Genomic DNA, 55,993 nt, shown 5'->3' with positions numbered 1-55,993 from the left:
CTCGAGGCGGTCGGCGTGGACGACGGGCAGCGCGACCGGTGGCACGCGGCGTTCGAGCGCGCCGACCCGGCCGAGCACCAGGAGCTGCTGGAGTTCCTCCGGCTGCCCGACGCGTCGATCGCGCAGATCCGCGCGCGGGCGCGGGCGACGGCGCCCTAGCGACGCTCGAGGAGCACCAGCGTCTCGGCGTGCGCGGTCTGCGGGAACATGTCGAGCACGCGGCCGCGCACGGGCGTCAGGGAGCTCATCCGGGCGAGGTCCCGTGCCAGGGACACCGCGTTGCAGCTCGAGTACACGACCGTGCGTACCGTGGAGGCCTCGAGCCAGTCCGCGAGGTCCCCGATGCCCCGCCGCGGCGGGTTCACGATCACCAGGTCCGGGGCCCGCCCCGTCTCGCGCGCGAACGCCGCGGCGTCGCCCGCGGCGAACCGGACCCCTCGCACGCCCGCGCGTCGGGCGCTCGCCGTGGCGCTCGCCACGGCCTCGCGGCTCGTCTCGATCCCGACGACGTCGCGCGTCCCGTCCGCGCAGGCCAGGGCGAACCCGCCGACGCCGCAGTAGAGGTCCCAGACGGTGGCGGGATCCGCCTCGTCGACCCACGTGCGGGCCTGCCGGTAGAGCTCGGCCGCCACGGCCGTGTTGGTCTGGAAGAAGCTCTGGGGGCGCAGCGCGAGCTCGAGGCCGGCCAGCCGCATGCCGAGCTCGCCCTGCTCCGTCAGCAGCTCCTCGCGGTCGCCCTCGAGCACGGCGGCCGGGAGCGGCTGGACGTTCAGCGAGGCGACGCGCACCGGCAGCGCCGCCAGCAGCCACGGCAGGTGCTTGCGCAGCCGCGCGAGCGGCTCGGTCGAGCGGCAGACGAAGCGCACCATCAGCTCGCCGTCGGGCGACTGCGTGACCAGCAGGTACTTGAGCTCACCGCGCCTCGCCCCGATGTCGTACGGCTCCAGGCGGGCCAGGCTGACGAACTCGGCGAGCACGGCCAGGGCGGCCCGCAGCCCGGGGGTGTGCAGCGGGCAGTCGCGCAGGTCCACCGTGTGACCCCGCTCGTCGAGCACGCCCACCCGGGGGTCCTCGACGGTCCCACCCACCACCATCTTCGCCTTGTTGCGGTACCCCTCCTCGGCACTGGCGACCGGGGGGAGCCACGTCAGCGCGCGGTGGTCGGCCAGCAGCCCGGCGACGTGCGCCTGCTTCGCCGCGAGCTGCTCGGGGTAGGGGCGCTCGATCCACGCGCACGACCGGCACATGCCGGCGTCGAAGGAGGAGCAGCGCACGAGGCAACCCTACGAGCCGTCCGGGGCGCGCCCGTCAGATCGCGCGGGCGAGGCTCCTGCGCAGCACCCAGGCGCCGACGAGCAGCAGCACCGCGGCGTAGCCGAGCAGCACCCCGAGCTCCGGCAGGATCTCGACCAGTCCGGCGCCGTGCCGCTGCACCTCGGCGAGGGCCTGGCCGGCCCACGCGTGCGGCGTCAGGTGCGCGACGGTCCGCAGGCTGTCGGGGAACAGCTCGATCGGGTACATGGCGCCGCCCAGCGCGCCGGCGACCAGGCCGACGCCGACGCCGACACCGCCCGCGGCGGCGTCGTTGTCGATGACCGAGCCGAGCACCATCGCGGCGCCCGCCGCGACCAGCCCGAAGACGACCACCACGAGGAAGGCCAGCGCGAGGTTGCCCCAGTCGACGCCGAACAGCAGCGTCGACGCGGCCATGATGTACACGCCCTGCGTCGTGGCGATCGCCAGCCGCCCGAGGGCCTGCCCGGCGACCGCCTGCCGGGTCGTGACCGGCGCGGCCAGGGTCCGTCGCGTCACGCCCAGGCGCCTGGACTGGATGAGGGTGGTGGACCCGGCCAGCGAGATCAGGAACACGAAGAGCAGCACCTGCGAGGCGGCGCCGTAGTCGAACTGGCCGAGCCCGGCGAACTCCTGGGCGATCTCCGAGACGTTGGTGATCTCCATCCGCGCCGGCCGCAGCGCGGTGTCCGCGGCCGCGAGGGCCTGCCGGGCGGACTCGGCGCTCAGCCCGGCATCCGTGAGCGCGGCCAGCTGCCCCCGCTCCAGCGCGAGCGCGTCGAGCGCGGACTGGACGCGTTGGGCGGTCGCCTGGGACTGCGCCCCGTTGCCCACGACGAGCGGCACCGCCACGTCGTCGCCGGCGTCGTACGCGGCCGCGGCCTCGTCGGTGACGACGACGCTCACGTCGGCGCGGCCGCGGGCGACGAGCTCGCGCGCGTCGTCCGCCGTGACGGTGGTGACTTGGGCGTCGTCGTCCGCCAGCTGCGCGGCCAGGTCGGCCGTCAGCGACGAGTCCGGGCCGGACAGGGCCACCCGGCCGCCGCCACCCCCGCCGAACTGGGCGCCGATGAACAGCACGAGCAGCAGGGGGAAGACGAAGACGAAGAAGATGTTCGAGCGGTCCGCCAGGAACCGCTTCAGCTCGACGGACGTGATCGCCAGGGCCGTCCTCATGCCGCCGCCCCCCGGTCCGGCACCAGCCGCGAGGCGAGCGTGGCGAGCACGGCGAAGCCCAGCATGATGGCGATCGGCTCTCCGAGGTCCGCGATGCCGCCGCCGCCGCGGGTGATGCCCAGTCCGTGCATGAAGGCGGCGATCGGGTTGAGGTCGAGGATCCGGCCCAGCAGCCCGCTCGCGACCATCGGGAAGAACGCGCCGGCCGACATGCCCAGGACCATGGCCAGGATCGACTGGGCGATCTGCGCCTGCTCGGCCGTCCGCGCGATCCGGGCGACGACGAACACGAGCGAGACCCCGGCCGCCACGACGCAGAGCACGAGGACGGCGACCGCCAGCGGTGACCCGAAGCTCACGTCGAAGAACAGGCTCCCGACCGTCAGCAGCACGCCCGTCGCGACGACGCCGAGGACGTACGCGGTGAGCGCCTTCGCGGCCACGATGAGGCCGGGCCGCATCGGCATCGAGCGCAGGCGGGCGAGCGTGCCCTGCTCGCGCTCCGTCAGCAGGCCGAGCACCCCGAACCCGACGGTGAACAGCAGGAACAGTCCCGCCTGCCCCGCGACGAGGCTGCCCGAGAAGCTCAGCTGCTCGGTCGAGGCCTCGCCCTCGGTGGTCGTGAACGCCGGTGCGGAGTGCACGGCCGCCTGCGCGACGGCGGCGGGGTCCACGGGCCCCGCGCTCGTCAGCACGCCGGCGGTCGCCGCGCGCGTGCCCGCGTTGACCCGGTCCAGGAAGGCCTGCACGACGGTCTCGACGACCTGCGCCTCGATCCCGGCGGTCTCGCCCTCGACGACGTCGACGACCGCGCCCTGGCCGGGCGCCAGCCCCTGGCTGAACCCCTCCTGCACGACGACGGCGAGCGCCGCGTCCCCGTCGCGCACCATCGCCCGCGCGGACTCCTCGTCGGTCTGCGTCGTCCGGACCTGCACGGCGTCGAGCCCGGCGAGCGTGTCCACCAGGGCGCCGGCCAGCTCGTCGCCCTCGGGCACGCTCACGGCGACGTCGATGGGCTCGAGCTCGATGCTCTCCATCGACCCGAACGTCAGGTTGAACACGTACATCAGGGCGAGCGGCACGAGCACCGCGAAGATGATCACCGACTTGTCGCGCACGTGCTGGCGCAGGTCGGACGCCGTCATGACGAGGAGCTGGCGCATGTCAGTCCCGCAGCGCCTTGCCGGTGAGCTGGAGGAACACCGACTCGAGGTTCGGGCGCGTGATCTCGACGTCGTCGAGCGTCATGCCCGCGGCGGTGGCCGCCGTGACCACGCCCGCCACCGCCGTCGGCGCGTCGCGCACCGCGAGCAGCACGGAGTGCCGGTCGGCGTCCGCGCTCGCCACGGCGTCCAGGGCTCGCACGGCCGCCGCCGCCTCCGGGACGTCGCCGCCACCCGTGAGGCGGATCCGGTCGAGCTCGCCCGTGAGCCGGATGAGCTCGTCCCGCGTGCCCTCCGCCTGCACCCGGCCCGAGTCGATGATCGCGATCCGGTCGCAGAGGCGCTCGGCCTCCTCCATGTAGTGCGTGGTGTAGAGCACGGCCATGCCCTCGTGCGAGAGCGCCTCCACGGACTCCAGGATCGCGTTGCGCGACTGCGGGTCCACCCCGACGGTCGGCTCGTCGAGGATGAGCAGCGTGGGCTGGTGCAGCAGCCCGATGCCGATGTTCAGGCGGCGCTTCATGCCGCCCGAGTACTCCTTGGTCGCGTCCTTGGCGCGGTCCGCCAGCCCGACGATCTCGAGCACCTCGTCCACCCGCGCCGTCAGCGCCCGCCCCCACATGCCCTGGAGCCGCCCGAAGAACACGAGGTTCTCGCGGGCGGAGAGCTCGGGGTAGATGGCCAGGTCCTGGGGCACCAGCCCGACGTGCCGCTTCACGTCGGTGTGCCGCGGGCCGACCGCCCGCCCCAGGAGCGTGATCGTGCCGGCGTCGGCGGGCAGGAGGCCGGCGACCATGGAGATCGTCGTCGTCTTGCCGGCACCGTTCGGGCCGAGGAGCCCGTAGGTCTCGCCCGGGGCGATCCGGAAGGACACGCCGTCGACGGCGACCAGGTCGCCGAACCGCCGCACGACGTCGGTCACCACCAGGACGTCGCCCTGGTGCGCCGGGGCTGCCGTTGTCCCGCTGCTGTCACTGCTCACGCGTCACCCTCGCCTCCTTGGGAGCGGGGTCATCGTTCCACGGCGCTCCGACCCGCGGGCAAGAACGGCGCGTCCGGTATCTGGACAACCTTCACCCTCACGCGCGAGCCACCATAAACCCGGCCGGACGATAGCCTTCGGCCATGTCGACGCGGGGGGTCGACGGTTCCGCCGTCGGCAACGGTGACGCGCGACGTGTCACCACGCCGCGCGTCGTGACACCACGCCCCGACGTCGCGCCGCCCCGGCTGCGGATGCTCGAGCCGGTCGCGTGCCTCGCCCTGGCCGGTCACGGCGTGGCCGTGCAGATGGTCGCGACGCAGCGCGCCATGCCGCCGATGGTGGTGGCGGTCACGCTGCTCGCCCTGCTCGGCGTGGCCGGTGTGCTCGGCTGGCGGTCGCCGACCGCGGCCACCGTCCGCCTCGGGGCGGTGCTCGTCCTGGCCTTCTGGCTGATGGCCGGCGGGACCGAGGGCGGCGGGTACGTGCTGCTGTGGCACTTCGTGGTCGCCGCCGTCTACCCCCTCGTGCTGCCACCGCGGCTGAGCCCGTGGGTGTGGGTGGTCGTCCCGGCCGCCTACCTGGCCCTGGTCCCGTTCGGCGCGGCGGACGGGCCCCTGCCCGTCGCGGTGCTGCGGGCGGTCGCGCTGGCCGTGATCGCCGCCTTCGCGTCGACGGCCGCGCACGCGTTCCGCTCCGTCGTCTGGGACCGGGACAGCGCGCTGGCCACGTTGCACACGTTCGTCGAGGCGACGCCCGTCGGGCTCGGGTACTGGGACCTCGCGCTGCGCGCCCGGTGGGTCAACGGGGCGCTCGCCGAGCTCTCGGGGCGCCCGTCGGAGGAGCACACGGGCCGCTCCGTGGCGCAGGACAGCGGCCTGCCGGGCGCCCTGGCGGTCAACCTCCACCGCACCGCCGTCTCGGGCCGTGAGGTGCGCGACGTCGAGCTGGTGCGCGACGGCCGCGTCTGGACGTCCTCCTACTTCCCGGTGCGGGACGGTCGCACCCTGCTCGGCGTCGGGTCGGTGGTGATCGACGTGACCGACCAGCGTGAGGCCCAGCGGGCGCTGGCGCACTCGGCGACGCACGACGCGCTCACCGGGCTGCCGAACCGGACGCTCTTCGGCGACCGCCTGGGGGTCGCGCTCGCCCAGGCCGAGCGGACGGGTGCGCTCGTCGCCGTCGTCTTCTGCGACCTCGACCGGTTCAAGGTGGTCAACGACTCGCTCGGGCACGCGGCCGGCGACGTGATGCTCCAGGTGGCCGCCGAGCGGCTGGCGCGGGTCGTCCGGATGGGGGACACGGTGGCGCGCCTGGGCGGCGACGAGTTCGCGCTCATGTGCACCGACGTCGCCGACGCCGACGAGGCCCGCGCGGTCGCCGACCGGGTCTGCGCCGTGATGCGCGAGCCGATCGCCGTCGGCGAGCGCCTCATCACGTCGACCCTGTCGGTCGGCGTCGCGGTCTGCGCCCCCGGGGAGCGTGACGTGGCCGGCCTCCTGCGGGACGCCGACGTCGCGATGTACCAGGCGAAGGACGCCGGGCGGGACCAGGTCGCCGTCTTCGACGCGGGTCTGCGCCAGACCGCGGGCGAACGCCTGGAGCTCCACACGGACCTGCGCGCGGCGGTGGACCGGGGCGGGATCAGCGTCGTGTACCAGCCGGTGCTGCGGCTGAACGCCCACGCGGACGGCGACGAGGTCGTCGGCCTGGAGGCCCTCGCCCGCTGGCACCGGCCGGGCTTCGGCGACGTGCCGCCGACGGCGTTCATCCCCACGGCCGAGGACCTCGGCCTCATCCACCAGCTGGGGGAGCAGGTGCTGCGCACGGCGCTGCGCGAGCTCGCCGGCTGGCGCCGGACGACGGGCCGCCCGCTGGTCGCGGCCGTGAACATGTCGGCGCTCCAGCTGGCCGACGCGCGGTTCGTGGACATGGTGGCCCGGGTCCTCGCGGAGGTCGGCCTGCCGCCGTCGGCGCTCGAGCTGGAGATCACCGAGAGCGTCCTCATGCTCGACGTGGACCAGAGCCTGCGCCGGCTCGCCGAGCTGCGCGGGCTCGGCGTGAGCATCGCCGTCGACGACTTCGGCACCGGCTACAGCTCGCTGGCCTACCTGCGCGACCTGCCCGTGGACGTGCTCAAGATCGACAGGTCCTTCACGGCGCAGCTGCCGGGCGACCGGGCCATGATCGGGTTCATCGTCGAGCTGGCCCGCGCCATCGGCGCGACCACGGTGGTCGAGGGCGTGGAGACGGTCGAGCAGCTCGACCTGGTCCGCGGGATCGGGTGCGACCAGGCGCAGGGCTTCCACCTGAGCCGGCCGCTCGCGGCGCAGGACGTCGCGCCCTACCTCGAGCGCCGGGTGGGCGCCGCCACGCCCCGGCCCCGCACCGTGGGGTGAATTCGCTGGTCGGTGGCCGCAAAGTCGCCGTCGTGCGCTCGCCGCCGCCTACGATGCAAGGCGCCGAGGACGGGGGGCCGCATGCGCGGTCGTCGGCGGGGGCGCGCGGCGACCGTCGCCGCGCCGGCCCCACCCGAGGAGGACGGCGATGTCTGACGGGGCGCGCCCCCACGCGTGTGCCGACGGCGCACGTCCGGACGAGGCCGTCTTCATGCGGGCGCTGCTCGACGACGCGGACGAGGTCGTCTACTTCAAGGATCTGGACAGCCGCTTCCTGCGCGTGAGCCTGGGCTGTGCCCAGCTGCACCGGCGCACCCAGGACTCGATGGTGGGCCTGACGGACTTCGACCTCTTCGACGTCGAGCACGCCCGGCGCGCGCGCGCCGACGAGCTGGCCATCATCGAGACGGGGCGGCCCATGCTCGACAAGGTCGAGCGGGAGCAGTGGCACGACCGCCCGGACACCTGGGTCTCCAGCAGCAAGTTCCCGCTCCGGGACGCGGACGGCTGCGTGATCGGCACGTTCGGGATCTCCCGTGACATCACCTCTCGGGTGACGGCCGAGCTCGAGGTGCGCCGGGTCGAGGCGCAGCTGCGCTCGGTCCTGGACGGGTCCACCGACGAGATCGTGGGATACGACGCCGACCTGCGCTTCCGCTACCTCAACGCCGCCGCCGAACGCGCCCTCGGCGTCCGCGCGGCGGACGTGCAGGGCCGGCGCGACCCCGACGTCGGGATGACCGACGAGCTGTGGGCCGCCTGGGAGCCCGCACTCCGGGCGACCCTGACGAGCAGCGACCCGGGCGAGCTCGAGTTCGAGCGCCCGGGCCCGGACGGCTCGTCGACCTGGTGCCACACGACCTTCTCCCCGGACCTCGGCATCGACGGGACGCCGGTCGGGGTGCTCGCCTCGACGCGGGACATCACCCGCCTGAAGGCGGCCGAGGCCGCGCTCGCGCACCAGGCGACGCACGACCCGCTGACCGGTCTGGCGAACCGCTGGCTGGTCCTCGACCGGCTTCAGGCGGCCCTCGCGCGGGCGGAACGGCAGCCAGGGCGGCTCGTCGTGCTCTTCGTGGACCTCGACCACTTCAAGGGTGTCAACGACTCCCACGGGCACAAGGTCGGCGACCGGGTGCTCGTCGAGGTCGCCCGGCGGCTGCTCGCGGTCGCCCGGTGCGAGGACACGGTGGGCCGGCTGGCGGGGGACGAGTTCGTCCTCATCTGCGAGCGGGTCCCCGAGGAGAGCGTGGCGGAGATCGCCCGGCGCGTCGTCGCCGCGCTCGCGAGCCCGCTGGAGATCTCGGGTGCGGTGCCCACGCTCTCGGCGTCGGTCGGTGTCGCCCTCGCCCACCCGGGCCTCGACGCGAGCGCCCTGCTGGCCCGGGCCGACGGCGCGATGTACGAGGTCAAGCGTCGCGGCCGCAACGGCTTCCAGGTCGCCCCGACCGGTGGGGTCGACGCGGCGCCCGGCCGGTCAGCCGCCGCCGGCTGAGCCGAGCTCGAGCCGCATCAGCCACCGGGGCCGGTGGCCGCTCGAACCCGCGGTGGGTGCGGCGCGGTGGAAGCCTGCACGCTCGAACGCCTCGACCGTGCCCACGTACCCGGAGATGACGTCCACCTTCTGCTCGCCCTTCTCGATCGGGTATCCCTCGACCACCTGCGCCCCGTACGCGGCGGCGTGGGCCACGGCGCCGGCGAGGAGCTCGTGCATCAGCCCGCGGCGCCGGAACCCGGGCCGGACGACGAAGCACACGATGCTCCACGGCTCCGGGCCGTCGAGCCACGGCAGCGTCCGGGAGTGGACCAGGCGCCGGTAGGAGGAGCGTGGGGCCACCGAGCACCAGCCCGCCACGGTCCCGTCGACGTAGGCGAGGACCCCCGGTCCAGGCTCCGTCGCGCACGCGGCGCGCATGAAGGCGGGCCGCTCGGCGTTCGGCACGCGGGAGTCACGGAAGCTCATGCACCAGCAGCCCCCCGCGTCCGGTCGCTTGGTGCCCACGACCGTGGCGACGTCCTCGAACCGACCGACGGCGGAGGTCACCTCGATGCCCATCCGGGCACGCTAGGCCACGGTGCCGACACACGCCCACGCGCTGCCGCGCAGCCGGAACGGGCCGGCCGGCAGCAGGCGCGTGCAGCGCGCGAGGAGGTCGGCGCGGGCGTCGTCGTCCAGGCGCGCGACGTACGTGCCGCCCGGGCCGACGCCCAGGGTGAACGGCCGCCACCAGTCAGCCACGTCTGCGAAGGTCACCTCGACGGTGATCCGGTCCTCGACGACGTCCCGCAGCCCGGCGGCCGTCAGCACCCCGGACAGGTCGCCGGGGCGCGTGCCGACCCGGCCGGACTCGTCGTCGGCGGCCGGGTCGCCCTCGCGCACGGCGCGCCAGAAGACCGCGAGCGGGCCGGAGCCCTCCCCGTGGTCCCACACGCAGGCGGCCACCCGCCCGCCGGGCCTGGTCACGCGGGCCATCTCGCCGACGCCGGCGACCGGGTCGGCCATGAAGTGCACGACGAGCTGGGCGAGCGCGGCGTCGAAGGCGCCGGCCCCGAACGGGAGGGCCTCGGCGCTGCCGGTCTGGGCGTCCACGTCCGGCACGCGCGCCCGGACGGCTTCCACGAACGGGCCCGACGGGTCGACGGCCGCGACCGCGCCCGGTCCGAGGACGGCGCGCAGGTGGCCCGTGAGCGCGCCGGTCCCGCAGCCGACGTCGAGCACGCGCTCGCCCGCGGACACGCCCGCGAAGGTGGCGAAGGCGGGCGCGAGCGGGACTGACCACCGTCCCATGTAGGCGTCGTACGCGCCGGCGGCGACCTCGAAGGACATCCCGCCACGCTAGGGACGTCCCTCCCCGTCGCGGAAGGGGTCGGGGCTAGCCCAGCAGCGACGCCATGTTGCGCTGGATCAGGGCCGCGGCGCGTCTCGGCGAGAGCCGCGCGAAGCGGTCGAGCATCGTGGCGTCCTTGCCGACGGTCACGCGGTAGGCGTCGCGCTCCATCGCGTCCACGATGATCCGGGCCGCCTGCGCCGGGGCGAGCGGCTTGTGCTTCTTCGCGGCCTCCGCCTGCTGCTCGGGGGTCATGTCGGGCGTCGCGACCCCGGAGTTGCCGGTGATGTTGGTGCCGGTCGCACCGGGGAAGACCACGGTCACCGAGACCGGGGTGCCGACCAGCTCGGAGTGCAGCCCCTCCGTCAGCAGCTTCACGGCTGCCTTGGAGGCCCCGTACACGGTCTGCCCGGGGACGGGCAGGAAGCCGCCCATGCTCGAGACGTTGACGATGTGCGCGGCGGGCCGGCGCACCAGGTGCGGCAGGAACGTCTTCGTGACGTAGGCGAGGCCCCAGAAGTTCACGTTCATGACGCGCTCGATCTGGTCGTAGCCCAGGTCGGCGAAGCGGACGAACGGCTGGATGATGCCCGCGCAGTTGATGACGCCGTCGACCTGGCCGTGCGCGGCCGTGACAGCCTCGGGCAGCGCCTCGACGGCCGTCCGGTCGGTGATGTCGACGACGTGCGTGGACAGCGTGCCCTGCCCAGCCAGGCCGGCCGCCCGCGCGAGCTCGACGGTCCCCGCGAGCCCGTCCGCGCTGAGGTCGAGCGCGGCCACACGTGCCCCGCGCGCCAGGAGCGCGAGCACGAGCTCGCGACCGATGCCGTTGCCGCCTCCGGTCACTGCGACGGTCTTGCCTGCGACCTTCATGGGACTCCTTCCGCTGGGGCGCCACGTCGCGCCACCTGCATCAGCGGGCGGAGGAGTCCGGATATTCCAAGATCAGCACCGGTTCTGAGACACCGGCTCCGGCGCTGAGCCGGAACGGGCTAGGCCGGCGGCGGAGGCGGGCCCACGGGCGCGGGTGCGGGCGCAGCGGGTGCGGCCCCCGCGGGTGCGTCCCCCGCGGGTGGGGGCGGCGGGAGCGGCGCGGGCGGCGGGAGCGGCGCCGGCGGCCCATACGCGGCGGGCGGGCCATACGGCACGGGCGGGCCATACGGCGCGGGCGGCCCAGACGGCGCAGGCAGCCCCTCCGCGGCGGGCGGGGCGGGCGCCGCCAGGGCGACCCGACGGCCACGCCGACGCAGGACCAGGGCGAGGGCCGCCAACCCGACGAGCAGCAGGCAGGCCCCGATCAGGAGCCCGCCGACCAGTGCGGCCTTCCCGACGCCCGACGACGCCGCCCGCGCGTCCTCGGTCGCGGCGTTCCAGTCACCGGCGTCCAGGGCCGCCCGCGCGCCGTCGAGCTCGCCCTGCACGGGCAGCAGGAGCAGGCCGATCCGGGCGAGCGGGTTCGCCCCGTCCTCGGCCGTCACGGCGTCCGTGAACGCGTCGGCGGCGCGTCCCGCGGAGGCCACCGCGCCGTCGACCGCGACGAGGTTGGTGGCGCCCTCGATGTCCTCGCGCAGCGCCTCGGGCACGGCGACGTCGACGGTGGCGAGCGCCTCCTCGATCGCGTCGACCCCGGCGAACGCCGTCCGGACGCGCGGCATCATCGCCGTCGCCTCGTCGAACGACCACGCGGCCATCGCCTCGCGCAGGATGGCGGGCGGTGCCCAGCCGTCGCCGGCCTCGACGAGGCCGGCGTACTCCTCGCGGGCCGCGGCCCGCTCGTCCAGGAGGGCTGCCTCGGCGTCGTCGACGACCAGGTCCCGGAACAGCTGCTCAGCCCCGGTCGAGCCCCCCACGCCCTCGAGGTGGTCCAGGAACACGCGCCAGTCCGCGGGGGTTAGGCTCGCGCTCGCCCCGTCACGATCGGTCTCGGCCGGGTACGGCGAGGCGTTGTCCATCGCCGCCTGGACGGCGGCGGCCAGCGACTCCGCCCCGATCTCCTCCACGAGCGTCCGGGAGACCCACCAGGAGGCCGCGTAGCCGTAGGACTCCTGGTCGCGCGCCTCGTCCTCGCCGAGGGACGGGGTCGTCCACAGGTTCAGGTGCACGGCGCCGACGCCGGCGGGGTCCACGGGCTCGGGGAACGGCCGCTCCATGCCGAGCTCCTCCATCGCGAGCGCGGCGAACTCGTCGGCGAGCGCCTCCCTGATCCACCGGCCCTGGAAGGCGTCGCCGTTGAACCAGACGTGTGCCATCTCGTGCAGCGTGACGTGCGCGTCGAGTGCGTCGCCCACCTCGATCAGCGACCGGGCGTGCTCGTACCAGCCCGCGTACCCGTAGACGTAGGGTGCCGAGGTCTCCACGACCTCGAGCTGGCCGAGCACGAGCCACGGCCGGCCGATGGTCGCCTCCAGGGCGGGCAGCCCGCGCTCGACGAGGTCGCTGGTGAAGGCGAGCCACTCGGGGTCACCGGGCCAGGCCTGCAGCCGCACGCCGACGTCGTCGAAGTACACGAGCTGCTCGACGAGCGCCGTGTCGTCGCGCGCGATGAGCGTGGCCATCCACACGCCCGGGTCGGCGATGCCCGACGCCGAGTACGTCACCCGTCCGTCGGCGGAGGAGCTGACCAGCTCGTCGCCGGCGACCTCGACGTCGAGGCCCTCCGGGAGCACGACGCTCACGCTGCCCAGGCCAGGATCCGCCGCGATGTAGACGGGGAGCGTCGCGAACGCCTGGTTGATCTGCGCCGCGGCCCCGGAGCGGGGTGGCTGGGAGGGGACGTCGTAGGCCAGGCGCACCGTCTTGGTGCCGCCGTAGTACAGGTCGGGGGCGAGGTCGATCGTCGCCACGGACGAGAGCGAGTTGTCGGGCGCCACGGTGACCCGAAGGCCGCCGCCGCCCTCCCAGGCCGCGACGACGTTGGTGGCCCCCGGCAGCACGGGCGTCACGTAGTCGGTGAAGTAGTACTGCTCGATGTAGCTCTGGGTGACCCGGTCGGGCACCTCGTTCGTCAGGTGGATCACCTGGTCGACGTGGATGACCGCCGCGGCGAGGTCGACCGTGAACGTGGCGGCCGACTCCACGCGCAGCCCTTCCGTGTAGTCCACGGCCCGCGGTACCCCGGCCCCAGCCTGGGCGGGCGCTGCCGGTGCGGGCGCTGCCGGGGCGGGCGCTGCCGGGGCGGGGACGCCCACGGCGGGGACCGCGACGAGCCCCCCGATGAGCCCGGCGAGGGCGGCGCTGACCAGGGCCTTCCGACGGGGCGACATGCGCCGCATGCTGCCATGGCCGGATGGTGCGCCGTGCCCGGTCGGGCAGGTGACGTCTGGGCCGGGCGTCGGGCGGGCGGTGGTTCGATGGCCGGGTGGATCTCATGCTCTCCGGTGCTCGGCTGCTCGGCCAGGACCCCGCCGTCGACGTGCTGGTGCGGGGCGGCGTCGTCACCGCGATCGTCCCGGCGGGGCACGCGCCGACCGATTCCAGCGGCCTCGAGCGCGTGGCGCTCGACGGCCGGTTCGTCATGCCCGGCCTGTGGGACCAGCACGTCCACCTGACGCAGTGGGCGTCGTTCCGGCAGCGCCTGGACCTGTACGAGGCGCGGTCGGCCGCCGAGGCCGTCGCGATGGTCAAGGCCCGCCTCGAGGAGTCGCCCCCGCCGCCAGGGCGACCGCTGCTGGGCCGGCGCTTCCGGGCCGCGCTCTGGCCGGACGAGCCCACCGCCGCGCTGCTGGACGACGCCGTCGGCGACGTGCCGGTCGTCCTCGCCTCGGTGGACCTGCACTCCGGCTGGCTGAGCTCGGCGGGCCTGCGCTGGTTCGGGGCGCCCGGGCACCCTACCGGTCTCCTCCGCGAGGAGGAGTGGCTGCCGCGCCTCGGCGCCATGGACGTCGCGCCCGACGTCGTCCTCGACGCCTGGGTGCGTGAGGCGGCCACGGCCGCGGCGGCCCGCGGCGTCGTCGGCGTGGTGGACTTCGAGCTCGCCGACAACGTGGGGTCCTGGCGGCGCCGGGCAGGGGCGGGTTTCGACCTGCTGCGCGTCCGCGCCGGCGTCTGGGAGGACCGCCTGGACGGCGTGATCGACGACGGCCTGCGGACCGGCGACCGGATCGCCGGAACGGTGACCCAGGGGCCGCTGAAGGTCATCAGCGACGGTTCGCTCAACACGCGAACGGCCTGGTGTCACGACCCGTACCCGGACGGCGGGCGGGGGATCCTCAACGTGCCACCCGAGCGGCTGGTGCCGCTCATGGCGCGCGCCCACGCGGCCGGCCTCGCCTGCGCCATCCACGCGATCGGGGACGCGGCGAACACCCTGGTGCTCGACGCCTTCGCGGCGACGGGTGCCCGCGGGTCCGTCGAGCACGCCCAGCTGTTGTCGCGGCGGGACGTGCCGCGCTTCGCCGCGCTCGGCGTCACCGCGTCGGTCCAGCCGGAGCACGCCCTGGACGACCGGGACGTCACCGACTCGCTCTGGGCCGACCGTGCCGATCGCGCGTACCTGTTCCGCGACCTGCACGACGCCGGGGCCCGCCTCGTGCTCGGTTCCGACGCGCCCGTCGCGGCACTGGACCCGTGGGCGGCGATCGCCGCCGCCGTGACCCGCACCCGCGATGGCCGGGAGCCGTGGCAGCCTGCCCAGTCCCTGCCGCCGCGGGTCGCCCTCGCCGCGTCGACCGACGGGCGCGGCCTCGCGCCGACCGTGGGCGTGCCAGCCGACCTGGTCGTGCTCGAGGCCGACCCGCTCGCCCTCCTGGAGGCAGGTGAGGGCGAGCGGGTCCGCGCCATGGGCGTCGCCGGCACGCTCCTCGACGGCCGCTGGACCTTCCGGTCGTTCTGAGCGTCCCGCGTCCTGGGCGGACCGCCGGGCCCCGCCGTACCCTGCCCGGATGGAGCTCGCCTTCACCGGTGAGGTGATCTACTGGCGCGGCCCGGCGCCGTTCCGTTTCGTCGCGGTGCCGTCCCCCGAGGCCGCCGCCCTGCGCGCCGCCGCACCCCTCGTCAGCTACGGCTGGGGGTGCATCCCCGTGACGGTGCGCCTGGGCGGTACGACCTTCACGACGTCGCTGTTCCCGCGGGACGGCGGCTACGTCGTCCCGGTCAAGGTGGCAGTGCAGCGCGCCGAGGGTGTCGAGCTCGGCGACGTCGTGGACCTCGTGCTCTCCGTCGACGTGTAGCCAGGACTACTCCGCGGCCGTGCGGAGCACCTCCCCGACGAACGCCCGGGCGCGTTCGCGCAGCTCGGCGACGCGCCGTTCGACGATCGCCTCCCGGGCGACGGAGGTGTCGCTGCCGGCCTCGGAGCGGGTCGGCCGGCGTCGCACGTTGCGCGAGCACCGGAAGTCGGTGCAGATGAGCGTGCCGATGGTGTCGCCCTTGCGCCCGGCGGCCCCTGCTCGGCGCGCCACGTACAGGCTGACGTCCTCGGTCTCGACGACATCGGCGCACCAGGCGCAGACGGTCCGTCGACGCGCCGCGCCGGCGCGGTCGCCGGCGCGGAGGAGGACGCCCACCGGCCCGGCGCCGTGCTCGACGACGACGTAGGCCGACAACGGGGCGCGGCGGTCCCGCCAGCCCAGGTAGTCCAGGCGGTCCCAGTCCACGGTGGACAGGTCGGGGAGCGTCGCCTGCGCGACCTCCCGGCGGCTGGCGTTGACGAAGCCGGCGCGGATCTGGTTCTCGGTCAGGGCGTGCATGGGTCTCTCCTCGGCAGCGGGCAGGGTGCCGCGACTGCGCCGGCGCCGCGGCAGTCGCGGCAACGTGCCTGGCGCAGCGGCTCGGGCGGCATGGTCCGGGCATGCATGCTGCTCACCCCGCCCCGCCGCCGTGTCGGCGACGTGGCGCTCGCCACGGCGCGTGCGCTCGTAGGCGACCTGTGCTCGTGGGCGACGGGCGCTCGCCGCGCGCGGAAGCGTTCAGCGCGCGGCAGCCCCGCGGGCGGTGCGGTGGGCAGCGTGGGACGCGCGGTTGCCCGAGCAGGCCTGTGCGGCCGCCTCGCTCCCCGCGGACCCGTGCCGCATGTCTCGCTCCTCGCCCCGTCACCGGTGGCACGCCGCCGAACCGGACCGAGGGAGGGTAGCCACCCGTGCCCCGCCCTGGCGATCCCTTTTCCGGGCCCGGCCCGGTCAGGACACGCAGAGGCAGAAGGGGTGGCCGGCCGGGTCCAGGTACACGCGGAACGTCGTGCCGGGCTGGTGGTCCGCCTTGGTCGCGCCCAGCGCCAGCACCTGCGGCTCTGCGGCGTCGAGGTCGTCGACCATGAGGTCCAGGTGCATCTGCTGAGGCACCTCCTGCGTGGGCCAGCGCGGCGGCGAGTAGTCGGCCACCTGCTGGAACGAGAGGGTCTGCCCGTAGTCCGCGCGGACGTCGGCCCAGTCGTCGGAGGCCTCGATGGCCCAGCCGAGGACCGCACCGTAGAACTCCGCGAGCGCGCGCGGGTCCGGGCAGTCGATGACGATTCCGGGATAGCGAGCGATAGCCATGTCGGCACGCTACGACCGCTCTCCGACACGCGCCCGCCGGCCCGGATCAGCCCGTCAGCTCGAGCTGCTCCCAGGCCTCCTCGCCCCGCGCCCACGCCCGCCCGCCGGTCCGACGCCCCTCCGCGGGCCCCCCGCCTGATGGCGCCCCGCCCCGAGCCGCCCCGACCGGAGCCGCCCCGACCGGAGCCGCCCCGACCGGAGCCGCCCCGACCGGAGGCACGTCGAAGCCTGCGGGAGGTGCGTTGACCATCCGTCCGTCCCGACCCTCGAACCTGTAGCGCACCGGCTCGCCGAGCGCGCCACGTCGGGTCGGTGGGCGCCCGAGCCGGACGATGTGCAGGTCGACCTGGTGCACGACGTGATGGTGGTGGGTGCACAGGAGGACACCGTTCTCGACCGACGTAGGGCCGAGGTGTCGGTCCCACCAGCGGATGTGGTGCACCTCGCAGTACGCGGCCGGTACGTCGCAGCCGTTCCAGGCGCACTGCCGGTCTCGCACGATCACCGCGCGACGCTGCTGCCCGGTGTAGAGGCGCTCGCTCCGGCCGAGGTCGAGGGGCATCCCCTCCGCGGAGAGCACGATCCGGCCCACCTCGCTGTCGCACAGGACGCGCGCGAGCTCGGACATCGCCAGCGGCGTCCCGTCCTCGAGGGCGGCGGGCTCCACGACGTCCTCCACGGCAGCCGAGCCCCCCGGCCCGGCCTCAGTCCCCGCTGCCCCGCGCTCAGTGACCGCGCCCTGGGCCCGCTCGCGCTGGAGGCGCATCGCCTCGGCGAAGGTCTCGGCGGGCACGAGGATCGACACGGTCGGGCGGCCGGCGCTGCCGGTGACCCGCGCGTCGGCCGCGTCCTGGTCGACGTCCGGCAGGAGGGTGCCTGCCTGCGACACCCGGCGTGCGCGCACGCCCGCCATCCCCGTCGTCGCCCGCTCGGCGAGGGCGACGAGCGCGTCGGCATCGGCCTGTGGCTTGGTGCGCTCGTCGTCAGGAGCCTGACCGGTCGCGGCCAGCGCCACCCGGAGCGTCTCCGCGGAGAGGTGGTCGAGTCGTCCTCGGAGGAAGGTGCCCTCGGGCCGGTGGGACATGACGAAGAACCGCTCTCTGCGCTGCGCCGCGGCATCCCGTTCCAGATCGGCCGGGTCGAACGACGCCACGAGGCGCGCGGCCGCAGCGGTGAACTCGCGGACCGACTGCCGCTCGGCCATCCGGACCAGCCGCTGCTGCGTCTCGGGGCGCCCAGCTCCGTCGCGGCGCGTGCCCCCGCCGTCTCTGCCACCCGCGCGAGCGCGTCGAGGTGGGGCAGCGGCATCCGGCCCGCCGTGACGCCGTCCGCCACGGCCGGCAGCGCGGCGAGGGTCTCGGCCTGCCGGACCTCCCGCCGCGCCTCGCCCAACCCGGTGCGCGCCACCCGCGCGCGGGCCGCCACGAAGTCGCGGTCGCCGGGCGCCACCGCACCGGGCGCCGCCTGGGTCGCCACGAGGACGGCAGCACGGAGCGTGGCGAGCGCCCCGGCGACCCGGTCGAGCCGGCGCAGGGCCAGCGCCCGCTCGCCCGCGGTCCAGGACGCGCTCCGTGCACCTGCCGCCGCGAGCGCGAGCGACTGCTCGACCAACGCCTCGAGTCGAGCGAGCACGACGGTCCCCGGAGGCGTCGCGCCGGGCCGGCCATCGGGTTCGTACACGTGTATGATTCTAGGCCTTGTCGAGCATCCCTACAAGCCTCTGACCTGCGCAAACGTATCCACAGGCGTCCCGCCGCCCTCGCGTTTCCACAGGGCTCCGGGACCGTCTCCAGCCGACGGCCCTCAGCCCCCAGCCCCCAGCCCGGCCCGCACGCCCGCCCTACGCGACGCCCAGCACGGCGAGGACGGCGATCACCGCGATGGACACCGCCGTGGACAGGGTCAGCACGCCCCCGACGAACGCCGCGTTGCGCCGGTGGTAGACCGGGATGACGAACGGCGCCGGCAGCACGAACAGCACGATGGCGGCCCGCGCGTACCACTCCGAGAAGCCCAGGGCCGGCACCAGCAGGAGGGCGACGGCGAGGCCCAGGCCCAGCCCGATGGCCGTCCGGAGCGCCACGATCACGACGACGGCGCGGTCGCGCGGGACGCCGTCGGCCAGCGAGGCGCCGATCACCAGGCAGACCAGCGGCGTGGTCAGTCCGCCCACCATGTCGATGAAGGGTGCGACCAGACCGTCGCTGGCGCTCAGCTCGGCGGCCGCGCCGGGCGCGACGAGCGCGATGGTCAGCCCGGCGGCGATCGCCCACAGGACGGGGTTCACGGCGAGGTCGCGCCACGGGAAGGACGGTCGCCCGACGGCGCCCCGGTCGCCCGCGGCGCCGTCCCGGAGCATGCTCATCTGCACCATCAGCACGGTGAACACGTACACGACCTGACCCATGTCGAGCGCCGCGAACGCGGGCAGGTGCTCCGAGGAGTGCAGGGCGACGAACAGCGCGTAGCCGAGCATGCCCGCCTCGAAGCCCTGGAACAGCAGGCGGGTCTCGGGCCTGGGGAGCCGGGCGACCCGGGTGAGCAGCACGCCCAGGCCGCCCATGACTGCGCAGAGTGCGAAGACGACGGCGGCCAGGGCCGCGTTGCGCCCGTCCGGCTCGAGGCGCACGAACGCCCCGAACAGCAGCACCGGGAGCGACAGCCGGGTGATGAGCAGCTTCAGGCCGTCGACGGCGCCGGTAGGCAGCAGGCCACGCCGTGCCAGCAGTACGCCCGCGACCCCGAGGACGGCGATCGCCACCAACGACCCGGTCGCCTGCGCCATCGCCCCGCGTCCTCCTCGTGCCGGTTGCGTCGCACGGTACCGGCGCGGTGCGAGCGGCCGGTGGGACCGGTGGTACCGCGGGGCGCGGAGCGGTCGGGCGGGTGCGCGCCCCGTGGTGGCTCAGCCGCCGCGCCCGACGCCGGCCCCGCCGTCCGCCCCGCCGTCCGCCCCTGCGCCGTCGCGTCGGACGGGCGGACCGTGCGCATCGGCTCACGCGCGATGGCGTCGGCCGCCTCGCGTGCGAGCCGCACGGCCGCGCGTTCGGCGGACAGCCGGCCGTGGACCTCGTCGAGCCGCGCGGCGAGGCGCTCGACGGGCTCGGTCCGGGCGGTCCGGACCAGCGTCCTCGCCTCGACCGGCCCGACGGCGGTCGTGAGCGCGCCGTACGCCTCACCCCAGCGCACGTGGGCCTCGGTGTACCGCCGGTACCCGGACGCGGTCCGCCCGGCGGGGGGGCAGGACGCCGTCCCGCTCGAGGTCGCGCACGTGCTGGACGGAGCGGCCCAGGCGCCGGGCGACATCGACCGTCCTCAGCGCCCGTTGGCGACTTCGCTCGTCCACCCGAGCACGGTACGGCCCGTGACCCTCCACAAGGACGTCAATGTGACGCTCGAACCATGGACATCGAGGAGATCGTCGATCACGTCACCGGGCTGGGCGGCGTGCTGGTGCTCCGGCCGCAGCGCGGTGACGGCACGCCCGAGATCGCCTGGGGCGACCTGTTCTTCTTCGACGCGCCGGACGGCCGGGTTCCCCACGGCCAGCCGTTCGCGACGGTCGTCACCAAGCCGTACCCGGACGAGCCGCCGGACCCGCTGCTCGCCCGGGCCGGCTCGATCCGCTTGAACGTCGACGTCGGCCGCGCGGCCGCGGCCGAGCTCGTCCCGGAGCCCACCGCGACGGCCGGCAGCCCAGCCCCCGGTCCCGACGCGTGGTTCCGGCACCCCGTCTACGGGGCGCTGGGCTGGGTTGCCGTCGTCGACCCGGGCGCACGCGGCGGCCCGTGCCCGGCGGGAGCGCCGGGAGGACCTCGCGCCGGGGCGCTGACCTCCTCTCGACGCCGACGGACGAGCGGATGATGATGGAACCGTCGTCAGGAGCGGTCGCAGGATGAGCCGACGAGCCCTCGGAGGCGGTTGACCATGGACGCGGAGCAGCTGGCCAGGTTCGAGCACGCGCGGGGGTTCATCGCCGCGCTGGACCAGAGTGGTGGCTCGACCCCGCGGGCGCTCGCCGCGTACGGCGTCGACCCGTCGGCCTACGCCACCGAGGCGGAGATGTTCGACCTCGTCCACGCCATGCGGACCCGGATCATGACGAGCCCGGTGTTCACCGGGGACCGGGTCCTCGGCGCCATCCTGTTCGAGCAGACCATGGAGCGCGAGGTCGCCGGGACGGGTGCCGCCGAGTACCTGTGGCAGGTCAAGCGCGTCGTCCCGGTCGTCAAGGTCGACAAGGGTCTGGCGGAGGAGGCCGACGGCGTCCGGCTGATGAAGCCGATGCCGGACCTCGACGACCTCCTCGCCCGGGCGCGCGCGCACGGCGTCTTCGGGACGAAGATGCGCTCCGTCGTCCTGCGCGCCGATCAGGCCGGGATCGAGGCGAACGTGGGGCAGCAGTTCGAGGTCGCGCGGCGCATCCTGGCCGCGGACCTCGTGCCGATCATCGAGCCGGAGGTCGACATCCACAGCCCGCAGAAGGCCGAGGCCGAGGCGATGGTGACGGAGGCGATCGCCCGCGAGCTCGACCGCCTCGACGACGGCGTGCGGGTCATGCTCAAGCTCACGCTCCCCGAGCGGGACGACCTCTACGCGGACCTGGTGGCGCACCCGCGCGTCCTGCGCGTGTTCGCCCTGTCCGGGGGCTACTCCCTCGAGGAGTCGGCTGCCCGCCTCGCCCGCGCCCACGGCGTGGCCGCGAGCTTCTCCCGTGCGCTGACGGAGGGCCTGTCGGTCCACCAGACCCAGCCGGAGTTCGACGCCGCGCTCGACGCCGCCATCGCGACCATCTACGCCGCGTCCATCACCTGAGCTGCGTGCCCGGCGGCCCGCAGGACGGTCGTGCCGCGGGGCGCGCGGGCCTCACGGCAGGTGGGCCTCGAGCAGGTCCGCCGCGGTGCGCGCGCCCCCCAGGGACCTGAGCTCGGCGCCGAGGCGCGCGGCCGCGCGGCGGTACCTGGGCTCCCCGAGGACGGCTCGGCACGCCGCCCGGACCGCCGACGCGCGGGGCGTCCCGGTCCGCAGGTCGACCCCCGCGCCGTGCCAGGCCACGCGCGCGGCCACCTCGGGCTTGTCGAGATCGCCGCCCGCCACGACGAGTGGGACGTCGTGACGCAGGGCCTGCAGCACGCCGCCATAGCCCCCGTTCGTGACCACGAGCGACGTCCTCGACAGGAGCTCCGCGTACGGCACCATCGGCGCCACGCGCACGTTGGCCGGGAGCGGTCCGGGCAGCGGATCGGTCCGGTGCCCCAGGCCGACGACGACCAGGACCTCCTCACCGGCCAGCGCCTCGATCGTCGGCAGGATCAGGTCGTGGGCGTCCACGTGCGCGGTGCCCTGCGTCACGTGCACCACCGGGACTGACGCGCGCACGACGTCGTCCCACCAGTCCGGTAGGGCGCCCGGCGGGGTGGGGGCGCCGTCGTCGGTCAGGTCACCGGCGAAGTGGATGTGCGCGGGCAGGTCCGTGCGCGGGTAGTCGAGGCCGGCCGCGCCGGCGGCGACGACGAGCTGCGGCGAGTACCAGAGCGTCGCGAACGACTCGCGGTCCGGCGCCAGGCCCGCGGCGCGCCGCGTCCGCTGGTACACGCGGGCGAGCGACCGGCCGGCAGCCCGCGAGGCGGCGCCGAGCACGGCGTCGCGCACCGTCCCCACGACGCCGCTGCGCGGCGTGAGTCCGAGCCCGGTCGGCGGGATGCCCTTGCCCGGGAGCCAGACGGCGATGGGGGAGACCGTGGCCCATCGGCCACCGAGACGCTCCGCGGCGAAGCGGGTGCCGAGCGCCATCGGGTCACCGGCGAGCAGGTCCCAGGGCTGGTCGTCGTGGGCGGCGAGCAGGTCCTCGGCCTGCGCCGGGGCGGTGCCGAGAAACAGGTCCTCCAGGTTGATCAGCAGCTGGCGGGCGCCCTTGCGTTCCTGCATGCGGGGGAACGTCGCGGCGTAGTCGCGCTCGTCGAAGTCGGGCGCCGCCTGCCACGGCACGCCCCGCGCGCCGACCTCCTCGAACAGCGCGACGTACGACCGCCCGGTGTACACGCGCACGTCGTGCCCCCGGCGCACCAGCTCGCCGGCCACGGCGCGGATCGGGCGGGCGTGCCCGGCGAACGGCATCGAGGTCAGCAGGATCGAGGCCATGGGGGCGTGTGTCACGGGCGGTCGGCGCGCCTCACGGCACGTTCGCGCCGCCGTTGACGTTGATGACCTCGCCGACGACGAAGCTCGACTCCGGCGAGGCCAGGAACACGTAAGCGGGCGCCTGCTCCACGGGCTGGGACGTGCGCCCGAGCCAGGACGAGTCGCCGAACCCGTCCAGCTTCTCCGGCGGCTGCCCGTCCGAGACCTGCAGCGGCGTCCACACCGGGCCGGGCGCGACCGCGTTCACGCGGATCCCGCGCGGCGCGAGGTCGGCGGCCAGCGCCTTGGTGAAGCCGATGATCGCGAACTTCGTCGAGGCGTAGTTGATGATCATCGGTGACGGGTTGTAGCCCTGGACCGACGTGCTGTTGACGATCGTCGCGCCCGGTGGCAGGTGGGGGAGCGCCTCGCGCGTGATCCAGAACATCGCGGTGAGGTTGGTCTGGATGGTCCGGTCGAGGTCGGCCTCGTCGAGCTCGTCGAAGGTCTGGTGGTACACCTGGTGCGCCGCGTTGTTGACCAGGATGTCAAGCCCGCCCAGGCCCTCCACGGCCTCCGCGACGAGCCGGCGGCACCAGTCGCGGTCGCGGATGTCGCCCGGCAGCAGCAGGCAGGTGCGCCCCTCTGCACGCACGACGGCGGCGATCGCCTCCGCGTCGACCTGCTCCTCGGGCAGGTAGCTGAGCGCGACGTCGGCGCCCTCGCGCGCGAAGGCGATCGCGACGGCCGCGCCGATGCCCGAGTCCCCACCCGTGATCAGGGCCTTGCGGCCAGGCAGCCGCCCGGTGCCGCGGTAGGAGGTCTCGCCGTGGTCGGCCTTCGGGTCGAGCTCGGCGTCGAGGCCCGGCAGGGGCTGCCACTGGGCGTGCGGCTTGGGGTGGGCGTGACGCTCGACGGGGTTGTCGAACGTGAGCTGGTCGGGGGCCATCGGTGTCTCCTTCGCCGGGGGGACCGCCCGACGACCATAGGTCAGGACGATTCCGGAAGAAATACCCGCGTGGACCCCGCGGTTCTCAGCCGTGCTCGGCGAGCACCTCGCGGAGACGCGCCGCGAACGCCTCGGGCTCGCCGACCTGGCCGTACTCCCCACCCAGGAACCCGCCGTGGTCACCCGGGAAGGACGTCAGCCCGACGCCGAGCGCCTCGGCGAGGGCCGCCGTCGTGCGCCCGGTCACCGTGTCGCCCGTCTTCTCGCCGACGGCGAGCACGACGCGCGTCGGGGCCGCACGGAGGGCGGCGACGTCGGGCCGGAACGCGCTCACCGGCGCCGACGTGCCGGACAGGAGCGGGTCGTCGCGCTGGCCGTCGTCCTCGGTGGGCAGGCCGAACACCTCGGGCCCGGGCAGCTCGCGGCCGAAGTCCGCGGGCACCTCGCCCTCGATCGAGGTCATGGCGATGAAGGCCGCCATGCCGGCGCCCCAGCCGCGCTCGTGGTAGATCCGCGTGACCAGGGCGCTCGCGGCGAGCGCCGCGTCGGCGTCGGGCAGCAGGGCCATGACGGGGGGCTCGTGCGCGACGAACGTGACGAGGTCGCCCGGGTGCGCGGCGACGAGCGCGAGCCCGGCCACGGCGCCCCCGCTGCTGCCGAAGAGGTCGACCGGCCCGACGCCGAGGTGCTCGACGAGCCGGTGCAGGTCGTCGGCCTGCTGCTCCGGGCGGTGCTCGCTCCCGCCGTCGTGGCGGACGCTGCGGCCGAGGCCGCGCGGGTCGTAGGTGATCACGGGGCGATCCGGGACCAGGGAGGCGAGCGTGCCGAAACCCTCGGCCGTCATCGGCTGCCCGATCACCAGGAGCGGCCGAGGGCCGTCCGGGGTCGGCAGCGGGCCGTGCACGTCGTAGGCGAGGGTCGCGCCGGGGACCTCGAGGGTCGTGCTGGTGCTGGTCATCGCTGGTCTCCGTTCGAGGGTGGTCCGATGCTGGGTCGCGGTGCCGGGTTCTCCACGGGGCTGCTGCCTGGTACGACCGGCCCCGCGCCGCGAACTGATCGGGGCAGCACGCACGGTGGTCGACGTGCCCGGTTTGTCCACATGACCCTTTCGGCCCTTGTTGCCACGAGCATGCACCGCCAGGATCGCGTGCGGCGGTCGTCGGTGCGGCGGATCCTCGCGGCAGCGACCGGTCAGGGGGTGGAGCAGGTGGGGGACGCATTGGTGCCCCGTCGCGGCGCCGTCGTCGCGTACGGAGGCGGCGCGCCGGCGGCGCAGAGCACGGCACGCATCTCGTTCGAGGGCCGGATGATGACCTGGGCGGACCTGCCCGAGGCGGCGCGGCGCGCGGCGCACCGCGCCTCGCCCGTCGTGGCGGAGTCCGTGGAGTCCGCACGGCTGCGATGGGAGAGCTCGGGGCTCGTCGAGGTCGCCGTCGGGTGGCGCGTGTACGAGGACGCCGTGGTCGTGGTCGAGGCGGTGCGGCCGGTGGTGCCCAGGGCGTCGCGCTGGCCGAAGGCGACGGGCCCGTGGGAGCACCGCGGCACGCACGTCGCGCCGGTCGCGGCGCCCGTCCGGCGCCGTCGAGGCGTCGTGCCCGTGGCCGGAGAGCTCGCGCGCGCGTTCGACGGGTGCAGCGTCCCGGCGGGGTCCGCCGCGGGTGCTGCGCTCGGTGCCGTGCAGCCTGAGCACCGCGGGGCGGCCGAGGCGTGGAGCTACCTGCCGCAGGTGGTGCGTGACGCGGCCGAGCGGCTCGTGCCCGCGCCGACGACCTGGCTCGGGCAGATCCTCCAGCGCGCCACCCGGAAGGGCTTCCCGGTGAGCCAGGAGGTGCGCGTGCTCCGCATGGGCGACGAGCGCGCCGTCGTGCTGCTGGGTGCGCGTGCGCTCGCGCCGATCCCCGGAGCCGACGCGGCGTTCCACGTCGCCCAGATGGCGCGCGTCCCGTGGACGGTGGAGCAGGTGGGGCTGGACCTCGGGGCGGCGCGCGTGGCCGGCCACCTGCACGCGACGTCGTGAACGAGCACGCGGTGAACCAGCACGCACGGACGTGCGGGTCGTGAACCACTACGAGCGCCTGGGCGTGGCCCGCGACGCCGTCGAAGGCGAGGTGACCCGGGCGTTCCGCCGGATGGCGCGCACCACGCACCCCGACGTCGGCGGGGACGCCGCCGCGTTCGCCGAGCTGCTCGAGGCGTACCGGGTGCTGCGGGACCCGACCGAGCGCGCGGCCTACGACCGGGCCCTCGACGACGTGCCGCCGGCCTGGGAGGACGTGGACTGGGGCGTCGAGGTCACCCCGCACGGCGTCGTGCACCGCGACGGCGGCGTCCCGCGCGAGGGCGGCTCTCCGGGCGAGGGCCGCGACAGACCGGGCGGCGGCGACGGACGGGACGGCGGTGACGGGCCGGACGGTGGGCCCGTCGTGCTCGACCCATTCGTCGGCCCACCTCTGCGGCTGCCCGACCCCATGGATCCGCGCGGCTTGCCGCCGATCCCGGTCATCCGGCCGGGGCCCGGTGAGTGGGCGGCGGCGGTCCTGTCCGTGTTCCTGGTCGCCGGCGCGATCCTCCTGATGGCGCTCGTCCTCGCCGACATCGGGCCCCCGGCTCCGCCGCCGCCGCGGCCGGTTGATGGGAGTTGGCTCGGGATGCCGCGCAGCGCGAGTTCTGACTCGGGTCCCGAGGGCTACTTCGCCATCTGGCTCCTGCTGCTCCCGGTCGCGTTCTCCCTCCACATCAGTGTCCACAGGACGTCCAAGCAGGTCCTGGCGTGGCTCGCGACCATGGCAGCCTTCTGCATGCCCTTCGGGCTGTTCGATGCGGCGGACGCTTCCCCGAAGGCGGGTGCGGCCGTCTTCGTGGCCGCGCTCGCCGTGGCCGCGACCGTCGCCTGGGCGCAGAGCGTCGTCCTGCGGCGCACGCACCCTGACCTGCTGGCCGCGCTGTGGCAGCGCGACCCGCGGTACCGGCTGGACCGGCACCAGCGCGCCGAGGAGTGGAACGCGATGCGCGAGGTGATGCAGCTGGGCTTCGACGTCGTGCTCGTCGGGCCCGCGCGCGCTCGGCCGCGCCCGTCGGGCAGCCGTGAGCGGAGACGGACCTGGGACCCGCGCACCGGGACGGAGACCGTGCGGACCCTCCCGGCCGGTGTCCCGCCGGGCTGGTGGCTCGCCCTGGACGACGACGGGCGCATCGTCGCCTCGGCCCCGCCGGGCGCCCCGGACGCGTGGCTGAGCGCACTGAGCGAGGCCCGTGGCGCGGCTCGCGGCGCAGCGCCGAGGCCGTCGGTGCGGGTCTGACAGCGAGGCGACCCGAACCGTTTAGGTCAGCCCCAGCCCCTCGGGTGCGCGTGCGTGCGCGGGCATTGTTAAGGCTCACATTCCGCGCCGGGGGCGGGCGCGAGGGCGGCGGGACGGCACCCGCCGGTCGGTGCTCTCGTCGGTCCGCGCGTCCGCGGCCGGCCCGCTTGGCGGCGGCCTGACTCGAAGGAGAGCAGCATGAGACCAGCACGTGGAGCGGACCTGCGGGCCCGGCCGGGCGGGCGTCGGCGCCACTGGGCGGCCGTGCTCGTCACGGCGGCCATGGCCCTGACGGCCGGCGCCCTGTCGCTGGCCACGGCGCCGGCGGCGTCGGCGGCGACGATCGACCCGAACGCGACGTACGTGCTGCTCAACCGGGGCAGCGGCAAGGCCCTCGACGTGTACAACCTCGCGACCAACGACGGCGCCCGGATCACCCAGTGGAGCCGCAACGACGGCGCGCAGCAGCAGTGGCAGTTCGTCGACTCGGGCAACGGCAACTACCGGATCCGCTCGGTGCTGTCCGGCAAGGTGCTCGACGTCTACAACTGGTCGACGGCCAACGGGGGCGCCATCGTCCAGTACACCGACTACAACCAGGCGAACCAGCAGTTCCGCGTGCAGGACAACGGGAACGACTACGTGACCTTCATCAGCCGCCACTCGGGCAAGGCGATCGAGGTCCAGGGGGCCTCGACGGCCGACGGCGCGAACGTCGTGCAGTACACGAGCTGGGGCGGCGCGAACCAGCAGTGGCAGCTCGTGCGGGTCGACGGCGGGACCACACCGACGCCGACGCCGACACCGACGCCGACGCCGACGGACCCGGCGTCGTGCGCCCTGCCCGGCACGTACCGCTGGTCGTCGAGCGGCGTGCTCGCGAACCCGCGCTCTGGCTGGGCCTCCCTGAAGGACTTCACCGTCGCTCCGTACAACGGCCAGCAGCTCGTCTACGCGACGACGCACGACTTCGGCACCTCGTGGGGGTCGATGAACTTCGGGCTCTTCAGCTCCTGGAACCAGATGAGCTCGGCGAGCCAGAACGCGATGCCGTTCAGCGCCGTCGCGCCGACGCTCTTCTACTTCGCACCGAAGAGCGTGTGGGTGCTCGCCTACCAGTGGGGCGGGCCGGCGTTCTCCTACCGGACCTCGACCAACCCCGCGAACGTGAACAGCTGGTCAGCGCCGCAGACGCTGTTCTCCGGCAGCATCTCGAACTCCTCGACCGGACCGATCGACCAGGCGCTGATCGGCGACGGCCAGAACATGTACCTGTTCTTCGCCGGTGACAACGGCCGGATCTACCGGGCGAGCATGCCGATCGGGAACTTCCCCGGCAGCTTCGGGTCGAGCTCGACCGTCGTCATGAGCGACTCGACGAACAACCTGTTCGAGGCCGTCCAGGTCTACAAGCTCCAGGGGCAGACCACGTACCTCATGATCGTCGAGGCCATCGGCTCCCAGGGGCGGTACTTCCGCTCGTTCACGGCCACCAGCCTCAGCGGCAGCTGGACGCCGCAGGCGACCAGCGAGTCCAACCCGTTCGCGGGCAAGGCGAACAGCGGCGCGACCTGGACGAACGACATCAGCCACGGCGAGCTGCTGCGGGTGAGCGCCGACCAGACGATGACGGTCGACCCCTGCAACCTCCAGCTCCTCTACCAGGGCCGCAGCCCGAGCTCGGGTGGCGACTACGGCCTGCTGCCGTACCGCCCGGGCCTGCTGACGCTCCAGCGGTAGCCGGCCACCGGGCGGGGGACGCGAGGCGCGCGCCCGCGTTCCCCGGCCCCGCGGTCGCGATGGCCGGAGGTTCCGGCCGGGCCGTCAGGGCGCCACGTCGGACGACGGCGGTTCGGTGCGGGTGCGCCGGCGGCGGTACATGTCCTGGTCGGCCAGCTCGAGGAGCTCGGGAAACGACGCGGCGTCGGCGAGCGCCGTCGCCAGACCGACCGTGACGTCCCCGCTCCACCAGTCGCGCCGGGCACGCCCGTCGGCGGCGACCGCGGCGACGACGCGGTCGTGCAGGGCGTCGGCGTCGGCGTCGGAGCCCACGCCGAGGACGACGAACTCGTCGCCACCCCAGCGCACGACGACGTCCTCCGAGCGCACGGCCACGCGCAGCGCGCGGGCGGTGTCGCGGAGGACCTCGTCGCCGAACTCGTGGCCGTAGTCGTCGTTGGCCCGCTTGAGCCCTCGCACGTCCAGGAACCAGACGCACACGGGTACGCCGCTCCGGTGTGCGCGGCCCCAGATGTCGGGGACCCGCGCGGTCAGTCCCTGCCGGCTGAGCAGGTCGGTGAGCGGGTCGGTCGTGCCGCGACGGGCGATCTCCGCCTCGGCCTCGGCGAGCTCACGCAGCAGCCGCAGACGCAGGGCGAGCAGCACGCCACCGAGCGTGATGGCCGCCGCGAAGGCGACGAGCCAGTCGCCCCGGTCTGCCTGCTGCTGGTCGGCCATCGCGAGGGCGGTGAGCGCGAAGATCAGCCCGCTCGAGGTCAGGTAGGGGAGCCAGGCGAACGACAGCGGCGCGTAGGCGGTGACGCCGATGAGCACGTACGTGAGGTCGGTCGCGTCGTGCTCCACGACGTACACGCGCAGGAGGTAGGCCATCACGATCGTGATCGACCCGCAGAAGAGCCACGGCGTGGCGCCGGCTGGCAGACGCGGATGGCGGAGCGCCCGGCCGAGGAGGGCCATGAAGACCGCCGTCCCGAGGAGTCCCGCGAAGTCGCCGGGGGGTGTCGACGGTGGCACCGCCATGTTCACGAGGGCGAAGAGGACGACGACGGTGCCCACCCACGTGAGCGTCCGGGGCGCGTCGCGCTGGGCGATACGCATGGCGAAGGCGTGGAACTCGGCCTGCGAGAGCTCGCCCATGATCGACCCTCCTGATCGAGGATTCGTCGGCGCGGCGGGGCCCGTCCAGTATCGCGCGAGTGTTTCGCCCGGGTGAACACCCGCTGTGAGCGCGGACGTTCGACGCGCGCGGTGATGTCTCGTGCAGGAATGGTGCAGAGCTCGGGCAGGTGCGCCGCGATGTGGGTCGCGCGTTGCGCGACGGCGTCAGACTCGCGCAGTGACTGCCAGCGCGTCACCGAACGCACCGTCCTCGGCGGCCTCCGCACAGGAGCGTCGGGCCGTCGGTGTCGCTCGGTCTGCGCGGCGGCTGTGCTGGGTGTGGATCGTGCCGCTGTGTGCGATGACCGCGGCGTGGGCCTCCGTCCTGTTCCTCACGGCAGGGTTCGCCGCCGAGGCGTTCGAGACGGACTTCACCGGCCGACCTGTGGCGATCGCGGTGGGTGCGCCGTCTGCGCTCTTCGCGCTCACCACCACGCTCGGGCTCGTCGTGGCCACGGCCGGAGGGCGGACGCTCGCGACCAGGGTGCCTCGCCTGCGCGCGGGCGCGGCGGCGGGTATCGCCGTACTGGCCGGCGGGATGGTCGCGGTGGGTGCGGTTGTCGTCCTGGGGGTCGTCGTCGGCTGACCGCTCGGACGCCGGCCCTTGGCCCCCTCGAGGTGCAGTCGTATGACCTCCTCCGTAGCGTCGGGAGTCCACGTGGGGAGGAGCAGCGATGGCGCGGCGCGAGGGCGCGAGCGAGCGCGGTGATCACATGACGGGCATGTACCTGCGGTTCGCCGCGATGATCCTGACGGCGATCGTCGTCATGTACGCGGTGATGTTCGTCGGCTCATGGCAGTGGAGCGACGTCCGGTTCAGTCAGAGCCGGGTGTTCATGGCCGTGACCATGGGCGGCACGATGGGCCTGGTCATGCTCGGCTGGATGCTGAACATGTACAAGAACGCGAAGGCGAACGTCGCCATCGTCGCCGTGAGCGTCCTGCTGCTGGGGGGCGGTATCGCGCTCGACCGGAGCCAGGTGACGGTCGACGACACCGCATTCATGAGCGCGATGATCCCGCACCACTCCCTCGCGATCACCCGTTCCGAGCGTGCGCAGATCGAGGACGTCCGCGTGTGCCGGCTCGCCGTCGGGATCATCGAGGCGCAGCAGCGCGAGATCGCGCAGATGGACTGGCTGATCAAGGACATTCGCGCGAACGGCCCGGCGACGACGGCGGCGGACGCCGCCGCGCGGGCCGTCCCGGACGTCCGGGGCACCTCGTTGCGCACCTGTCCGCGCGACTGACGGACGCCGCGGCGCGGTCGCCGCGTCCCCTCGTCGCTGCGAGGATCCGGGGGTGAGCGAACGGGAGCGCGCCGGGGGCGGCCGCGTGCGCGACGTCGTCGTCCGGGTACGCGCCCGGGTCGGGCTGCTGTGGGCGCGCCGCGGCGAGCTGCGCGAGCCGGACTCGCGGGCCGCCGTCGTCATCGGGCTCGTGCTGGTCGTCACCGGCGTCGTGGTGTTCTTCGCGGTCCTGCACACGGTGTCGGACGGCGACGGGCTGGCCGAGGCCGACCGTCCGGTGCTGCGCACGCTCGTCGCGGCCCGGGGCGCGCCGGTGACGGCGGTGCTCACGGCCGTGTCGCTGGTCACCGGGCCGAGCGTGCTGCCGGTCGTCGTGCTCGTCGCCGCCGCGGGCTGGGGGCTCGTGACGCGCTCCTGGTGGCAGCCGACCCTCCTGGCCGGCGGGATGGTCGCCTCGACCGTGCTCTCTCTGACGGCCAAGGCGGTGGTGGCGCGGCCGAGGCCACCGCTGGACACCATGTCCGTGCCGGGTTCGGAGTCCACGTACTCGTTCCCCTCGGGACACACGGTCGGCACCGCGACGTTCCTGCTGGTCGTGGGGTACCTGCTGTGGATCCGGCGGCCCGCGGTGCGCTCGCTCGTGTGGTGGGTCGTGGTCGCCGTGCTCGGCATCGCGCTGGTGGCCGGCAGCCGCCTCTACCTCGGCTACCACTTCGTCACGGACGTGGCTGCCGGCGCGGCCGTCGGTCTGGCGGTGCTCGGCGGCGTCGTCGTGGTCGACCGCCGACGCGCGGTGCGGGCGGCGCGCCTCACGAGGGCACCCGGCACCGGCGGCGACGCGGGCGCAGAACCGGCGGGGTGAGCGCGTCCGGGTGGTCGCCGGGCCCTTGACAAGAATCCTTGTCAAGGATGGACTGAGGGCATGCAGGACGTCGACGTCATCGAGAGCCCGGCCGCGGCCGCGGTCGCGCTCGACCCCATCCGGTCCCGGCTCCTGGGCGAGCTGGGCGTCCCGGCGTCCGCGGCGACGCTCGCCGCGCGGGTCGGGCTCCCGCGCCAGAAGGTCAACTACCACCTGCGGATGCTCGAGGCGCACGGCCTGGTCGAGCTCTCCGAGGAGCGCCGGCACGGCGGGCTCACGGAACGGGTCGTCCGCGCGTCGGCGGCCTCCTACGTGGTCTCGCCGGCCGCGATCAGCGCGGCGTGCGCGGACCCGGGCCACCAGGCCGACCGGCTCTCTGCCGGGTACCTCGTCGCCCTCGCCGGCCGGCTCGTCCGTGAGGTCGGTGCGCTGGTCCGGCGGGCGGCCGAACCGGGGGAGCGCGTGCCCACCTTCACCGTCGACACCGTCATCGGCTTCCGGTCGGCCGCCGACCGCGCGGCCTTTGCCGAGGAGGCGACGGCCGCTGTGCTGGATCTTGCCGCCCGCTACCACCACGACGACGGCGAGCCGTACCGGCTCGTCGTCGCCGCCCACCCCCGACCCGAGGAGAGCGCATGAGCACGACGACCCCGTCCGTCCCGTACCGGCTCGAGTTCGCCGTCGAGGTCCCGGGAACGCCCGAGCAGGTGTGGCAGGCCCTCGCCACGGCGGCAGGCATGAGCGCCTGGTTCCTGCCCGCCGAGCTGGAGGAGCGCGAGGGCGGCGCCCTGCACTTCTCCATGGGGCCCGACATGGGCTCGGACGGGCACGTCACCGCCTGGGAGCCTCCGCATCGCCTCGTCTACCAGGAGGACTGGGCGGCCCTCATGGGCCAGGACGCGGACGCGCTCAGCCCTCTGACCTCGGAGTTCGTCGTCGAGGCGCAGTCCGGCGGCACCTGCGTGGTGCGGGTGACCAGCAGCGGGTTCGGGACCGGTGCCTCCTGGGAGGCGGAGTGGTGGGACGACATGGGTGCCAGCTGGGTGCCCCAGTTCGACAAGCTGCGGCTCTACCTGGCGCACTTCGTCGGCCAGCGGGCAACAACGATGGAGGCGGTCGCCACGCACTCGGTCACCGCTGAGCAGCTCTGGTCGGCAGTGCGCGAGGAGCTCTCCCTGGGCGCGCAGGGTGCACCGGTGAAGCTGCGAGGTACGACGGGCGTCGTGGAGCGGATCGGAGAGCGCGACGCGCTCGTCCGCCTGATGGGCCCGGTGCCCGGCCTCCTGCAGGCGACCGTGCACGCCATGGGCGACGCCGAGGCCATGGCCTTCGTCAGCGCGTACCTCTTCGCGCCCGACGCCGCGGACTACGTCCGGCGCGAGGAGCCGGCCTGGCAGGCGTGGTTGAGCGGCCTCGCCCTCCCCGAGTGACCGCACCCGCGGTCAGGGCACGATCACGACCTTGCCGGCGCTGTGGCCAGACTCGACCAGGGCCAGCGCTTCCGCGGCGCGGTCGAGCGGGTAGGTCGCGACGACGTTCGGGCTGACCAGCCCGTAGCCGACCACGCCGGTGATCTTCTCCAGGACGCCTTCCGTGCGGACCCGCCCGGAGCCGCCGAGCTCCCGGGCCGTCGCCGGGTCCGCCGCCGAGACGAGGTGGCTCGGGTCCTTCAGCAACGGCGCCAGGGCGCGCAGGGCGTCTCCGCCGACGAGGTCGGCGAGCAGGTCGATCCCGTCCGGCGCGACCGCGCGGACGCGGTCCGCGGCGCCCGGCCCGGAGGCCACGAACGTCGCCCCGGTGGACTCGACGAGCTCGCGCTTGGCATCCGACGCGACCCCGACCGCCTGGAACCTGTGCACCTTCGCGATCTGCAGCGCCATGAGCCCGACGCCGCCCCCGGCGCCGAGGACCAGCAGCGTCTGGCCCGGCTCGATCTCCACCTGGTGGGTCAGGTCGTAGGCCGTCGTGGCGGCCACGGGGATCGTCGCGGCGTCCGTGAACGGCACGTCCGCGGGCTTGGCGACGCTCGCCGCGGCGTCGAGCACCGTGTGCTCGGCGAACGCGCCGAGCCCGCGAGCCGGGGTGCCGAGCACCTCGTCTCCCACGGCGAACCCCTCGACGCCCTCGCCGACGGCCGTCACCACGCCCGCCGCCTCGAGGCCCATCGCGACCGGCAGCGCGCCGTCGGTCCCGAACGCACCCCGGCGCCGCTTCCAGTCGGCCGGGTTCACGCCCGCGGCGCGGACGGCGATCGCGATCTCTCCCGGACCCGGCACCGGAGCCGCGCGCTCGGTGAGCTGCTGGTGCTCCGGTCCGCCGAAGGCGGTGAAGACGAAGACCTTGGACATGGCGTTCCTTCCGGTTCAGGCGGTGGGCGCCGCGGCGGGCACGGACAGCGGTTCGACGGCGTCGGGCCGGCCGCCGGGACGGCCCACCTCGGCGCGACGTCGCAGCAGGCGCATCGCGTTCGCGATCACCACCAGCACCGACGCCTCGTGCACGAGCATGCCGATCGCCATCGTGACACCTCCGGCGAAGACCCCGGCGAGCAGGACCAGGACGGTGAGCAGCGCGATCGCGATGTTCTGCCGCATGACGCGCACGGTCCGCCGGGCCAGCGACACGGCCTGCGGGAGCGAGCGCAGGTCGTCGCGCATGAGCGCGATGTCGGCCGTCTCGATCGCCACCGCGGTGCCGGCGGCGCCCATCGCCACGCCGATGTCGGCGGCGGCGAGCGCCGGGGCGTCGTTCACCCCGTCGCCGACCATCGCGACGACGTGCCCGGCGGCCCGCAGCTCGGCCACCGCGGCCAGCTTGTCCTCGGGCAGCAGCTGGGCACGGACGTCGTCGACGCCGACCTGTGCGGCGACGGCCTCGGCGACCGCCCGCGCGTCGCCGGTGAGCATGACCACCCTGCGCACGCCGGCCGCGTGCAGCCGGTCGACCATCTCCCGGGCGTCGGGCCGGACGCGGTCGGCCACGGCGACCACGCCGATCACCCGGCCGTCGAGCGTGACCACCATCGGCGTGCGGCCGGCCGCGGCGAGCCGGTCGACCACCGTGGCCGCGCCGTCGTCGGCGATGCCCTCCGCGGACAGCATCGGCAGGTTGCCCACGCTGACCCGACGGCCGTCGAGGGTGGCGATGATCCCCTTGCCCGGCACGGGCTCGGTGTGGGTGGGCAGGCCGACGACGGCCAGCCCCTCGGCGGCGGCGGCGTCGACGATCGGCCGGGCGAGCGGGTGCTCGGAGCCGGCCTCGGCGCGCGCGGCCCAGCCCAGCACGTCGGCCTGTGTGAGCGCAGGATCCAGCGCGACGACGTCGGTCAGCTGCGGCCGGCCCTGCGTGAGCGTGCCGGTCTTGTCGAGGGCGACGGCGGAGATCCGCGCCGACGTCTCCAGGTACTCCCCGCCCTTGATGAGGATGCCGTCCTTGGCGCCGCGCCCGATGCCGGCGACGATCGCCACCGGGATCGAGATCACCAGGGCGCCCGGGCAGCCGATGACCAGCAGGGTCAGCGCCAGCACCACGTCGCGGGTGAGCAGGCCCGTGACCAGGGCGAGCGCGATGATCCCCGGGGTGTACCAACGGGAGAACCGCTCCAGGAACGTCTGCGTGCGGGCCCGGGCGTCCTGCGCCTCCTCCACGCGGTGGATGATCCGGGCGAGGGTCGTGTCGGCGCCGACGCCGGTGGCGCGCACCTGGAGGAACCCGCCCGCCGAGACGGTGCCGGCGAAGACGCGGTCGCCCGCCACCTTCTCCACCGGGATGGACTCCCCGGTGATGGACGCCTCGTCGAGCGCGCCCGTCCCACCGACGACGACGCCGTCGACGGGCACCTTGGCGCCGTTCTTCACGAGCACCGTCTCGCCGATGGCGACGGCCGCGGCGGCGACCTCGACCTGGGCGCCGTCCCGCAGCACGATCGCGGTGTCCGGCGCCACGGCGACGAGCTCGGCGAGCGCGGACCGGGTCCTGTTGACCGTGGCGGCCTCGAGCGCGTGCCCGACGGCGAACAGGACGGTCACCGCGGCGGCCTCCCAGTACTCGCCGATGACCAGGGCGCCGATGGTCGCGATCGACACCAGCAGCTCGATCGACACCATCCGCAGGGCCAGGGACCGCACCGCCCGGACGACGATGCGGTACCCGGCCAGCACGGCGGCGGCCGCCATGGCGCCGTCGGACGCGCGGAGCAGTCCCGCGCCGTCGGCGGCCCCGCCGGCCTCGTGGCCTCCCGTGAACGGGTTGGCGCCCGCCGCGAACGAGAGCGCGGCGGCGCCGGCGACGAGCAGCGCCGCGCCGGCGGGGATCGCCCACGGGCTGCGGAGGTGGCGTCGGTGGTTCACGGCCCGCTCCTCAGAACGCCGAGTGGGTGGCCTGATAGCCGGCCTTGCCGATGGCGGCGACGATGTCGTCGGTCGTGACCAGGGTGGCGTCGTGGTCGACCTCGACGCGGCCGGAGGCGAACTTCACGGCGACGTCCTGCACGCCGGGCAGGCGGCCGACCTGCTTCTCGATCTTGGTGACGCACGAGGGGCAGCTGAAGCCCTCGGCGCGGAAGACCGAGTGGGTGATGGCGGGGGTCGCGGTCATGGTGCACGTCCTTCGTCCGGTCGTCGGGGGGTTCCCTCGGGTCTGCGTCGAACGTACGAGGGGTCCCCGCGCGGCAACATGACGGCCGTCAATCTGCCGCAAGGTCGCTGACCTGCGACGACGCCCGCGCGTCGGGCTACTCTGGCGGCGTGAGCCACCCGAGCCCGCCGTCGGCAGCGGGGCGGCGCACCATCCCGTTGCGGGAGGTGACGCTGCCGCACCAGTGCCCGCGCCCGGTGCGGATGTACGTGCTCGCGCGGGCGCCCTACTTCCGCGGGCTGAGCGAGGCCGAGCTCGACGTCATCGACAGGCGCATGCGGACGATGTCCGTGCCGGCGGACGGGTACATCTACCACGCGGGGGACCCCGCGGACGCGCTGTACGTCGTGGCCGAGGGCAGCGTGAAGGTCGCCCAGGTCACCGCCGGCGGGACGGAGACGGTGACCGACATCCTCGTGCCGGGGGAGCTGTTCGGGGCGATGGGGACGCTGGGGGAGCCGTACCACCTGCAGTCGGCGTCCGCGCTGGTCGCCACGTGTGCGCTGCGCATCGACCAGGACGCGTTCCGGGAGGTCCTGGCCACCTACCCGCGCGTCGGGCTGCGGGTGCTCGACGACGTCGCGGCGCGCCTGGCCCGGGCCCACGCCGACATCGGCGGCCAGACGACGGACACGGTCCCGCAGCGGGTCGCGACGGCGCTGCTGCGCCTGGCGGACAAGCTCGGTGAAGACCGCGGCGCCGACGGCGTGCTGCTGGAGGTCCCGCTGTCGCGCGCGGACCTCGCCGGCCTCGCCCGGTCGACGCCGGAGTCGGTGTCGCGGGTGATGAGCCGCTGGAAGAAGGAGGGCGTCATCAACTCCGGACGCCGGTGGACGGCCCTGCTGGACCGCCGCCGGCTCGAGGCGGAGGCCGCGGGGGTCGCCTGAGCGGCTGACCGGCAGCCCAAGGCTCCGGTGGCAGTTCGGCCCCAGGTGGCGCTGCTGTGTGGAAGCTTTCCCGCGCTTTCCGCGGCAGATCTTCCACGCAGCCCTCGCCGAGGCTGGGGCGAGCGACCGGTCCGCCAGCGCAGGCACGAAGGCCGCCGCCCCTCGCGGGGCGGCGGCCTTCGATCTGCACGGACCTTGCGGTCCGGCCGTCAACCGGGCTTCACCAGCTCGGTTGCACAGTGGAGGTGGCGGGAATCGAACCCGTCGGGATGTGTTGCGAACTAGAGGTGCAGGGCCCTGATCTGCGGGAGCGCGCGGAACGCCATCGGTGGCGACGGTTCAGTCGGCCTTGGCTGTTGACGGCGTCAACGCAAGCGCCCGGAGCGGGTTCCGGGGTCGCAAGGGCTTACCGGCTCTTCTGTGGCGACGGCTGAAGGCAGCCAAAGGAGCCGCTCGTGCATATGCCGGAAGCAGCACGGTGGGCGTCGGCCCCTTCGCCATCGCCAGTCCAGCCGTGACTAGGGTCGTGCCCCCCGCGTCGTCTCCAGCACTGGGCCTAGGCCGTCACGCCGGCCGCCGCGGCGAACCGCTGGTACACCGAGTGGTAGTTCGCTTGCGGTACCACAACGGTCTCGGAGCCGCTTCGTTCCAGGAGTTCAGTGCCGAAGAAGTAGGGCCGAGTGCCTGGGACCACTTCGATCACGGCAACTTCGAGGCCGTGGTACGGCACGAGGTGCATCTTGTTCGTGAGCGACTGAGCCAACTCGGGGTCAAGCCCATCTGTCATCCGCAGCTGACGAACGACCGAGTCCCAGTAGTCGGCCAGCGACCGGTTTGCGACGCGTCTTGCCTCGCGGGAGAGTCCGACAACGTTGAACTCCGCGTAAGCGACCGAAGGCACTCCGTCGATCTCCAGGACTCGTTCGGCGTCGCCTCGCTTTTCGGCGATCCCGACAACGATGAACCCGGGTGTGGGTGGCGCCGTGTTGGCAATCGCCGTCGCGGTCCGTGCGATCTTCTGAACCATGGGCTTCGAATCGGACGCTCCTGGCTCAAGAAGCAAGAAGCCTTGTTTCAACTCGAACAACTGGTGCTCTACTCGGCTGTTCGAGAGCACCCTTTCCACGAAAGAAGCTCGCCCGTGTGTGGCACTCGCCCCGTTGGCACTGGCGACCGTTGCGCGATGAAGCAGCGACTTGACCGCCCCGATCGCATCGAGCTTGTTTGCCGAACTCCAGTCGCCGCCACTTCCCTGTACTCCGAAGCGATTGTACTTGCCGCGAATCTGGTTCGCGGCAAGTGCGTAGTCGCTAAACTCCCGCCCATCCTCGACGGTGAGTTCGAACACGGCCATGTATGCGCAGTGGAAGTACCGCGGGATCGGATTTCCTGAGCCAATCCCGATAAGGTCGCAGAACCTTTCGCCGCCCGCGTCGATGATCCGCCGAAGCTCGTCAAACGCCCGTTCAAAGTCCTCCCGCACCCCGTCAGGGGTGCGGGCGAGGATGGCGGACTCGACTTCGACCGACTGCTTTGTCGGTTCGGCGTTGTCTGTGCTGGTGAAGTTGAACAATGCGTCCCGAGCTTTGGCGCTGCTAGTGGGTGTCGTGGAGCTCAGTATGTCGCCAAGGAGGTCAAGGACGACTTCCTCGTCTCGCGAAGAGCGAACCAGTTCCCGGTTGAGAATCCCCTGCTTGACCCAGAAGATGGAGTCGACATCGATGCCGTACTTCAGGTCGTTGTTGGAGATGCTGAGGCGCGACATGGCTGATAGAGGAACGTGATCGGTACGGGATGCGTCGCCTCGAACTTGCGCGGACAGTTCCCGAACGAGTGACGCGAGTCCCGACATCGATCCGACTTGCCGAAGATCCTGCGAGGACAGCTTCCTGCCACTCGAATTGATGCGGCGAAACACCTCATCAATGACCTCGGCGCTGTCGCTTCGGAACACGGAGAGGGCCGTGGTGTAGTTGGTAAAGCGCCGCGAGTCGTCGCGACCGAGCACTGGTTCCCGCTGCGCGAGCTCACCTCGGTCCTTGAGGTCTTTCGTGTCGGCGAGGGCTTCCAGGTTGAAGTAACCACCGTCGATTCCATACTCATTCTCGATGAACGAGATTATTGCGTTGAGTCGCTGGAGCCCGTCGATGACTTCAAACTCACTGAGGACCTCCCCCGTCTTCTCCGCAACAAGGAACAGCGGGATCGGCAGTTGCTTCATCGCAGAGTCGATCAATCGGCGCTTCTCTTCCACGCTCCAGACGAGTTTCCGCTGATATCGGCGGTTAACGCTGAAACGGTCGCGCCGGTAAAGGTCGTAGATCTGCTGGATGCTAAAGGAACGGACGTTGACATCAGATTCGCTGGCCATTGTGTTCCTTAATCGACGTGACGCCCGCTCACGGTGCCTGGGCAGAGATTGGCAGGCACCGGCCTGGCTGTCCATATGACACGCCGCTGGCGAGACCGTGGTTGGGCGATGCGCTCCTGTCTCGGGCTGGTGCGCATGCCGACACTCAAGGGGCGACGGCGGGTCCTCATTGTGTGAACGGCGGTCGGCTTCGGTCTCGCGCAGGTCAGTCAGTGCCTCGCCGTGGCGGCAGTCGGTAGCGTTCGCCGGCGGCTGCGTCGTGGTTGAGATCTCGTGCGGCAACTGCGGTTGCCGGCGGTGCCAGAGGAGTCCGGTCCTCTTCGTCCCTGTCTCGACAACCCTGGTTGCCGCCGTGCGACGTGTCCTCGCTCAGTCGGCCGGCGGTTCTTGGACGGAGTACCGCGCCCTACGACCACGAGCGGCTCGAGGAGGAGCGTTGTCCTACGACGTGCAGGTGTTTGCCCAGCGGGCGTCGAACAGCGATGACGTGCGAAATCTGCCCTGCGAGCTCGGCCATCAGCCCAGGCCATAGCGCCGCCAGGATGCCGCAGCGCGGTTTGACCCCCTCGCTCATGCAGGCACCGCTCGGCCTCACTCGCTCGGGCCGTCCCGGCTGACGGAGGCCGCGGCCGCACTGATCGCTCGGGTCCACGGGCGCTGAGGCGCCACCGATGTGATGACGAGGCCGGTGCCCAGGAGCGCCGTCATCGCATTTGCTTCCCGTCATCGGCGGCGACGCCAATTCGTCATCGCTCCGGCTATCGGGCGTGAGGAGTCTGGCGTCGTGTGCGTGACCGACTTCGCCCTCGTCTGCTGTCGCAGACCTAGAGGTAGTGGAGTCCCACGCCGTCGGGTCGCAGCGCAGGCAGGAGCAGGGAGAAGGGGGCGCCATGGGCAAGGGGAGTCGGGTCCGGGCGAGCCGGCACGTGGACCGGCTAGGGAGGCCCGTGCCGTCGTCGGGCGCGGCATTCGGGATCGCTGTCGTACCGCTTGCCTCAACGGGCCCGGAGGCGCCCGAGGTGGCACCCGACGGCGTCGTCGGCGGCTTGCAGGAGTACGACGTCGCCTGGCGGGCTGCGGCGCGGGTGACGGACGCACTTGCCGACTTGAGGGAGCTCGCTGCTGCGCGCGCGGAGGCTCGGCGCGTGGTCGATGGGCTCGAGGAGGAGGTCGAGATCGCCGTCGCCCACCTGCGGGTCGATGGGGCCAGCTGGGCGCAGGTCGGGCGGGCGTTGGGGATCAGTCGGCAGGGTGCCCGTCAGCGCTTCGGCGATGTGAGCGGTGCCCACGGGATCCGCCAGGACCCCCGTGATCCACAGCAGTTCGGGCGTTGACCACATCTTCTCCGGCATTCCGCATACCTGTCGGTGAAAGCGAGCAGAAGGGCGGTGCAGCGATGACCGAGTACGTGACTCTGACCCCCGAGGAGGTCGCCAAGACCCTGGGGATGTCGCCGTGGTGGGTGCGCGAGCAGGCGCGACGCGGGCGGATCCCGCACCTGCGCCTGGCCAAGGGCAGGATCCGGCTGCTGCCCGAGCACGTCGACGCCCTCGTCGCGCTGTACACCGTCGATGGCGGCGTGGCCGATGACGCTCGGGCTCCGGCCGCCGCGGCGTCATCGGACCTGACGGCACTCGGCCCGACGGCGAAGTCGGTGCGCGCTCATCGGCGTCGGCCGCACGTGCAGGGGGACGGGCGGCTGTTCTAGGCGGTGTCTGCCTCCCGGGCGCCGTCTGCGCATGCGTCATCGTCATCGTCATTGACGGGGACGATGACGCCCTGCGTCGCCGGATGGCGCGTGCTTGGCGTCGATTCTTCCTCCGGGGGATCATTCCCGTCGCTATGTTGCTCGCGTCCCCCTGGGGCGTGGAGAGGGTGGAGCTGGTGCGAGGCCAGGTGACGAGCGAGCTGCGGTGGACGCTCACGCGGCGACGGAGCCGGTGATGGCTGACGCACCGATCATCATCACGGACGAGTTCAGGCATGCCCTGACACTGCTCGACGAGGGGCGCAACCTGTTCCTCACCGGGAAGGCCGGCACAGGCAAGTCGACCCTGATCCGTCACTTCATGGCGACGACGAAGAGGCGCGTGGTCGTGGCCGCGCCAACAGGTATCGCTGCATTGAACGTCGACGGCTATACGATCCACCGGCTCTTCGGCTTCACAGCGACAACGGATCTGGGCGCAGTGCTGGACGGTGACTACCGCCCCGGCCGCTTCGGCGCGACGCTCGCCTCACTGGACACGCTCATCCTCGACGAAGCCTCGATGGTGCGTGCCGATCTGTTCGACATGCTCGTTGCGGCGCTCGAGCGGTTCGGCCCGCGACGGGGCGCCCCATTCGGTGGTGTCCAGGTGGTGTTGGTAGGCGACCTGTTCCAGCTGCCGCCAGTCGTACCCGAGGACGAGAAGGAGTTCTTCGAGACCCGATACGCCACGCCCTACTTCTTCTCGGCCGACCGGTTCTCCCGTGACGACTTCCCGACTGTCGCCCTGACGACGGTGTTCCGGCAGCTCGGGGACCAGCGGCTCACGGGTCTGCTGAACGCCGTCCGCGAGGGCGTCTTGGTCGAGCGCGCCCGGACGGAGCTGAACGCGCGCACCGACGCGGAGTTCGAGCCGCCCGACGACGAGTTCTGGCTCACTCTCGCTCCGACGAACAGGGTCGTCACGGCACGCAACCGGCAGCACCTCGAGCGCCTGCCCGGGGACGGCGTCGTGCACGTCGCGGTTGAGTCCGGGGATCTGAGTCTGTTCGACCCGCCGGTCGAGAAGGTCGTGGAGCTGAAGGTCGGCGCCCAGGTCATGTTGCTGAACAACGACTCCGCGGACCGCTGGGTCAACGGGACGCTCGGCAAGGTCACCGAGCTCTGGCACGACGACGACGGGCTCGCCGTGAAGGTCGAGTTCCGGGACGGCACGAGTGCCGAAGTGCGGCCTCACACCTGGGAGGCGACGCGTCCTGTCATCCACGGCGGCACCCTGCGACGTGAGGTCGTCGGCGCCTACACGCAGCTCCCGCTGAAGCTCGCCTGGGCCATCACCATCCACAAGAGCCAGGGCCAGACGATGGACCGGCTGGTCGTCGACCTTCGGGGCGGGGCGTTCGACTACGGGCAGGTGTACGTGGCGCTGAGCCGCTGTACGTCGATGGACGGGCTCGTGCTCACGCGGCCCGTGCTGCCCAAGGACCTGAAGACCGACCGACGGGTCTTGCGGTTCCTCCGGGCGTCCACGGCGCCCGATCGCACCCTGAGGCTGTGCGCCATCAGCATCCTCACCGTTGGCATGGAAGGGCGCATGTCACGGCCCCGCCCGGTCGAGCTGGCCGTCGCGTTCGACGACGGCTCCGCGATCAGCACGCTCGTCAACCCGCAGCGGGACCTTGACGATGCCCGTACCGCCTACGGCGTCACGGTCGACGACGTGCTTCTGTCGCCGACCTTGGCGGAGGTGTGGTTCGCCATCGCGCCCCTGCTTGACGGCTGTGTGCCAGTCGGGCTGGAGATCGACGACACACTCTCGCTCATCGACTTCGAGCTCAAGCGGCTCGGGCTCGTGGTGCCACTGCCGCTCGGCATCGAGATCCCCCCAACGGGACTCCGGGCCGAAGAGCGACAGGCGTTGGCCGAGCCCACGGCGCTCGCCCGCGCTCGCGCCGCGATGCGGGTGGCGCAGCGAACGGGGATCGACGCCTCGGGCGGCTCCGTGTTCGACGCGAGCAGCCTCGATGAGCAGGATGACGTTGGGCCGACATCGGGCGCGGCGTACCTCCTCACTCGCGACGGTGACGCTCAGGCACCGGCGAGCGCGGCGATGCCCACGCTGTCCGCGCTCATGGACACGAGCCGCCTGTTGAGCGGTGTGCTCCTCGGGCGGGCTTCACTTCCCGTCGGGGCGGGTGCCACTGCGGACGCCGCGGTGGCGGCCGTTGTACGCGACGTCGTCGCCGAGCGCCTGATGGCGGCCGCTGCGCGGACCACCGCGCTACCCGCCGAGTTGCTCGCCCGACTGCGCGTGCTCGAGGGCGTGCTGGGCATCGCGGTCGTCGACGCCATCGTGGCCGCGACGACCGTGGGCCGCGGCGCCATTGACGAAGTCCTCTGCCGGGGAGCGCGAGTGTGCTTCACCGGCACCGCCGTCGACGCCCGTGGCGTCACCTGGGATCGGGATCAGATGAACGCGGCTGCCGCTGCCCGCGGCCTCGTGCCCGTGTCATCCGTGACGAAGTCGAGGTGCGACGCATTGGTGGTGGCCGAGGTGGGTACGCAATCAGGAAAGGCCCGCAAGGCCAAGGAGCTCGAGAAGCCCGTCTTCTCTGCCGAGGACTTCTTCGCCTGGATCGGCACGGCCAAGTAGCCGGCGCCCCTAGTAGCGTGGTTCCGGGGCCGCGGCTCGGGCGGGGTATGTGGAGAGGATGCGCAGTGTGTCCTGGCCGCGTTGGCGCGCGTCATCGGGCAGCAGGAGCCATGCGTCGTCGAGAGGGTCGCTGAGCGCTTCCGCGAGATGACGCAGGCGCTTGCGATCGGAGCCTTGGAGGCGCCCAAGTTCGCGTCGGTGGTCAGCGATCAGGGATGCGAGGAGCCCAGCGTCCCTGAGGTGCCGCTCTCGATCCCGCCGGTCGGCGATGTGCGCGGCCGCCTTGAGGACGAGGGCGCCGAGCAGGTCCGGCACCGCCACCTCGACCGTGCCGCCTTCGTGCTCGATGACGACCTGCTGAGTGCGGGCGAGGGCCTGGGCGCCGCCGTCAATGGCCATGACGGGACGGCGGTGCAGGCGCGGCTGGGCGTGCCTTGGCAGGTGGTCGGCGACGAGAACGTCGATGACGTCGCCATCGCGCCGGAGACGGTGGACCGGTGACTCTGGCCAGCCGGGCTCGACGACCGCGAATCCGCGGGCCGTGAGCGCTCCTGTGATTCCGGCCATGCTGACGCCAGCGGCCATGACATCGATGAGCGCGTCGACGTCACGCGTCGGGCGGACCCCTTCGACGCCGGCCGCCCGCGCATGCAGCTGCACCATGAGCCCGCCGACGAGCACCCACGACCTTGGTGGCAGCACGGAGGCGATCTCGATGACGACGGGCCACGGTGGCGCCCATCCGCCAGGCGGTGCGATGACGCGCAGAGTCGTCATCGCAGCAGTTCCTCGAGCACGCGGAAGCCAGCCGACCGCTCCCTGACCTCGAGCGACTCTGCGAGGTCTGCCGCGATGACGGCGACGGGCATCGTGTCCCGTCCCTCCATGACCGAGCTCGGCGCGGCGGCTACCCGCAGGGTGGCATTCCCGCGCGGATCCTCAGCGAGGTGGAAGTCGCGTACCAGCCGAGCCGCGACCTCACTCGTGCAATAGCCGTCAACGCGACTGAGGTCCCGGTCCAGGGCGAACCGGGACGGCTCCGTCGCACGGGCGCCGGTGCGGATGACGGACGCGTCGAGTTCAGCGAGGAACGACTCGCTCGCCCGGTAGCGGCGGACTGATGCGCGGCGTCGGGCCGCGTGCACGAGCTCCTCGGCGTCGATGGACGCGAGCCGGTCGTCAAGACGCCTGGCCGTGCGCCTGTCGAGCCAGTCGACGTCGAGGCCGGAGAGCCGCCACAGCGCTGCCCAGGCCGTAGTTGGGGACCACGGACGACCCCGCTCGGGACGCGTTCGGGCCAAAGCGTTGACGGCGAGAGCGTCGACGACCCACACGTCACCCGCCGTGCGCGTCGCCGGCAACCGTCCGGTTTCGATGAGACGCTGCACCTGGCGCTGGGAAACACCCAGCCGCTCAGCCGCAGCACTCGTGGCCATCTGCGTCATCCATAAATAGTCGCACAGGCGACATATTCTGTCGACCGACGTCGGGGGGAACGTAACAGGGGACTTTCGGCCGGGTCGAGCGCATCGAGTCGCCGGTGCGGCTGCTGCGAGCAAGAGGAGCCCGCGGGACCGCTGCGCCATGTCGGGTAGGTGAGGGAAGATCACCAACGGCGGCAAGGCCTCCGGTGGAGCCCGCACTTGCAGCCGTACGTGCCATTGGGTGGAGGGGGAGGAGTGGCTGGGGCCCAGCAGATTCTTGAGGCCATCTTTCGGCTATTTACGCGGCATGACCGGTGGCCGACCTGGAGCGAGGTCGACTACGAGCTTGACCGAACGCTGGGCCTCGAAGACCCGTGGGGGGAGGTCAGCAAGCTCGACCGGCGGCTTCTCTGGGGCGCGGGCGCACATGAACCGCCCGACGACCAGAAGATCGCCTTGACCATCGAGGGACTTGCTCAGTGCCCGGAGGCAGCCGAGGACGCGGCGATCTTCGTCGAGGGCGTTCGCTATGCCGCTCAGCTGGCGCAAGACAGCCCTCCTTCGGATGACGTCCTGCTGACCCCAGAAGACCTTGCTAGACACGTGAGACTGCCGGCGGCGGGGCGCGCCAGCATGCTCGCGCGCCAGGCCCTGTTGTGGGAGACCGTGGGCGGGCTATGGCTGGGCTTCTCGAAAGGTCAGGGTGAAGGGGACTGGAAGATCCTTCTCCGCAGAAAGGGCCTTCGCCCCTTCCGCGGCGTGCGAGATCTGGCGGACTACCTAGCGCGCGATGCGGCGGTGAGCGGTGTGGGCGCGCTACCCGGCTCTGGTCAGCGCGCTAGCGTCGGTGCCATGCCTCGGGAAGACGAGCGAGGTCCTGCGGCGGGCGGGCGCCAGGTGTTCGTGGTGCATGGGCGCAATGAGGCGCTGCGACGGTCGATGTTCGACTTCTTGCGGAGCATCGATCTCTCGCCCATGGAGTGGACGACGGCAGTCGAGTGGACCGGCGATGGGTCGCCGTACATCGGGCAGGTCCTGGACGTGGCCTTCGACCGGGCGACTGCCGTCGTCGTCCTCCTGACGCCTGACGAGGTCGCCTACCTTCAACCGCGGTACGGGAGCGGTGCGGACGACCCCGAGATCGCCCCGGCTCCGCAGGCACGCCCCAACGTCTTGTTCGAAGCCGGAATGGCCTTGGGCCGCGATGCACGCCGTACTGTGCTCGTCGAAGTGGGCTCCGTCCGTCCGTTCAGCGACGTCGCCGGGCGCCACGTCGTGAGGCTCTCCAACGACCTCAAGCGTCGCCAGGAACTGGCCAAGCGTCTCGAGACGGCTGGTTGTGCGGTGAACCTCAGCGGTACCGATTGGCACTCCGCGGGGGACTTCACGGCTCCGAGTCCCCCCGGCGAAGGACTGCCCCTGGGGCGCCGTGTTCCCGCCGCAACAACGATCCGCCCACCGATTGACTTCGACGTCAAGTACTTCAGCAGGGGCGGCAACCATGTCGACAAGCTGCAGATCGTCAACCGGGGGACCGAGGTCGCCTACGACGTGACGCTCTCAGTTCCCGAGGATGCGGCGCTTGATCTCATGCGCCATGAGGGCATCCCCAAGATCCCTGGCGGTGGAAAGTCAGTGACGATCGACGTCATGAACCGGAGCCGGTTGTTGGGCGGCAGGCAGGGGACCGCCGCGTTCGACGTGTCCGTGTCGGCCCGGACAGACGCCGGCGCGATCTTCACCCAGGATGTCTTCCTAGATCTGAACGGATAGGCCATGGACGACTTCAGCGTCCCGGTGAGCATCCCGCTCGACAGCGACGGGTTCCTCCGACGCGAGTGCCCTACCTGCGAGGGGGAGTTCAAGTGGTTCAGTCACGATGAAGGCGATCCGGATGCCGAGGTAGCTGAGCAGTACTTCTGCCCGCTCTGTGGTGTACCGGCTGGCTGTGATTCGTGGTGGACGCCAGCGCAACTGGCGTACATGCAAGGAGTGGCTGCGCCCGAGATCGATCGCGTGATCAGGGAGTCCATCGGCGACGCGTTCAGAGGCATCAGAGGTGTGACGTTTAGGCAGAACGCCGACTTCGGTCTTGGCACACCGACCCCGGATCCGCTGGTCGAGCCCGACGACATGATCATCGTCGAGCCGCCGTGCCACCCCAATGAGCCGGTGAAGGTTCCCGAGGCAGCCACCGCGCGGTTGTACTGCCTGGTGTGTGGGGCGCCGTTCGCGGCCTGACCCGCCTGGTCTACCAGCGACCGAGATCGGCCCCACGGCGGCGCAACGCCAATCCGCCGAGTGCACGCCCCGCGGCGTCGGCGGCCGCGCGCTGCTGGTCGGGGAGCAGGTGGGCGTAGGTCTCCGTTGTCGTGGTGATCGACTCGTGGCCCAGGCGACGCTGGAGAACGAAGAGGTCCGTCCCGGCGGCGATCATCCACGATGCGTGGGTGTGGCGGAGGTCGTGCACGCGCGGCCGCTTGGTCAGTCGTGGTGCGTCGGGGTCGGGGGAGCCGTCGGCGAGCCGCGGGCTGCAGGCGGCGTCGAGCGCCGGAGTCCACGTCGTCGTCCAGAAGCGCGACGACGAGATCTGCGAGCCGACGGTGTTGGTGAAGAGCAGCTCGTCGGGCGCCTTGCCGGCCACGAGTGGCAGCAGCACGTCGACCAGGTCGTCGGGCAGCGACACCGTCCGCCGTGCGCGCTTCGTCTTGGGCGGCCCGACGTACCAGCGCCGGTCGGCATCCCGCTTCCACGCCTTCGTCACGCGCACCGTCGCCGGCCGTGCCGACAGGTCCACATCCCCGGCCGTGAGCGCCGTCGCCTCGCCCCAGCGCAGCCCGGTCGCCACCAGTGTCAGTACCAGCGGCTGGTAGTGCGCCGAGACCTTCGACAGCAGGAGCCCGAACTCGTCGCGCGTCAGCACCGTCATCTCGTCACGCGTCGCCACCGACTTCGGCAGCTCGACGCCGACACAGGGGTTGTCCGCCCGGTACCCGAGCCGCACGGCCGTCGTCATCGCCGCGGACAGCAGCCCGTGCACGTTGGCGATCGTCTTGGGGGAGAGGCCCTTCTCGGTCATCGCGCGCACCCACCCGGCCACATGCCGGTAGGTCACCGCAGACACGGGCAGAGCCCCGAGCGCAGGCGCGATGTGCGAACGCAGCTGCCCGCGGTAGTGCGAGCGCGTATCGGCCCCGACCCCGGTCAGCAAGTCGATGTGCTCCGTGATCGCGGCCTCAACGGTCGGCCCAGGCTTCCGCACCGCCTCGGCGATCCGTGCGGCCTCGTCGGCCCGCCCGCCGGCGGCCTCGATCAGCTCCCGCGCAACCCGCGCATCCCGCTCGTCGTCGTACGTCAGCGACGTCTGCCGCCCGGTGTCGGGGTCGCGCCACAGCACAGCGAACGACCGCGTCCCATCGGCACGCCGACGCTCCCGGATGCTCGCCACAACACAAGAAGGTAGCCCTCCGCGTCAACGGATGACTACCTTCCTGTCAACATGACCAGCGTTTCCGCAGGTCACACGGGTGGAGGTGGCGGGAATCGAACCCGCGTCCGACGGCAGTGAACCAGGGCTTCTCCGGGCGCAGTCTGCTGCGCTTTTCTTGGCCCCCGCGATCACGCAGACATGTCGCGGACGGGCCCAGTCATCTGAGTGTCCCCGCAGCCCCGATGACGAGGGCTACGAGCAGTGGCTCTCTAGATGACGCCAGGAACCGAGACGAGAGCGAGCTCGGGCTGACGGACTTCGAAGCCTCGCTCAGGCGGCGAGGGCGAAGTCGGTGCGCTTGGAATCGGCACCTATAGGTTTGCTGGGAGCGTTAACGAGATAACCCAACATCCTCGGCCCGCTTCACCTGGATCGACGACCATCGTCGAAACCGATCACCCCCTGTGCAGTTGTCAAACCCGCGGCAGTCGCCATACCCACCGCGGCACCGCCTCCGACGCCGGTCACCCGGCTGCGGAGCGTCCTCCAGCCTACCGTCACAACGCCGCGGGCTCCGAGCCCATTCCTCCGGCCGACGACGACGCCCGGCCCGCCGCGGTCTCGCCGCGCTTGGAGGCGTACAGGTCGGCGTCGGCCGCGGCGAACAGGTCCGCGAGGTCCCGCCCGCCGTCCCACTGGGCAAGCCCCGTGGACCACCCGCACAGGTCGTCCGACAGCGCGCGGACCTCGTTCTCGGCCTCGGCGAGCGTGCGTCCGGGGAAGAGGAGGACGAACTCGTCGCCGCCGCGCCGCCCGAGCAGGACGTCGCGCGGCAGGGTCGCCTGCCACGCCTGCGTCAGGCCGACGAGCACCTCGTCGCCGCGGGCGTGGCCGTGGGCGTCGTTGACCAGCTTGAAGTCGTCCAGGTCGATGACCGCGAGAGTCAGCGGCATCCCGATGCGCGACGCGCGGGCCATGTCCAGCTCCGCGGCGCGCTCGAACGCCCGTCGTGTGAACGCGCCCGTGAGCGGGTCGGTCATCGCCTCCCGGCGCAGCGCGCTCACCCGGCGGTTGAGCACCAGCGCGACCGCCACGAACGTGGCGGCCAGGAACGCCCACGCCTGCGGCCAGGACGGCGTCCCCGCGTGCCAGAACCCCACGGCGAGGCCCACGGTGACGCCCCCGAGGTAGCGCAGCAGCACCGTGGTCCGGTGGTAGACGCCGCTGAAGATGGCGATCCACACGTAGGCGACGGCGCCCACGAGCGCGCCGAACGGCGTCGTCGACGCGCCCAGGGCCACCGTGACGAGCACCGTCGCGGTGGCCAGCACGGCGTGCAGCTGCCACGCCCGCACGCGGTCCGCCCCGAGGATCAGCGCCGCCCAGAGCCCCAGCGCAACCAGCGTGAGGGCCGCGCCGAGAGCGCGCGGCGCCGTCGGGCTGAACGGCGCGAGGACGGTCAGCGCCGTGACGGCGCCCGCGATGGCGCAGGCGTGCGCGAGCACGCGCGCCTCCTCGCGGCGGGCGAGGCGCATGGGAGCGATCGGGGAGCGAGCAGGCAAGTGAGGGTCCTTCTCGGGGGGAGCTGTCCGTTTATCGGCAGGGCCCGGCCGAGATGTGAGCCTTCGCCCACAGTGCGAGACGCGCCCCTACGCCCGGTCGCTCACCACGTGCCGCCGCCCCCGCCGCCGACGCCGCCCCCACCGCCGCCACCGCTGAAGCCCGAACCCCCGGACGAGCCCGGAGCGGGCGCGGAGAACGCCGACGTGGCCGCCGACGTGAAGGACGTCAGGTCGTGCCCGAGCGAGCCCGCCGCCGCCCAGAAGGGGTAGCCGCCCGTGGTGCCGAGGAACCACGTGGGCTCCGCCAGCGCGCGGCCCTGCGCGGCGAGCTCGGCGAAGAGGGCCGCCCAGCGCTCGGTCAGGCCGAACGCCACCGCGAACGGCAGGTAGCGGCTGAAGAGGTCCTCGCCCTCCTCGAAGCGCAGCTGGTTCGCCTCGGCGGTCTCCAGGTAGAGGCGGAAGCCCTGCGTCTGGGCGAGCACGGCCGAGCCCTCGGCCGTACGCGCAGGCGCGGCGCCCGTGAGCCCGAGCGAGACGATGCCCAGGACGACGACCGGCACCGCCACGAGGGCCCAGTGCGTGAAGATCGCGAGGACCACGGTGGCCACGACGCCCCCCGCGAGGGTGAGCGCCCCGCGCGCCGCCCACGCCCCGCGCGCCGCCTTGGGGCTGCCGCGGAACCAGCCGAGCTCGGTGACCTCGTCGTAGAGTTTGCCCTGCACCTGCGCCATCGACTCCGCGAAGGTGGTCCTCAGGTCCGACAGCCGCACCGAGTACACGCCCTGGCCCGCGAAGATCTGCCGCAGCAGCGTCCGCTCGTACGGGCGCAGGTCGTGGTCGGGCTTGGTCGACCTGTCCAGCCGCCAGTCGCCGTCGCCGTCGGGCAGCCGGACGATCCGCACGTACTCCCGCACCGCGAGGTCGATGATCGTGGCGGTGACGTCGCGCGGGTCGGCCCGCTCGTCGACGAGGGTGCCCAGCTGCCCCGGCCGCAGCCCCGGCGGTGGCGTGAACTGCACGGCCACGGGCGCCCGACGCGCGGGGGACACCACCGCGGCCTGGCCGGCCGCCGGCACGACGCCGGGGGTCAGCCCGGCGAACGCCTCGTCGCGCCCGGTCCGCCGGAACCGCCGGGCCAGGAGCAGCCCACCGCCCAGGGCGACGGCAGCGGCCAGGCCGCCGGTGGCCGGCGTGACCTCGAAGGCCCGCCCGACCGCCCAGCGCTCCTGCAGCACGGGCTCCACGCCACCGAACGTGCCGGCGGGGTACGCGATGGCGATGGTCAGCGGCCGGCGCGGCTCCACGCGGTCCACGGCGAACGTCGCGAGCGGCCCGCTCGACGCCGCCGAGCACTCGCCCGAGGCGTCGTAGCAGGCGACCTCCAGCACGTCCGCCGGCGCGTTGACCTGCACGCTCACCTGCTCCACGGGGATGTCCCAGTGGGTGAGCACGTCCAGGTACAGCTCGTCGCGCTCGAGCGGCCCGGCCGCCCACGGGTAGCCGGCCGAGTTCACCCAGCCCTCGACGTCGAACGTCACGCGGTAGTCGTGCACGCCGACCTCGGTGTCGTCCTCGTCGCCGATGAGGTAGGCCATCTCGGTCACGCCGCTGCCGAGGCGCTCCTCGGTGCGCACGTCACCGGACGCGTCGGGGCTCGAGGCCCGGAAGTCCGTGATCCGGTAGACCCGGTCCAGCTCGTCGTCGTACCGCTCCTTGACCACCCACATGAGGTACGGGCCGTGGTTCGGCCGGACCCCGAAGTCCACCGCCAGGTCGAGCGTCACGTGCGCGACGCCGTCGGGGTCCAGGTCGATCGTCATCGCGTACTCGCGGATGACGTCCTCGGCGTCGCTCGCAGCGGCGGGCGACGCCGTCGCCAGCAGGCCCGCCCCCGTCGCGGCGGCCAGCCCCAGCCCGACGACGGCGGCGCGCGCCCATCGGCGCAGCGGTGCCAGGGGCGCCGTCGTCGGCCCCATCGGTGCTGGTGCGGCCACGGCGGTCACTCGTGGCGACGCAGGCTCATCGCTGCCTGTGCCTCGCGGTTCTCCTGCTTCTCGCGCAGGGTCTGCCGCTTGTCGTACTCCTTCTTGCCGCGGGCCAAGGCGATCTCCACCTTGGCGCGCCCGTCGACGAAGTAGATCGCCAGCGGCACGATGGTGCGTCCCTTGGCCTGGACCTCCCGGCCCAGCTCCTCGATCTCGCGCGCGTGCAGCAGCAGCTTCCGCTTGCGCCGCGGCGTGTGGTTCGTCCAGGTCCCCTCGGTGTACTCGGGGATGTGCACGCCCTCGAGCCAGGCCTCGCCGCGGTCGACGCTCACGAACCCGTCGACGAGCGACGCCCGGCCGAGACGCAGGGTCTTGACCTCCGTGCCCGTCAGGACGAGGCCGGCCTCGAAGACGTCCTCGATGTGGTAGTCGTGCCGCGCCTTGCGGTTGGACGCGACCACCTGTCGTCCTCGTTCCCGTGCCATGCACCCAAGGCTAGGGGAGCGGCGTCGTCGGGCCGTACGGGATTGCCGGCCCGACGCGCGGCGCTACTTCGCGATGAGCGGCCACGGGTCGACCGTGGCGCCGTTCACGTAGACCTCGAAGTGCAGGTGGCAGCCGGCCGACGTGCCCGTGTTGCCGGAGTACCCGATGAGCTGGCCCTGGGCGACGTTCTGCCCGGCCCCCACGACCATGCTGGACAGGTGGTTGTAGCTCGACATGAGCGAGTTCCCCTTCCAGTAGCCGTGGTTGATCATCACCTGGTTGCCGTAGCCCGACCGGCTCCGCGCCCACTGCACCTGGCCGGCCGCGCCGGCGTAGATCTCGTTGTTGCAGTACGTGCGCAGGTCGGTGCCGGCGTGCAGGCGGTAGTAGCCCAGGATCGGGTGCAGCCGGTTGCCGTAGTCCGACGTCTTGTAGATCGGGTTGATCGACGTCGGGTTCACGAACGGCTGGTTCGCGTTGGAGCCGATCGGGTTCTTCCCGGCGGCGCGCCGCGCCTCCTCCTGCTGCCGGATGACCTCGGCGAGGTCGGCGGCGAGCTGCGCTGCCTGCTGGTCCGCCTCCGCGAGCTGCGCCTCGAGCGAGGCCCGCTGGGACTCGATGTAGGCCTGCTTCTGCTCGGCCTCCTCGCGCAGGGCCTCGAGCTCGTCCCGCTGGGCCTGCGCGGCCTGGCGGGCGACCTCCGCCTCCGCGACCTTGGCGTCGGCCTCGGCCTTGAGGTCGGCGATCTCCGCACGCACCGCCTCGAGGCGGAGCTGGCGGTTGCGGTTCGCGGCGGTGATCTGCTCGAGCTCGCGCAGGGCCTGCGTCTGGGTGCGCATCGCCGTCTGCGCCATCTCGGACTGGGTGACGAAGTCGTCGGTCGACTCGGCGTCGAGGACGGCGGACAGCGACGAGGCACCCATGTCCCCGCGGTACGCCTCGCGTGCCATGCGGCCGATGGCGACCTGGATGTCCTCCGCCCGCTGCTCGTCCGCGGCGATCTGCTCGGTGACGCGGCGCTCCTCGGCCTCCGCGTCCGTCAGGCGCTGCGCGATCATCTCCGCCTCGCGCGTCAGCCGGGCGAGCTCGGCCTCGGCGGCCGCGAGCTGCTGCTCCGCGACGGGGATCGCGGCGTTGATGCCCTCGAGCTCCGCCGCCGCGGCGATGAGCGCCGTCTCGGCGCCCTCGAGCTCCTCCTGCAGGCGCTCGGCCGCCGCGGCGGCCGCGTCGGCCCGCTCCTGCGCGACGTTGCGCCGGTCGTCCCACTCGTCGGCGAGGGCCGGGTTGCCGGCCGTGAGCGCGAGGGCCGCGGCGACGACCGTGACCAGGAGGCCGGCGAGCTGCGCGGCGGCCCGATGCCGGGCGCGGGGGGCGATTCCGGACACTGTGCTCACACCTTCGTGTATCGGCTCAGGGTGACGACGCTTGAGATCGCGGCCAGCCCGATGGCGACCACCACGAGCAGCGGTGCCACCGTCCAGACGGCGTCGGCCTGGATGAAGTTGACGAACCGGATGGACCCGGCGAGCCAGTCCTCGATCAGGTACGTCACGCCGAACCACAGGCCCGCGATGGACATCGCCGCCCCGATGGTCGCGGCGATGGCGCCCTCCAGCATGAACGGCAGCTGGATGAACAGGTTCGACGCGCCGACGAGGCGCATGATGCCGGTCTCCCGGCGCCTGCTCATCGCGGAGAGCCGGATGGTCGTCGTGATGAGCAGGACGGCCGCGAGCAGCATGACGGCGGCCAGGCCGGCGGCGACGAGGCTGCTGCGGTTGAGCAGCAGGATCAGCGGCTCGAGCAGCTCCCGCTGGTCCTCGACCGTCTCGACGCCGGTGCGGCCCTGGAAGGTCTCGGAGACCACCTCGTACTGGGACGGGTCGACCAGGGCCACCCGGAACGACGCCTGCATCTGGTCGACCGTCACGGCCGCGAAGGTGCTGTTGTCCCCGTACAGGTCCTGGAAGGACTCGAAGGCCTGCTCCTTCGTCTCGAAGTAGACGCGCTCGACGTACGGGGCGAGGCCCTCGCCCTCGAGCTCGGCCCGGATCGCCTCGATCTGCTCGGGCGTGGCCTCCCCGCCCGCACAGCTGGGCACGTCGGAGAAGTCCGGGCACAGGAAGATCGAGACCTGGACGCGGTCGTACCACTCGCCCTTCATGGTGTCGATCTGCATCTGCAGGAGGCCGGCGGCCCCGACGAACGTCAGCGACACGAAGGTCACGAGCACGACGGAGATCGACATGGACAGGTTGCGGCGCAGGCCGTGGCCGATCTCCGCGAGGATGAACTGAAGTCGCATGACGGCCCCCTACCGGTCCGAGCCGTACACGCCGCGGGACTGGTCGCGCACGAGCTGCCCGGAGTCGAGCTCGATGACGCGCTTGCGCATCTGGTCCACGATCTCGTCGTCGTGCGTGGCCATGACCACCGTGGTGCCGGTGCGGTTGATCCGGTCGAGCAGGCGCATGATGCCGACCGACGTCGTGGGGTCGAGGTTGCCCGTCGGCTCGTCGGCCAGGAGGATCGACGGCCGGTTGACGAACGCGCGCGCGATGGCGACGCGCTGCTGCTCACCGCCGGAGAGCTCGTGGGGGAGCCGCTTCTCCTTGCCGCCCAGCCCGACGAGCTCGAGGGTGTCCGGCACGGTCGTCAGGATGTGGTGCCGGGGCTTGCCGATCACCTGGAGCGCGAACGCGACGTTCTCGAAGACCGTCTTGGTCGGCAGCAGCCGGAAGTCCTGGAACACGGTGCCGATCTGGCGCCGCAGGTGCGGCACCTTCCACGTGGACAGGGTCGACAGGTCGCGGCCGGCGACGAAGATGCGGCCCGCGGTCGGGCGCTCCTCGCGCAGCACCAGGCGCAGGAAGGTCGACTTGCCGGAGCCGGAGGCCCCGACGAGGAAGACGAACTCCCCGCGCTCGACCTCGAGGTCCACGCGGTCGAGCGCCGGTCGGGCACCCCTGGCGTAGACCTTGGTGACGTCCTCGAAGCGGATCAACGGGTCCTCGCGGGTCGGCAGGCGACGCCGGGCAGGCGCCGGGAGAGGCCTCGGTCAGGCCACCCTTCTCGTGAGGGTAGGCACGCCGTCGGCCGGGCCAGTCGGGGACACGCCGCCGGTGACCGGCCTCACAGGCGGGCCGGACGCCGTCGGGCG

The 55,993-nt window shown here is 73.0% G+C and carries 51 protein-coding genes and 1 other RNA gene (1 of these 52 running past the window's edge); 22 read left to right on the top strand and 30 right to left on the bottom strand.

Features of this window, described 5'->3' with window-relative positions; translation table 11 throughout:
• Nucleotides 1-159, top strand: the 3' end of a protein-coding gene (locus AFE02nite_RS17600) for a MerR family transcriptional regulator (RefSeq protein WP_261765510.1). 408 nt of this gene lie to the left of the window's left edge; only the last 159 of its 567 coding nucleotides appear in the window; the start codon falls outside the window, past its left edge; it ends in the stop codon at nt 157-159.
• Here AFE02nite_RS17600 and rlmC read toward each other — a convergent pair.
• Genes rlmC through AFE02nite_RS06340 form a run of 4 tightly spaced genes read right to left on the bottom strand, consistent with a single transcriptional unit; the run spans nt 156 to nt 4,614 of the window.
• Nucleotides 156-1,274 carry a 23S rRNA (uracil(747)-C(5))-methyltransferase RlmC gene (rlmC, locus tag AFE02nite_RS06355; RefSeq protein WP_034246651.1) on the bottom strand — a complete coding sequence of 373 codons (1,119 nt, stop codon included), beginning with the start codon at nt 1,272-1,274 and terminating at the stop codon, nt 156-158. The genes AFE02nite_RS17600 and rlmC overlap by 4 nt on opposite strands.
• 34 nt (nt 1,275-1,308) lie before the next feature.
• Entirely contained in the window at nt 1,309-2,469 is a 1,161-nt protein-coding gene (locus AFE02nite_RS06350) for an ABC transporter permease (protein ID WP_034246652.1), read from the bottom strand.
• A complete protein-coding gene (locus AFE02nite_RS06345) occupies nt 2,466-3,632 on the bottom strand; it encodes an ABC transporter permease (RefSeq protein WP_261765491.1) in 1,167 nt (388 codons plus the stop codon). Before AFE02nite_RS06345 ends, AFE02nite_RS06350 begins: the two co-directional genes overlap by 4 nt.
• A 1-nt stretch (nt 3,633) precedes the next feature.
• Nucleotides 3,634-4,614 carry an ABC transporter ATP-binding protein gene (locus tag AFE02nite_RS06340; RefSeq protein ID WP_052113724.1) on the bottom strand — a complete coding sequence of 327 codons (981 nt, stop codon included), beginning with the start codon at nt 4,612-4,614 and terminating at the stop codon, nt 3,634-3,636.
• A gap of 143 nt (nt 4,615-4,757) precedes the next feature.
• On the opposite strand from AFE02nite_RS06340, the gene AFE02nite_RS06335 reads away from it, so the two are divergent.
• Nucleotides 4,758-7,013, top strand: a complete 2,256-nt coding sequence (locus AFE02nite_RS06335) for a putative bifunctional diguanylate cyclase/phosphodiesterase (RefSeq protein ID WP_052113725.1) — start codon at nt 4,758-4,760, stop codon at nt 7,011-7,013.
• Between the two features lie 148 nt (nt 7,014-7,161).
• Nucleotides 7,162-8,508 carry a diguanylate cyclase domain-containing protein gene (locus AFE02nite_RS06330; protein ID WP_052113726.1) on the top strand — a complete coding sequence of 449 codons (1,347 nt, stop codon included), beginning with the start codon at nt 7,162-7,164 and terminating at the stop codon, nt 8,506-8,508.
• Here the strand turns inward: AFE02nite_RS06330 and AFE02nite_RS06325 are convergent.
• The 4 genes from AFE02nite_RS06325 to AFE02nite_RS06310 form a co-directional block, all read right to left on the bottom strand.
• Nucleotides 8,491-9,069, bottom strand: coding sequence for a GNAT family N-acetyltransferase (locus tag AFE02nite_RS06325; RefSeq protein ID WP_034246654.1), 579 nt, complete (start codon nt 9,067-9,069; stop codon nt 8,491-8,493). The genes AFE02nite_RS06330 and AFE02nite_RS06325 overlap by 18 nt on opposite strands.
• Before the next feature lie 9 nt (nt 9,070-9,078).
• Entirely contained in the window at nt 9,079-9,840 is a 762-nt protein-coding gene (locus AFE02nite_RS06320) for a class I SAM-dependent methyltransferase (protein WP_034246656.1), read from the bottom strand.
• Nucleotides 9,841-9,886: 46 nt separating this feature from the next.
• Nucleotides 9,887-10,714, bottom strand: coding sequence for an SDR family NAD(P)-dependent oxidoreductase (locus tag AFE02nite_RS06315; RefSeq protein WP_034246658.1), 828 nt, complete (start codon nt 10,712-10,714; stop codon nt 9,887-9,889).
• Nucleotides 10,715-10,833: 119 nt separating this feature from the next.
• Entirely contained in the window at nt 10,834-13,104 is a 2,271-nt protein-coding gene (locus AFE02nite_RS06310; protein WP_146819218.1) for a gluzincin family metallopeptidase, read from the bottom strand.
• A 104-nt stretch (nt 13,105-13,208) separates the two neighbouring features.
• On the opposite strand from AFE02nite_RS06310, the gene AFE02nite_RS06305 reads away from it, so the two are divergent.
• Nucleotides 13,209-14,672 carry an amidohydrolase gene (locus AFE02nite_RS06305; protein ID WP_034248003.1) on the top strand — a complete coding sequence of 488 codons (1,464 nt, stop codon included), beginning with the start codon at nt 13,209-13,211 and terminating at the stop codon, nt 14,670-14,672.
• 49 nt (nt 14,673-14,721) lie between these two features.
• Nucleotides 14,722-15,009: a DUF1905 domain-containing protein gene (locus AFE02nite_RS06300; RefSeq protein WP_034248001.1), complete on the top strand. Its 288-nt coding sequence runs from the start codon at nt 14,722-14,724 to the stop codon at nt 15,007-15,009.
• 6 nt (nt 15,010-15,015) lie between these two features.
• On the opposite strand, the gene AFE02nite_RS06295 is transcribed toward AFE02nite_RS06300, so the two are convergent.
• The 5 genes from AFE02nite_RS06295 to AFE02nite_RS06275 all read right to left on the bottom strand — a co-directional run bounded on the left by AFE02nite_RS06295 (nt 15,016) and on the right by AFE02nite_RS06275 (nt 19,620).
• Entirely contained in the window at nt 15,016-15,528 is a 513-nt protein-coding gene (locus tag AFE02nite_RS06295; RefSeq protein ID WP_034248000.1) for an FBP domain-containing protein, read from the bottom strand.
• Between the two features lie 429 nt (nt 15,529-15,957).
• Nucleotides 15,958-16,314, bottom strand: a complete 357-nt coding sequence (locus AFE02nite_RS06290) for a VOC family protein (protein ID WP_034247999.1) — start codon at nt 16,312-16,314, stop codon at nt 15,958-15,960.
• A 46-nt stretch (nt 16,315-16,360) separates the two neighbouring features.
• Nucleotides 16,361-17,518, bottom strand: a complete 1,158-nt coding sequence (locus tag AFE02nite_RS06285; RefSeq protein WP_034247997.1) for an HNH endonuclease signature motif containing protein — start codon at nt 17,516-17,518, stop codon at nt 16,361-16,363.
• Between the two features lie 636 nt (nt 17,519-18,154).
• Entirely contained in the window at nt 18,155-19,099 is a 945-nt protein-coding gene (locus tag AFE02nite_RS06280) for an AEC family transporter (protein ID WP_034250030.1), read from the bottom strand.
• Nucleotides 18,994-19,620 (bottom strand): hypothetical protein, encoded by a 627-nt coding sequence (locus tag AFE02nite_RS06275; protein ID WP_146819217.1) that lies wholly within the window; start codon nt 19,618-19,620, stop codon nt 18,994-18,996. Before AFE02nite_RS06275 ends, AFE02nite_RS06280 begins: the two co-directional genes overlap by 106 nt.
• A gap of 96 nt (nt 19,621-19,716) precedes the next feature.
• Between AFE02nite_RS06275 and AFE02nite_RS06270 the strand changes: the two genes are divergently transcribed.
• Nucleotides 19,717-20,178, top strand: a complete 462-nt coding sequence (locus AFE02nite_RS06270; RefSeq protein WP_052113441.1) for a DUF6194 family protein — start codon at nt 19,717-19,719, stop codon at nt 20,176-20,178.
• Between the two features lie 63 nt (nt 20,179-20,241).
• A complete protein-coding gene (locus AFE02nite_RS06265) occupies nt 20,242-21,129 on the top strand; it encodes a fructose bisphosphate aldolase (protein WP_034243921.1) in 888 nt (295 codons plus the stop codon).
• Nucleotides 21,130-21,180: 51 nt separating this feature from the next.
• Here the strand turns inward: AFE02nite_RS06265 and AFE02nite_RS06260 are convergent, their stop codons facing one another.
• The 3 genes from AFE02nite_RS06260 to AFE02nite_RS06250 form a co-directional block, all read right to left on the bottom strand.
• Nucleotides 21,181-22,455, bottom strand: coding sequence for a glycosyltransferase (locus AFE02nite_RS06260; RefSeq protein WP_034243920.1), 1,275 nt, complete (start codon nt 22,453-22,455; stop codon nt 21,181-21,183).
• A 31-nt stretch (nt 22,456-22,486) separates the two neighbouring features.
• Nucleotides 22,487-23,383, bottom strand: a complete 897-nt coding sequence (locus AFE02nite_RS06255) for an SDR family oxidoreductase (protein ID WP_034243919.1) — start codon at nt 23,381-23,383, stop codon at nt 22,487-22,489.
• Nucleotides 23,384-23,468: 85 nt separating this feature from the next.
• Entirely contained in the window at nt 23,469-24,341 is an 873-nt protein-coding gene (locus AFE02nite_RS06250; RefSeq protein ID WP_034243918.1) for an alpha/beta fold hydrolase, read from the bottom strand.
• 249 nt (nt 24,342-24,590) lie between these two features.
• Here AFE02nite_RS06250 and AFE02nite_RS17315 point away from each other — a divergent pair, with 249 nt between their 5' ends.
• The 3 genes from AFE02nite_RS17315 (at nt 24,591) to AFE02nite_RS06240 (ending at nt 28,422) form a co-directional block, all read left to right on the top strand.
• A complete protein-coding gene (locus AFE02nite_RS17315; RefSeq protein ID WP_222594329.1) occupies nt 24,591-25,400 on the top strand; it encodes a hypothetical protein in 810 nt (269 codons plus the stop codon).
• Between the two features lie 40 nt (nt 25,401-25,440).
• Nucleotides 25,441-26,682, top strand: coding sequence for a J domain-containing protein (locus tag AFE02nite_RS06245; protein ID WP_186814468.1), 1,242 nt, complete (start codon nt 25,441-25,443; stop codon nt 26,680-26,682).
• A gap of 198 nt (nt 26,683-26,880) precedes the next feature.
• A complete protein-coding gene (locus AFE02nite_RS06240) occupies nt 26,881-28,422 on the top strand; it encodes a non-reducing end alpha-L-arabinofuranosidase family hydrolase (protein WP_222594328.1) in 1,542 nt (513 codons plus the stop codon).
• Between the two features lie 84 nt (nt 28,423-28,506).
• Here AFE02nite_RS06240 and AFE02nite_RS06235 read toward each other — a convergent pair whose 3' ends face one another.
• The gene (locus AFE02nite_RS06235) at nt 28,507-29,559 is read right to left on the bottom strand and encodes a GGDEF domain-containing protein (RefSeq protein ID WP_052113437.1); all 1,053 of its coding nucleotides are present in this window, start codon (nt 29,557-29,559) and stop codon (nt 28,507-28,509) included.
• 322 nt (nt 29,560-29,881) lie between these two features.
• On the opposite strand from AFE02nite_RS06235, the gene AFE02nite_RS06230 reads away from it, so the two are divergent.
• From AFE02nite_RS06230 to AFE02nite_RS06210, 5 genes are all read left to right on the top strand, one after another.
• Nucleotides 29,882-30,166 carry a hypothetical protein gene (locus tag AFE02nite_RS06230; RefSeq protein ID WP_034243892.1) on the top strand — a complete coding sequence of 95 codons (285 nt, stop codon included), beginning with the start codon at nt 29,882-29,884 and terminating at the stop codon, nt 30,164-30,166.
• 88 nt (nt 30,167-30,254) lie between these two features.
• Entirely contained in the window at nt 30,255-30,830 is a 576-nt protein-coding gene (locus AFE02nite_RS06225) for a DUF305 domain-containing protein (RefSeq protein WP_052113436.1), read from the top strand.
• 52 nt (nt 30,831-30,882) lie between these two features.
• On the top strand, nt 30,883-31,692 hold the full coding sequence (locus tag AFE02nite_RS06220) for a phosphatase PAP2 family protein (RefSeq protein ID WP_261765489.1): 810 nt from the start codon (nt 30,883-30,885) through the stop codon (nt 31,690-31,692).
• 60 nt (nt 31,693-31,752) lie between these two features.
• A complete protein-coding gene (locus AFE02nite_RS06215) occupies nt 31,753-32,331 on the top strand; it encodes an ArsR/SmtB family transcription factor (RefSeq protein WP_034243890.1) in 579 nt (192 codons plus the stop codon).
• Nucleotides 32,328-33,122, top strand: a complete 795-nt coding sequence (locus AFE02nite_RS06210; RefSeq protein WP_034243888.1) for an SRPBCC family protein — start codon at nt 32,328-32,330, stop codon at nt 33,120-33,122. The genes AFE02nite_RS06215 and AFE02nite_RS06210 overlap by 4 nt, the downstream gene beginning before the upstream one ends.
• Nucleotides 33,123-33,134: 12 nt before the next feature.
• On the opposite strand, the gene AFE02nite_RS06205 is transcribed toward AFE02nite_RS06210, so the two are convergent.
• Genes AFE02nite_RS06205 through AFE02nite_RS06195 form a run of 3 tightly spaced genes read right to left on the bottom strand, consistent with a single transcriptional unit; the run spans nt 33,135 to nt 36,288 of the window.
• On the bottom strand, nt 33,135-34,040 hold the full coding sequence (locus AFE02nite_RS06205) for an NADP-dependent oxidoreductase (protein ID WP_034243887.1): 906 nt from the start codon (nt 34,038-34,040) through the stop codon (nt 33,135-33,137).
• Between the two features lie 15 nt (nt 34,041-34,055).
• Entirely contained in the window at nt 34,056-36,041 is a 1,986-nt protein-coding gene (locus tag AFE02nite_RS06200) for a heavy metal translocating P-type ATPase (protein ID WP_146819215.1), read from the bottom strand.
• Between the two features lie 10 nt (nt 36,042-36,051).
• Nucleotides 36,052-36,288: a heavy-metal-associated domain-containing protein gene (locus tag AFE02nite_RS06195; RefSeq protein ID WP_034243885.1), complete on the bottom strand. Its 237-nt coding sequence runs from the start codon at nt 36,286-36,288 to the stop codon at nt 36,052-36,054.
• A 149-nt stretch (nt 36,289-36,437) separates the two neighbouring features.
• Between AFE02nite_RS06195 and AFE02nite_RS06190 the strand changes: the two genes are divergently transcribed.
• The gene (locus tag AFE02nite_RS06190; RefSeq protein ID WP_034243883.1) at nt 36,438-37,214 is read left to right on the top strand and encodes a Crp/Fnr family transcriptional regulator; all 777 of its coding nucleotides are present in this window, start codon (nt 36,438-36,440) and stop codon (nt 37,212-37,214) included.
• A 556-nt stretch (nt 37,215-37,770) separates the two neighbouring features.
• Here the strand turns inward: AFE02nite_RS06190 and AFE02nite_RS06185 are convergent.
• Nucleotides 37,771-39,585 (bottom strand): DUF262 domain-containing protein, encoded by a 1,815-nt coding sequence (locus AFE02nite_RS06185; protein ID WP_034243881.1) that lies wholly within the window; start codon nt 39,583-39,585, stop codon nt 37,771-37,773.
• A gap of 947 nt (nt 39,586-40,532) precedes the next feature.
• Between AFE02nite_RS06185 and AFE02nite_RS06180 the strand changes: the two genes are divergently transcribed.
• From AFE02nite_RS06180 to AFE02nite_RS06165, 4 genes are all read left to right on the top strand, one after another.
• Nucleotides 40,533-40,919, top strand: a complete 387-nt coding sequence (locus AFE02nite_RS06180; protein WP_222594327.1) for a hypothetical protein — start codon at nt 40,533-40,535, stop codon at nt 40,917-40,919.
• A 62-nt stretch (nt 40,920-40,981) separates the two neighbouring features.
• Nucleotides 40,982-41,293 carry a helix-turn-helix domain-containing protein gene (locus tag AFE02nite_RS06175; RefSeq protein ID WP_052113435.1) on the top strand — a complete coding sequence of 104 codons (312 nt, stop codon included), beginning with the start codon at nt 40,982-40,984 and terminating at the stop codon, nt 41,291-41,293.
• A 235-nt stretch (nt 41,294-41,528) separates the two neighbouring features.
• On the top strand, nt 41,529-43,946 hold the full coding sequence (locus AFE02nite_RS06170; RefSeq protein WP_146819213.1) for an AAA family ATPase: 2,418 nt from the start codon (nt 41,529-41,531) through the stop codon (nt 43,944-43,946).
• Between the two features lie 81 nt (nt 43,947-44,027).
• Entirely contained in the window at nt 44,028-44,447 is a 420-nt protein-coding gene (locus tag AFE02nite_RS06165; RefSeq protein WP_034243877.1) for a hypothetical protein, read from the top strand.
• Nucleotides 44,448-44,719: 272 nt separating this feature from the next.
• Here AFE02nite_RS06165 and AFE02nite_RS06160 read toward each other — a convergent pair whose 3' ends face one another.
• Complete coding sequence (locus tag AFE02nite_RS06160; protein ID WP_034243876.1) at nt 44,720-45,391, bottom strand: helix-turn-helix domain-containing protein; 672 nt, start codon at nt 45,389-45,391, stop codon at nt 44,720-44,722.
• Nucleotides 45,392-45,625: 234 nt separating this feature from the next.
• Here AFE02nite_RS06160 and AFE02nite_RS17595 point away from each other — a divergent pair, with 234 nt between their 5' ends.
• The gene (locus AFE02nite_RS17595; RefSeq protein ID WP_222594326.1) at nt 45,626-47,143 is read left to right on the top strand and encodes a TIR domain-containing protein; all 1,518 of its coding nucleotides are present in this window, start codon (nt 45,626-45,628) and stop codon (nt 47,141-47,143) included.
• A gap of 3 nt (nt 47,144-47,146) precedes the next feature.
• Nucleotides 47,147-47,611, top strand: a complete 465-nt coding sequence (locus tag AFE02nite_RS06150) for a hypothetical protein (protein WP_034243875.1) — start codon at nt 47,147-47,149, stop codon at nt 47,609-47,611.
• A gap of 10 nt (nt 47,612-47,621) precedes the next feature.
• Here the strand turns inward: AFE02nite_RS06150 and AFE02nite_RS06145 are convergent, their stop codons facing one another.
• From AFE02nite_RS06145 to ftsE, 8 genes are all read right to left on the bottom strand, one after another.
• Nucleotides 47,622-48,818 (bottom strand): tyrosine-type recombinase/integrase, encoded by a 1,197-nt coding sequence (locus AFE02nite_RS06145; protein WP_034243874.1) that lies wholly within the window; start codon nt 48,816-48,818, stop codon nt 47,622-47,624.
• A 77-nt stretch (nt 48,819-48,895) separates the two neighbouring features.
• Nucleotides 48,896-49,263, bottom strand: a transfer-messenger RNA (tmRNA) gene (ssrA, locus tag AFE02nite_RS06140).
• A gap of 94 nt (nt 49,264-49,357) precedes the next feature.
• Nucleotides 49,358-50,362, bottom strand: a complete 1,005-nt coding sequence (locus AFE02nite_RS06135; RefSeq protein ID WP_146819211.1) for a GGDEF domain-containing protein — start codon at nt 50,360-50,362, stop codon at nt 49,358-49,360.
• Between the two features lie 101 nt (nt 50,363-50,463).
• Complete coding sequence (locus AFE02nite_RS06130) at nt 50,464-52,356, bottom strand: DUF2207 domain-containing protein (RefSeq protein WP_034243900.1); 1,893 nt, start codon at nt 52,354-52,356, stop codon at nt 50,464-50,466.
• Between the two features lie 5 nt (nt 52,357-52,361).
• Entirely contained in the window at nt 52,362-52,832 is a 471-nt protein-coding gene (smpB, locus tag AFE02nite_RS06125) for an SsrA-binding protein SmpB (RefSeq protein WP_034243873.1), read from the bottom strand.
• 63 nt (nt 52,833-52,895) lie between these two features.
• Nucleotides 52,896-54,218, bottom strand: coding sequence for a M23 family metallopeptidase (locus AFE02nite_RS06120; RefSeq protein ID WP_052113431.1), 1,323 nt, complete (start codon nt 54,216-54,218; stop codon nt 52,896-52,898).
• A 5-nt stretch (nt 54,219-54,223) separates the two neighbouring features.
• A complete protein-coding gene (gene ftsX, locus AFE02nite_RS06115) occupies nt 54,224-55,138 on the bottom strand; it encodes a permease-like cell division protein FtsX (RefSeq protein WP_034243871.1) in 915 nt (304 codons plus the stop codon).
• Between the two features lie 9 nt (nt 55,139-55,147).
• Complete coding sequence (ftsE, locus tag AFE02nite_RS06110; protein WP_034243870.1) at nt 55,148-55,837, bottom strand: cell division ATP-binding protein FtsE; 690 nt, start codon at nt 55,835-55,837, stop codon at nt 55,148-55,150.
• Nucleotides 55,838-55,993 lie beyond the last annotated feature (156 nt).

This window comes from Actinotalea fermentans, from assembly GCF_007991475.1.
Lineage (GTDB): Bacteria > Actinomycetota > Actinomycetes > Actinomycetales > Cellulomonadaceae > Actinotalea > Actinotalea fermentans.
The sequence above is the reverse complement of the archived record's forward strand: the minus strand, read 5'-3'. Positions and strand labels throughout refer to the sequence as shown.

Excerpts from the sequence above, each read along its gene's own strand:
- AFE02nite_RS06350 (WP_034246652.1), bottom strand. The coding sequence starts at position 2,469 with ATGAGGACGGCCCTGGCGATCACGTCCGTCGAGCTGAAGCGGTTCCTG.
- AFE02nite_RS06345 (WP_261765491.1), bottom strand. The coding sequence starts at position 3,632 with ATGCGCCAGCTCCTCGTCATGACGGCGTCCGACCTGCGCCAGCACGTG.
- AFE02nite_RS06335 (WP_052113725.1), top strand. The coding sequence starts at position 4,758 with ATGTCGACGCGGGGGGTCGACGGTTCCGCCGTCGGCAACGGTGACGCG.
- AFE02nite_RS06330 (WP_052113726.1), top strand. The coding sequence starts at position 7,162 with ATGTCTGACGGGGCGCGCCCCCACGCGTGTGCCGACGGCGCACGTCCG.
- AFE02nite_RS06325 (WP_034246654.1), bottom strand. The coding sequence starts at position 9,069 with ATGGGCATCGAGGTGACCTCCGCCGTCGGTCGGTTCGAGGACGTCGCC.
- AFE02nite_RS06320 (WP_034246656.1), bottom strand. The coding sequence starts at position 9,840 with ATGTCCTTCGAGGTCGCCGCCGGCGCGTACGACGCCTACATGGGACGG.
- AFE02nite_RS06315 (WP_034246658.1), bottom strand. The coding sequence starts at position 10,714 with ATGAAGGTCGCAGGCAAGACCGTCGCAGTGACCGGAGGCGGCAACGGC.
- AFE02nite_RS06310 (WP_146819218.1), bottom strand. The coding sequence starts at position 13,104 with ATGTCGCCCCGTCGGAAGGCCCTGGTCAGCGCCGCCCTCGCCGGGCTC.
- AFE02nite_RS06305 (WP_034248003.1), top strand. The coding sequence starts at position 13,209 with ATGCTCTCCGGTGCTCGGCTGCTCGGCCAGGACCCCGCCGTCGACGTG.
- AFE02nite_RS06300 (WP_034248001.1), top strand. The coding sequence starts at position 14,722 with ATGGAGCTCGCCTTCACCGGTGAGGTGATCTACTGGCGCGGCCCGGCG.
- AFE02nite_RS06295 (WP_034248000.1), bottom strand. The coding sequence starts at position 15,528 with ATGCACGCCCTGACCGAGAACCAGATCCGCGCCGGCTTCGTCAACGCC.
- AFE02nite_RS06290 (WP_034247999.1), bottom strand. The coding sequence starts at position 16,314 with ATGGCTATCGCTCGCTATCCCGGAATCGTCATCGACTGCCCGGACCCG.
- AFE02nite_RS06285 (WP_034247997.1), bottom strand. The coding sequence starts at position 17,518 with ATGGCCGAGCGGCAGTCGGTCCGCGAGTTCACCGCTGCGGCCGCGCGC.
- AFE02nite_RS06280 (WP_034250030.1), bottom strand. The coding sequence starts at position 19,099 with ATGGCGCAGGCGACCGGGTCGTTGGTGGCGATCGCCGTCCTCGGGGTC.
- AFE02nite_RS06275 (WP_146819217.1), bottom strand. The coding sequence starts at position 19,620 with ATGTCGCCCGGCGCCTGGGCCGCTCCGTCCAGCACGTGCGCGACCTCG.
- AFE02nite_RS06270 (WP_052113441.1), top strand. The coding sequence starts at position 19,717 with ATGGACATCGAGGAGATCGTCGATCACGTCACCGGGCTGGGCGGCGTG.
- AFE02nite_RS06265 (WP_034243921.1), top strand. The coding sequence starts at position 20,242 with ATGGACGCGGAGCAGCTGGCCAGGTTCGAGCACGCGCGGGGGTTCATC.
- AFE02nite_RS06260 (WP_034243920.1), bottom strand. The coding sequence starts at position 22,455 with ATGGCCTCGATCCTGCTGACCTCGATGCCGTTCGCCGGGCACGCCCGC.
- AFE02nite_RS06255 (WP_034243919.1), bottom strand. The coding sequence starts at position 23,383 with ATGGCCCCCGACCAGCTCACGTTCGACAACCCCGTCGAGCGTCACGCC.
- AFE02nite_RS06250 (WP_034243918.1), bottom strand. The coding sequence starts at position 24,341 with ATGACCAGCACCAGCACGACCCTCGAGGTCCCCGGCGCGACCCTCGCC.
- AFE02nite_RS06240 (WP_222594328.1), top strand. The coding sequence starts at position 26,881 with ATGAGACCAGCACGTGGAGCGGACCTGCGGGCCCGGCCGGGCGGGCGT.
- AFE02nite_RS06235 (WP_052113437.1), bottom strand. The coding sequence starts at position 29,559 with ATGGGCGAGCTCTCGCAGGCCGAGTTCCACGCCTTCGCCATGCGTATC.
- AFE02nite_RS06230 (WP_034243892.1), top strand. The coding sequence starts at position 29,882 with ATGACCGCGGCGTGGGCCTCCGTCCTGTTCCTCACGGCAGGGTTCGCC.
- AFE02nite_RS06225 (WP_052113436.1), top strand. The coding sequence starts at position 30,255 with ATGGCGCGGCGCGAGGGCGCGAGCGAGCGCGGTGATCACATGACGGGC.
- AFE02nite_RS06215 (WP_034243890.1), top strand. The coding sequence starts at position 31,753 with ATGCAGGACGTCGACGTCATCGAGAGCCCGGCCGCGGCCGCGGTCGCG.
- AFE02nite_RS06210 (WP_034243888.1), top strand. The coding sequence starts at position 32,328 with ATGAGCACGACGACCCCGTCCGTCCCGTACCGGCTCGAGTTCGCCGTC.
- AFE02nite_RS06205 (WP_034243887.1), bottom strand. The coding sequence starts at position 34,040 with ATGTCCAAGGTCTTCGTCTTCACCGCCTTCGGCGGACCGGAGCACCAG.
- AFE02nite_RS06195 (WP_034243885.1), bottom strand. The coding sequence starts at position 36,288 with ATGACCGCGACCCCCGCCATCACCCACTCGGTCTTCCGCGCCGAGGGC.
- AFE02nite_RS06185 (WP_034243881.1), bottom strand. The coding sequence starts at position 39,585 with ATGGCCAGCGAATCTGATGTCAACGTCCGTTCCTTTAGCATCCAGCAG.
- AFE02nite_RS06175 (WP_052113435.1), top strand. The coding sequence starts at position 40,982 with ATGACCGAGTACGTGACTCTGACCCCCGAGGAGGTCGCCAAGACCCTG.
- AFE02nite_RS06170 (WP_146819213.1), top strand. The coding sequence starts at position 41,529 with ATGGCTGACGCACCGATCATCATCACGGACGAGTTCAGGCATGCCCTG.
- AFE02nite_RS06160 (WP_034243876.1), bottom strand. The coding sequence starts at position 45,391 with ATGACGCAGATGGCCACGAGTGCTGCGGCTGAGCGGCTGGGTGTTTCC.
- AFE02nite_RS06150 (WP_034243875.1), top strand. The coding sequence starts at position 47,147 with ATGGACGACTTCAGCGTCCCGGTGAGCATCCCGCTCGACAGCGACGGG.
- smpB (WP_034243873.1), bottom strand. The coding sequence starts at position 52,832 with ATGGCACGGGAACGAGGACGACAGGTGGTCGCGTCCAACCGCAAGGCG.
- ftsX (WP_034243871.1), bottom strand. The coding sequence starts at position 55,138 with ATGCGACTTCAGTTCATCCTCGCGGAGATCGGCCACGGCCTGCGCCGC.